The 55,960-nt window shown below is 65.9% G+C and carries 55 protein-coding genes (2 of these 55 running past the window's edge); 22 read left to right on the plus strand and 33 right to left on the minus strand.

Annotation, left to right across the window (positions count from 1 at the left end; genetic code table 11):
- The 6 genes from ACX80V_RS05295 to ACX80V_RS05320 all read left to right on the plus strand — a co-directional run.
- On the plus strand, positions 1-280 hold the 3' end of the coding sequence (locus ACX80V_RS05295; RefSeq protein WP_485842265.1) for an MFS transporter. 1,025 nt of this gene lie to the left of the window's left edge; the window shows 280 of its 1,305 coding nt (coding positions 1,026-1,305); its start codon lies off the left edge, out of view; it ends in the stop codon at positions 278-280.
- A 102-nt stretch (positions 281-382) separates the two neighbouring features.
- Positions 383-991, plus strand: a complete 609-nt coding sequence (locus tag ACX80V_RS05300) for a TetR/AcrR family transcriptional regulator (RefSeq protein WP_485842266.1) — start codon at positions 383-385, stop codon at positions 989-991.
- Positions 992-1,281: 290 nt separating this feature from the next.
- Positions 1,282-2,481 (plus strand): NAD(P)-dependent malic enzyme, encoded by a 1,200-nt coding sequence (locus ACX80V_RS05305; protein WP_485842267.1) that lies wholly within the window; start codon positions 1,282-1,284, stop codon positions 2,479-2,481.
- Between the two features lie 118 nt (positions 2,482-2,599).
- Positions 2,600-3,100: a DUF456 domain-containing protein gene (locus ACX80V_RS05310; protein ID WP_485842268.1), complete on the plus strand. Its 501-nt coding sequence runs from the start codon at positions 2,600-2,602 to the stop codon at positions 3,098-3,100.
- Between the two features lie 35 nt (positions 3,101-3,135).
- Positions 3,136-4,101, plus strand: a complete 966-nt coding sequence (locus tag ACX80V_RS05315) for a hypothetical protein (protein ID WP_485842269.1) — start codon at positions 3,136-3,138, stop codon at positions 4,099-4,101.
- Between the two features lie 93 nt (positions 4,102-4,194).
- A complete protein-coding gene (locus tag ACX80V_RS05320; RefSeq protein ID WP_485842270.1) occupies positions 4,195-4,572 on the plus strand; it encodes a YybH family protein in 378 nt (125 codons plus the stop codon).
- Here ACX80V_RS05320 and ACX80V_RS05325 read toward each other — a convergent pair.
- Positions 4,569-5,222 (minus strand): LysE family translocator, encoded by a 654-nt coding sequence (locus tag ACX80V_RS05325; protein ID WP_254749773.1) that lies wholly within the window; start codon positions 5,220-5,222, stop codon positions 4,569-4,571. The genes ACX80V_RS05320 and ACX80V_RS05325 overlap by 4 nt on opposite strands.
- A 105-nt stretch (positions 5,223-5,327) precedes the next feature.
- Here ACX80V_RS05325 and ACX80V_RS05330 point away from each other — a divergent pair, with 105 nt between their 5' ends.
- Positions 5,328-5,783 (plus strand): Lrp/AsnC family transcriptional regulator, encoded by a 456-nt coding sequence (locus ACX80V_RS05330; RefSeq protein ID WP_083510350.1) that lies wholly within the window; start codon positions 5,328-5,330, stop codon positions 5,781-5,783.
- A gap of 37 nt (positions 5,784-5,820) precedes the next feature.
- Here the strand turns inward: ACX80V_RS05330 and ACX80V_RS05335 are convergent, their stop codons facing one another.
- From ACX80V_RS05335 to ACX80V_RS05345, 3 genes are all read right to left on the minus strand, one after another.
- A complete protein-coding gene (locus tag ACX80V_RS05335) occupies positions 5,821-6,333 on the minus strand; it encodes a hypothetical protein (RefSeq protein WP_485842271.1) in 513 nt (170 codons plus the stop codon).
- A gap of 137 nt (positions 6,334-6,470) precedes the next feature.
- Positions 6,471-7,955 carry a WXG100 family type VII secretion target gene (locus tag ACX80V_RS05340; RefSeq protein ID WP_485842272.1) on the minus strand — a complete coding sequence of 495 codons (1,485 nt, stop codon included), beginning with the start codon at positions 7,953-7,955 and terminating at the stop codon, positions 6,471-6,473.
- 107 nt (positions 7,956-8,062) lie between these two features.
- Complete coding sequence (locus tag ACX80V_RS05345) at positions 8,063-8,521, minus strand: Lrp/AsnC family transcriptional regulator (RefSeq protein WP_181037261.1); 459 nt, start codon at positions 8,519-8,521, stop codon at positions 8,063-8,065.
- 327 nt (positions 8,522-8,848) lie between these two features.
- Between ACX80V_RS05345 and gluQRS the strand changes: the two genes are divergently transcribed.
- Together gluQRS and ACX80V_RS05355 are read left to right on the plus strand one after the other, a co-directional pair.
- A complete protein-coding gene (gene gluQRS / locus ACX80V_RS05350) occupies positions 8,849-9,730 on the plus strand; it encodes a tRNA glutamyl-Q(34) synthetase GluQRS (RefSeq protein WP_485842273.1) in 882 nt (293 codons plus the stop codon).
- 72 nt (positions 9,731-9,802) lie between these two features.
- The gene (locus ACX80V_RS05355) at positions 9,803-10,471 is read left to right on the plus strand and encodes an HD domain-containing protein (protein WP_485842274.1); all 669 of its coding nucleotides are present in this window, start codon (positions 9,803-9,805) and stop codon (positions 10,469-10,471) included.
- Here ACX80V_RS05355 and ACX80V_RS05360 read toward each other — a convergent pair.
- The 12 genes from ACX80V_RS05360 to ACX80V_RS05415 form a co-directional block, all read right to left on the minus strand.
- The gene (locus tag ACX80V_RS05360) at positions 10,468-11,709 is read right to left on the minus strand and encodes a low temperature requirement protein A (RefSeq protein ID WP_485842275.1); all 1,242 of its coding nucleotides are present in this window, start codon (positions 11,707-11,709) and stop codon (positions 10,468-10,470) included. The genes ACX80V_RS05355 and ACX80V_RS05360 overlap by 4 nt on opposite strands.
- Positions 11,710-11,794: 85 nt before the next feature.
- A complete protein-coding gene (locus tag ACX80V_RS05365; RefSeq protein ID WP_485842276.1) occupies positions 11,795-13,438 on the minus strand; it encodes an HNH endonuclease signature motif containing protein in 1,644 nt (547 codons plus the stop codon).
- A gap of 171 nt (positions 13,439-13,609) precedes the next feature.
- Positions 13,610-14,926 (minus strand): ATP-binding protein, encoded by a 1,317-nt coding sequence (locus ACX80V_RS05370; RefSeq protein ID WP_485842277.1) that lies wholly within the window; start codon positions 14,924-14,926, stop codon positions 13,610-13,612.
- A gap of 223 nt (positions 14,927-15,149) precedes the next feature.
- On the minus strand, positions 15,150-16,685 hold the full coding sequence (locus tag ACX80V_RS05375) for an amino acid permease (RefSeq protein WP_485842278.1): 1,536 nt from the start codon (positions 16,683-16,685) through the stop codon (positions 15,150-15,152).
- Positions 16,686-16,724: 39 nt separating this feature from the next.
- Positions 16,725-18,161, minus strand: coding sequence for an aspartate ammonia-lyase (locus ACX80V_RS05380; protein WP_485842279.1), 1,437 nt, complete (start codon positions 18,159-18,161; stop codon positions 16,725-16,727).
- A gap of 8 nt (positions 18,162-18,169) precedes the next feature.
- Positions 18,170-19,291 carry an asparaginase gene (locus ACX80V_RS05385; RefSeq protein ID WP_485842280.1) on the minus strand — a complete coding sequence of 374 codons (1,122 nt, stop codon included), beginning with the start codon at positions 19,289-19,291 and terminating at the stop codon, positions 18,170-18,172.
- Between the two features lie 28 nt (positions 19,292-19,319).
- Positions 19,320-20,069 (minus strand): FadR/GntR family transcriptional regulator, encoded by a 750-nt coding sequence (locus tag ACX80V_RS05390; RefSeq protein WP_485842281.1) that lies wholly within the window; start codon positions 20,067-20,069, stop codon positions 19,320-19,322.
- A 164-nt stretch (positions 20,070-20,233) separates the two neighbouring features.
- Positions 20,234-20,506 (minus strand): helix-turn-helix domain-containing protein, encoded by a 273-nt coding sequence (locus ACX80V_RS05395; RefSeq protein WP_485842282.1) that lies wholly within the window; start codon positions 20,504-20,506, stop codon positions 20,234-20,236.
- Between the two features lie 30 nt (positions 20,507-20,536).
- On the minus strand, positions 20,537-21,817 hold the full coding sequence (locus ACX80V_RS05400) for a dicarboxylate/amino acid:cation symporter (RefSeq protein ID WP_485842283.1): 1,281 nt from the start codon (positions 21,815-21,817) through the stop codon (positions 20,537-20,539).
- A gap of 138 nt (positions 21,818-21,955) precedes the next feature.
- Positions 21,956-22,078, minus strand: a complete 123-nt coding sequence (locus tag ACX80V_RS05405) for a hypothetical protein (protein WP_485842284.1) — start codon at positions 22,076-22,078, stop codon at positions 21,956-21,958.
- A gap of 89 nt (positions 22,079-22,167) precedes the next feature.
- Positions 22,168-22,782 (minus strand): glycoside hydrolase family 15 protein, encoded by a 615-nt coding sequence (locus tag ACX80V_RS05410; RefSeq protein ID WP_485842285.1) that lies wholly within the window; start codon positions 22,780-22,782, stop codon positions 22,168-22,170.
- Positions 22,783-22,901: 119 nt separating this feature from the next.
- Entirely contained in the window at positions 22,902-23,987 is a 1,086-nt protein-coding gene (locus tag ACX80V_RS05415; RefSeq protein ID WP_485842286.1) for a thermonuclease family protein, read from the minus strand.
- 275 nt (positions 23,988-24,262) lie between these two features.
- On the opposite strand from ACX80V_RS05415, the gene ACX80V_RS05420 reads away from it, so the two are divergent.
- Positions 24,263-24,523 carry a helix-turn-helix transcriptional regulator gene (locus ACX80V_RS05420; RefSeq protein WP_485842287.1) on the plus strand — a complete coding sequence of 87 codons (261 nt, stop codon included), beginning with the start codon at positions 24,263-24,265 and terminating at the stop codon, positions 24,521-24,523.
- The gene (locus ACX80V_RS05425; protein WP_485842288.1) at positions 24,520-25,764 is read left to right on the plus strand and encodes a type II toxin-antitoxin system HipA family toxin; all 1,245 of its coding nucleotides are present in this window, start codon (positions 24,520-24,522) and stop codon (positions 25,762-25,764) included. The genes ACX80V_RS05420 and ACX80V_RS05425 overlap by 4 nt, the downstream gene beginning before the upstream one ends.
- A gap of 23 nt (positions 25,765-25,787) precedes the next feature.
- Here the strand turns inward: ACX80V_RS05425 and ACX80V_RS05430 are convergent, their stop codons facing one another.
- Together ACX80V_RS05430 and ACX80V_RS05435 are read right to left on the minus strand one after the other, a co-directional pair.
- A complete protein-coding gene (locus ACX80V_RS05430; RefSeq protein ID WP_485842289.1) occupies positions 25,788-26,720 on the minus strand; it encodes a prenyltransferase/squalene oxidase repeat-containing protein in 933 nt (310 codons plus the stop codon).
- Positions 26,721-26,848: 128 nt separating this feature from the next.
- A complete protein-coding gene (locus tag ACX80V_RS05435; RefSeq protein ID WP_056342023.1) occupies positions 26,849-27,466 on the minus strand; it encodes a uracil-DNA glycosylase family protein in 618 nt (205 codons plus the stop codon).
- 124 nt (positions 27,467-27,590) lie between these two features.
- On the opposite strand from ACX80V_RS05435, the gene ACX80V_RS05440 reads away from it, so the two are divergent.
- Positions 27,591-28,091, plus strand: coding sequence for a hypothetical protein (locus tag ACX80V_RS05440; protein ID WP_485842290.1), 501 nt, complete (start codon positions 27,591-27,593; stop codon positions 28,089-28,091).
- Here ACX80V_RS05440 and ACX80V_RS05445 read toward each other — a convergent pair.
- Both ACX80V_RS05445 and ACX80V_RS05450 read right to left on the minus strand, forming a co-directional pair.
- A complete protein-coding gene (locus ACX80V_RS05445; protein ID WP_485842291.1) occupies positions 28,088-29,551 on the minus strand; it encodes an amidohydrolase in 1,464 nt (487 codons plus the stop codon). The two genes, ACX80V_RS05440 and ACX80V_RS05445, sit on opposite strands and share 4 nt — an antisense overlap.
- A 41-nt stretch (positions 29,552-29,592) precedes the next feature.
- Entirely contained in the window at positions 29,593-29,979 is a 387-nt protein-coding gene (locus tag ACX80V_RS05450) for an RNA-binding S4 domain-containing protein (RefSeq protein ID WP_248763562.1), read from the minus strand.
- A 97-nt stretch (positions 29,980-30,076) separates the two neighbouring features.
- Here ACX80V_RS05450 and ACX80V_RS05455 point away from each other — a divergent pair, with 97 nt between their 5' ends.
- Entirely contained in the window at positions 30,077-30,478 is a 402-nt protein-coding gene (locus ACX80V_RS05455; protein ID WP_485842292.1) for a hypothetical protein, read from the plus strand.
- Between the two features lie 10 nt (positions 30,479-30,488).
- Here ACX80V_RS05455 and ACX80V_RS05460 read toward each other — a convergent pair whose 3' ends face one another.
- From ACX80V_RS05460 to ACX80V_RS05475, 4 genes are all read right to left on the minus strand, one after another.
- Positions 30,489-31,148, minus strand: coding sequence for a GntR family transcriptional regulator (locus tag ACX80V_RS05460; RefSeq protein ID WP_056342034.1), 660 nt, complete (start codon positions 31,146-31,148; stop codon positions 30,489-30,491).
- Between the two features lie 116 nt (positions 31,149-31,264).
- Positions 31,265-32,272 carry a transketolase family protein gene (locus tag ACX80V_RS05465; protein WP_485842293.1) on the minus strand — a complete coding sequence of 336 codons (1,008 nt, stop codon included), beginning with the start codon at positions 32,270-32,272 and terminating at the stop codon, positions 31,265-31,267.
- On the minus strand, positions 32,269-33,135 hold the full coding sequence (locus ACX80V_RS05470) for a transketolase (RefSeq protein WP_485842327.1): 867 nt from the start codon (positions 33,133-33,135) through the stop codon (positions 32,269-32,271). Before ACX80V_RS05470 ends, ACX80V_RS05465 begins: the two co-directional genes overlap by 4 nt.
- A 50-nt stretch (positions 33,136-33,185) precedes the next feature.
- On the minus strand, positions 33,186-34,523 hold the full coding sequence (locus ACX80V_RS05475; protein ID WP_248763564.1) for an MFS transporter: 1,338 nt from the start codon (positions 34,521-34,523) through the stop codon (positions 33,186-33,188).
- A gap of 186 nt (positions 34,524-34,709) precedes the next feature.
- Between ACX80V_RS05475 and ACX80V_RS05480 the strand changes: the two genes are divergently transcribed.
- The 4 genes from ACX80V_RS05480 to ACX80V_RS05495 are packed head-to-tail and all read left to right on the plus strand — an operon-like array spanning position 34,710 to position 38,656.
- On the plus strand, positions 34,710-35,534 hold the full coding sequence (locus ACX80V_RS05480; protein ID WP_485842294.1) for a sugar phosphate isomerase/epimerase family protein: 825 nt from the start codon (positions 34,710-34,712) through the stop codon (positions 35,532-35,534).
- A 28-nt stretch (positions 35,535-35,562) separates the two neighbouring features.
- Positions 35,563-36,339: an SDR family NAD(P)-dependent oxidoreductase gene (locus tag ACX80V_RS05485; RefSeq protein WP_485842295.1), complete on the plus strand. Its 777-nt coding sequence runs from the start codon at positions 35,563-35,565 to the stop codon at positions 36,337-36,339.
- A gap of 35 nt (positions 36,340-36,374) precedes the next feature.
- Positions 36,375-38,138 (plus strand): dihydroxyacetone kinase family protein, encoded by a 1,764-nt coding sequence (locus ACX80V_RS05490; RefSeq protein ID WP_485842296.1) that lies wholly within the window; start codon positions 36,375-36,377, stop codon positions 38,136-38,138.
- Positions 38,135-38,656 (plus strand): RpiB/LacA/LacB family sugar-phosphate isomerase, encoded by a 522-nt coding sequence (locus tag ACX80V_RS05495; RefSeq protein ID WP_485842297.1) that lies wholly within the window; start codon positions 38,135-38,137, stop codon positions 38,654-38,656. Before ACX80V_RS05490 ends, ACX80V_RS05495 begins: the two co-directional genes overlap by 4 nt.
- A 33-nt stretch (positions 38,657-38,689) precedes the next feature.
- On the opposite strand, the gene ACX80V_RS05500 is transcribed toward ACX80V_RS05495, so the two are convergent.
- The 3 genes from ACX80V_RS05500 to ACX80V_RS05510 all read right to left on the minus strand — a co-directional run bounded on the left by ACX80V_RS05500 (position 38,690) and on the right by ACX80V_RS05510 (position 41,902).
- Positions 38,690-39,694 (minus strand): aldo/keto reductase family protein, encoded by a 1,005-nt coding sequence (locus ACX80V_RS05500; RefSeq protein ID WP_485842298.1) that lies wholly within the window; start codon positions 39,692-39,694, stop codon positions 38,690-38,692.
- A gap of 80 nt (positions 39,695-39,774) precedes the next feature.
- Complete coding sequence (locus ACX80V_RS05505; RefSeq protein WP_485842299.1) at positions 39,775-40,854, minus strand: aldo/keto reductase; 1,080 nt, start codon at positions 40,852-40,854, stop codon at positions 39,775-39,777.
- Between the two features lie 172 nt (positions 40,855-41,026).
- A complete protein-coding gene (locus tag ACX80V_RS05510) occupies positions 41,027-41,902 on the minus strand; it encodes a hypothetical protein (RefSeq protein WP_485842300.1) in 876 nt (291 codons plus the stop codon).
- Positions 41,903-42,132: 230 nt separating this feature from the next.
- Here ACX80V_RS05510 and ACX80V_RS05515 point away from each other — a divergent pair, with 230 nt between their 5' ends.
- On the plus strand, positions 42,133-42,534 hold the full coding sequence (locus ACX80V_RS05515) for a YchJ family protein (RefSeq protein WP_485842301.1): 402 nt from the start codon (positions 42,133-42,135) through the stop codon (positions 42,532-42,534).
- Here ACX80V_RS05515 and ACX80V_RS05520 read toward each other — a convergent pair.
- The 4 genes from ACX80V_RS05520 to ACX80V_RS05535 form a co-directional block, all read right to left on the minus strand.
- The gene (locus ACX80V_RS05520; protein ID WP_485842302.1) at positions 42,531-43,352 is read right to left on the minus strand and encodes a TIGR04086 family membrane protein; all 822 of its coding nucleotides are present in this window, start codon (positions 43,350-43,352) and stop codon (positions 42,531-42,533) included. The two genes, ACX80V_RS05515 and ACX80V_RS05520, sit on opposite strands and share 4 nt — an antisense overlap.
- 51 nt (positions 43,353-43,403) lie before the next feature.
- Positions 43,404-45,434: an acyl-CoA dehydrogenase family protein gene (locus tag ACX80V_RS05525; protein ID WP_485842303.1), complete on the minus strand. Its 2,031-nt coding sequence runs from the start codon at positions 45,432-45,434 to the stop codon at positions 43,404-43,406.
- A gap of 63 nt (positions 45,435-45,497) precedes the next feature.
- Positions 45,498-45,890, minus strand: a complete 393-nt coding sequence (locus tag ACX80V_RS05530) for a hypothetical protein (protein ID WP_485842304.1) — start codon at positions 45,888-45,890, stop codon at positions 45,498-45,500.
- 79 nt (positions 45,891-45,969) lie between these two features.
- Positions 45,970-46,374, minus strand: a complete 405-nt coding sequence (locus tag ACX80V_RS05535; RefSeq protein ID WP_058930787.1) for a PepSY domain-containing protein — start codon at positions 46,372-46,374, stop codon at positions 45,970-45,972.
- A 151-nt stretch (positions 46,375-46,525) separates the two neighbouring features.
- Between ACX80V_RS05535 and ACX80V_RS05540 the strand changes: the two genes are divergently transcribed.
- Genes ACX80V_RS05540 through ACX80V_RS05550 form a run of 3 tightly spaced genes read left to right on the plus strand, consistent with a single transcriptional unit; the run spans position 46,526 to position 52,496 of the window.
- Positions 46,526-47,986, plus strand: a complete 1,461-nt coding sequence (locus ACX80V_RS05540) for a DUF3375 family protein (RefSeq protein WP_485842305.1) — start codon at positions 46,526-46,528, stop codon at positions 47,984-47,986.
- A 2-nt stretch (positions 47,987-47,988) separates the two neighbouring features.
- Positions 47,989-49,020 (plus strand): DUF4194 domain-containing protein, encoded by a 1,032-nt coding sequence (locus ACX80V_RS05545; RefSeq protein WP_485842306.1) that lies wholly within the window; start codon positions 47,989-47,991, stop codon positions 49,018-49,020.
- Positions 49,017-52,496, plus strand: a complete 3,480-nt coding sequence (locus tag ACX80V_RS05550) for an ATP-binding protein (protein ID WP_485842307.1) — start codon at positions 49,017-49,019, stop codon at positions 52,494-52,496. The genes ACX80V_RS05545 and ACX80V_RS05550 overlap by 4 nt, the downstream gene beginning before the upstream one ends.
- Before the next feature lie 107 nt (positions 52,497-52,603).
- Here ACX80V_RS05550 and ACX80V_RS05555 read toward each other — a convergent pair whose 3' ends face one another.
- Together ACX80V_RS05555 and ACX80V_RS05560 are read right to left on the minus strand one after the other, a co-directional pair.
- A complete protein-coding gene (locus ACX80V_RS05555; RefSeq protein ID WP_485842308.1) occupies positions 52,604-53,149 on the minus strand; it encodes a TetR/AcrR family transcriptional regulator in 546 nt (181 codons plus the stop codon).
- Complete coding sequence (locus ACX80V_RS05560) at positions 53,146-55,134, minus strand: MFS transporter (protein ID WP_485842309.1); 1,989 nt, start codon at positions 55,132-55,134, stop codon at positions 53,146-53,148. Before ACX80V_RS05560 ends, ACX80V_RS05555 begins: the two co-directional genes overlap by 4 nt.
- A 210-nt stretch (positions 55,135-55,344) precedes the next feature.
- Here ACX80V_RS05560 and ACX80V_RS05565 point away from each other — a divergent pair, with 210 nt between their 5' ends.
- Positions 55,345-55,960, plus strand: partial view of an iron-siderophore ABC transporter substrate-binding protein gene (locus ACX80V_RS05565; RefSeq protein ID WP_485842310.1) — the 5' portion only. It continues 476 nt past the right edge of the window; 616 of the gene's 1,092 nt are visible here — the first part of the coding sequence; it begins with the start codon at positions 55,345-55,347; its stop codon lies beyond the right edge, outside the window.

Here is a 55,960-nt window from a genome sequence, read left to right on the forward strand (position 1 = left end):
GACCGGCGCCCTGGTTGGGGCCGGCATCCTGGGTATCGGCTTCGGCGCCTACCAAGCCGTTGACTTTGCGCTGCTGACGCAGGTGCTGCCGCAGGCCGCCGACCGCGGCAAGGATATGGGGGTCATTAACGTGGCCGCCTCGCTGCCGCAGGTGTTCGCGACAGGCCTCGCTTTCCTCGCGGTGACGCACTTCGGCGGGTACGTCACGCTGTTCATTACGGCCGCCGTGATCGGCCTGCTGGGCGCCGTGTTCGTGGTCAAGATCAAGGGCGTCGCCTGATTCCGGCATTTGCCTGTGCCGTATAGTTGAGGCGGACTGCAGGCACACGGGATGGGGACTCTCCCTGCCGCTGCACCATAAGTACACAACCCCGGAATCCTGATGCCCGAGACCCTTTCAGCCCACCCGTCCATGGCCGCCCGGCCCTCCACGCCGCGCCAGCGGCTGCGCTACACGCGCGTCCTTGATTCTGCCGCAGGGTTTGCCCGCAAGGGGTTGGAGTCGGTGGACCTCGCGGAAATTTCGGAAAAGTCGGGCGTGCCGCTGGGCACCGTCTATCGCTATTTCCCCACGGCCAACCACCTGATGCTGTCCCTCTACCGCCAGCAGCTGGACGAGCTTCAGTCGCGGGCCCGCACTTCGACGGCCAGCTTCGGCGGCCGGGCCCTCACTGGCGTGGTGATGGAGATCTTCCATATGCGGGTGATGCAGCCTGCCGTTGAGCAGTGCCTGAGCCGCTGCGTGTACCTCAAGGACAAGGACACCACGGCACTCCTGCATGAAATCGATGCCTTGAGCGAAACAGCTGTGGCCACCGCCTCCGACGACGCCGTGGCGGCCCGGGTGCTCCTGCTGACCGTCACTGGTCTGGTCCAGTCCGTCCGCAACCGCCGGCTCTCGCTGTTTGAGGCCGAAGAAGACCTCAAAAAGGCCTGCACCCTGCTTGCTCCGGTGGCTGCGGGGGCCCGCGGGGCCCACCGATCGGCGTAACTGGTCTAGACCAATCGGCCAATAAATACGTCTTTATGCCGTGACGTGGGTCACAAAACGGCCTGATTAAACGATTTGGCACACTCCTCGACGTCCAAATGCACTTTTTGGCCCGCTAGCGCTGATTATTATGGCAGGACCGGAGTGGCTGGCAACCAGCATCTGCAAGGGCTTCACCCCGGGCCCGCCACCATTGGGCCCACGAAGCGCCGAATATGACCACCTTGAGCCTCCCTGTGCTTGAGCCTTTCTGCGCCGTGCGCCCACGGCTAGCCCCAGGAGACAACGACGTGTCCATTGACGTAATCGCACCCACCGACAATTCAGCAGCCACTGCCCTGAGCGAGGCCGAGATCTTCGACGCCCACCAGGGCGGGAAGCTCTCGGTGACCAGCACGGTCCCGCTGTCCAACAAGCGCGACCTGTCCATCGCCTACACCCCCGGTGTGGCCGAGGTCAGCCGCGCCATCCACAACAACCCGGAACTCGCCAAGACCCTCACCTGGGCGCAGCGCCTGGTGGTTGTGGTCAGCGACGGTACCGCAGTGCTGGGTCTGGGCAACATCGGCGCCGCCGCCTCACTGCCCGTGATGGAGGGCAAGTCCGCCCTGTTCAAGACCTTCGGCGAGCTGGATTCCATTCCCCTGGTCCTGAACACCACGGACGTTGACGAGATCGTGGAAACCCTGGTCCGTCTTCGCCCCAGCTTCGGCGCCGTCAACCTTGAGGACATCTCGGCCCCCCGGTGCTTCGAGCTGGAAGAGAAGCTGATCGAGGCACTGGACTGCCCGGTCATGCATGATGACCAGCACGGCACCGCGGTGGTGGCCCTCGCCGCCCTGACGAACGCCGCCAAGGTCACCGGCCGCGAACTCGCAGACCTCCGTGTGGTGGTTTCGGGCGCCGGAGCCGCTGGCATCGCCGTCGCCGAAATCCTGCTCGCCGCCGGCATCACGGATGTTGTCCTGCTCGACTCCAAGGGCGTCATCAACCGGGAGCGGGCGGACATCGCCGCCGACCCGCAGAGCAAAAAGTCCCAGATGGCGCAGCGCAGCAACCCCCGCAGTGTCACGGGTGGCCCGGGCGAAGCGCTGCTCGGTGCAGACGTGTTCATCGGGGTTTCCTCCTCGAAGCTGGACGAGGCACATCTGAAGCTGATGAAGGCCGGCTCGATCGTGTTCGCCCTCTCCAACCCGGACCCCGAAGTCCTGCCCGAGGTGGCCGCCAAGTACGCCGCTGTAGTGGCCACCGGCCGGAGCGACTTCCCTAACCAGATCAACAACGTCCTGGCCTTCCCTGGAATCTTCCGCGGCGCGCTGGATGCCGGTGCCCGCCGGATCACGCCCGCCATGAAGCTTGCCGCAGCACGAGCCATTGCCGAACTCGCGGAAGCTGACCTTTCGGTGGACTACATTGTGCCCAGCCCGCTGGACCCGCGTGTTGCCCCGGCAGTGACGGCCGCCGTGGCCGCCGCCGTGGAAGCCGAGTAACCTCCGCCGCCACAACCTGACATAACGCTCGACGGCGGTGCCTCCTCGCGCAGGGGAGACGCCGCCGTCGGGCGTTAAGCTGCCGGGCTCACCGCTGCGCCGCCCTAAACTGGGGCTCATGAACTCCGAAACCGTGGTGAGCATCCTGTGCGGCCTGGCGATCCTGGTGGGTGTGGCCGGCACCATCATCCCCATCCTGCCCGGCAGCTTCCTGATCGGGCTCAGCCTGCTGGCGTGGGCCATCTGGGGTGGCGCCGGGACCACGGGCTGGGTGGTCTTCGCGATGGGAATGGTGTTTGTGCTGGCCGGTATGGCTGCCAGCGCCGTGCTGACCGGACGGAAGCTCAGGGAGCACAGCATTCCCAACCGCAGTGTGGTGATCGGCCTGACAGCGGGTGTGGCCGGCATGTTCGTCATCCCGGTGGTGGGGCTTTTTGTGGGTTTCGCCGTGGGACTGCTGCTCAGCGAGTTCCTCCGCACCCGGAACTTCGGCACCGCAACGTCCACCAGCTGGGCCGCCCTGAAGGCCACCGGCCTAGGCATGCTGGTGGAGTTCGGGTTGGCGTGCCTGGCGGCCAGCACCTGGGTGATCGGGCTCTGGGTCGCGGCGGCCACGTAGGGCTTCCACGTAGGTCCGCCACGTAGCATGGAGAGATGACCGCGGGGGATGCCAGAGGACCGATCTACCGGGACACCCGTGACCTGACGCCGTTCGGGCACGTCCACTTGCAGACCCCCGTCCGGGAACTCGCCGGCAGTGTGGGCGGGCTGATCCACGGAGTGCTGGGCGGCCGGGATGCCGCGCTGATTGCCGTGGACGGCGAGGTCCCCAGGCTCAAGCGGATGCCGGGCAAGGCGCCCAAAGCAGTCCACGATGCCATCTTCACCAGCAGGGAACCGGAGCGGCTCATCGCCGTGGGGCGCGCTTATCCGGGCTGGGCGGGGCTCTGCTCCGTTATGGCCGGGCTCCTGGCGTACCAGCACGGCGGCTACCTGCGCGCGTCCGAACTCCTCCAGCGCGGCCTGTCCATCAGGAACGACGACGACGCCAACCAGTATGCGGCCACGTACCTTACACGGGTGGTCACCCGGGTGGAGGTTGCCGAACGCATCGAAGTCCCAGTGCTGTTCAGCCAGGAATCAGTCTTCCTGGCCCTGTCGCACTCCCTGCGGGAGACGGGCCAGCTGGAAGCCGCGCTGCAGACGGTGGCCGGGCTGCCGCCGTCGTTGCCTTCAGCCTTGGCCCGCTGCGCACTGGCGTTCGCGCTGGGACGCGACAAGGAAGTGGTGATCTGGACGGAGGGGCTGCTGAACTCCGACGACCTCTCGGCGGCCCTGCTGCTGCTCCGCGGGCGTGCGCTCCGGCGGCTCGGCGCCCACGCAAAGGCGCACGAAGCCCTGAAGGAGGTGCTCCGCCGTCGGAAAACGGACGTGGTGCTCCGCAACGACGCCCTCACCGACCGTGCCCTGCTGGTGCTCGACAACGGCCGCAAATCCCTCAACCCGCGGGACTGGCTCCGCGGCCGGCCGGCGGAGCTGGAAACGTTCGAAGTCATCCGCAAGGACATCGACGAGCGCCGGCTGTGGGAGCAGGAGTGGGAAAACCTGGACGGGAAATAGGCTTCGGGTGCGGGCGGCCTTAGGGACCTGCCTGGTGGCGTTGCCTTGTGGACTTGCCTTGTGGACCAGGCCGCCCCGGAGTACAACGGAGGCATGAGCGACGCAGTCCGGTCCTGGATGGAAAAGTACATCGCGGCGTGGACCTCCAACGACCCGGAGGACATCAGGGCGCTGTTCACCGAGGAAGCCGTCTACGCCACCCGGCCGCACGATGCCGACGCATGGCGGGGCCGCGAGCAGATCGTGGCCGGCTGGCTGGAGGCGCGGGACGACCCCGGGAACTGGACCTTCGACTGGACACTGTTGGGGGCGGATAGCGGGCTGGGGACCGACGGCGGGCTGGCCTTTGTGCAGGGTTTCACGGACTACCTTGGTGATAGTCCCAGCTACGACAACCTGTGGGTCATCCGCCTTGAACCGGACGGTCGGGCGTCGGAGTTCACGGAATGGTTTATGGAGCGCAAGGCCTAGGTTTGCTGCGTGAGCCCGGCAACCAGCGGAACCAGCTGCTCTGAGAGGAGCACCACGCCGAGGGCAACCATGATGATGCCGCTGGCCAGGGTGACTGTCCGCGCGGCGCCGGGCCGGGACTGCAGGAGTTTTCGGGCCAGCAGCGCCACGCAGGTGTAGACGGTTCCGGCCAGCAGGACAAACGTCAGGCCCAGCAGGCCGGACTGGACGGGGACCGGGAGGGAGGCCTCCGGGCTGACGAACTGCGGCACCAGCGCCACGTAGAACAGCAGCCCCTTCGGGTTGATACCGCTGGTGCCCATGCCCTGAAGGAAGGTGCGGAGCTGGTTGGCGGGCTTCCCGACGGCGTCTGCCGCACTGAAGGAGGCCCCGCGCCAGGAGCGGAGGGTGCTGATGCCCAGCCACAGCAGGTAGCCCGCGCCGGCCACGGTCAGCCAGCCCAGGACGCCGGGCAGGCCGGACAGCAGGGCCGCGAGGCCTGCCACCATCAGCAGTGTGTGCAGGAGGTAGCCGCCGCAGAGTCCGGCCACGGCCGGGACGAAGCTGCGCTGCCGCAGCCCGGCGGTGATGGAGTAGGCCCAGTCCACGCCGGGGGTGCAGGCGAGGGCGACTGCCACCAGCACAAAGGCGAAAAACAACTGGGGATTCATGGCGGGCTCCTGTCCGATTAGGTACAGGACAAACCTTATGAAGTTTCCGGCCATAAGTGCTTACCCTTTTCGCTCAGTTCGAGTCTGAATTGGTAAGATATTTGCGTGATTGACCATATTGACAGAAACATTTTGCGCCACCTCAAAGAGGATGGCCGGATGACCGCAACGGCGCTGGCCGCGAAGGTCGGGCTCACGGTGGCGCCATGCCACCGGAGGCTCCGGGATTTGGAGACGTCGGGCGTGATCCGCGGGTACAAGGCGGACATCGATCCGGCCGCCGTCGGGTTGGGTTTTGAGGCCATTGTCTTTGTGACTCTGCGCCAGGTGGACCGCTCCACCATGGAGATCTTCGAGAACCGGGTGGCGGACAATCCCAACATCGTGGAGGCACAGCGGCTGTTCGGCTCCCCGGACTATCTGCTGAAGGTCATCGCCGAGGACCTGCCCGGCTACCAGCGCTTCTACGACGCCGAGCTCACGTCACTGCCCGGGGTTGAGCGGCTGACGTCCACGCTGGTGATGAAGAACATCAAGTCCAATGCGGGCCCGCCGCTTTAGCGCTTGTGCCCTTGAGATGCGTCCGTCCTGCGTTGCCTCAGTCCGTGGGGCGGACGTGGACGATGATCACCTGGGTGTCCTTGCCGCCGTCGTACCGGAGGTCGTAGTTCACGTCCAGGCCCGTTGACGTACCCGACGTGATGGAGAAATTAGTCTTTCGTTCCGGGTCCCGCTGGGCGCCGGCGATCCAGCGTTCTGCCGAGTCGCCGTCAATCCCGTACCGCGCCACACCGTCCCGGATGAGCTCAAAATACTCGTCAGGAGAGCCAGCTGTGAGGAAGTAAGTGACCTCGCTGAAGTCCGGCCGCTTGTTCGTGGTGTTCAAGCGGATGCGGTCCGTTTCCCCACTGATCTCGCCGCTCGGAGCAACGATGGTGAGCTTGATCTTTCCCGAGTCCCTGGTGTTGATCTCGGGCCCATAGCTGTCTTCCGTGACCCGGACAGCAGCCTTTTCCAGCTTTCCCGAACTCATGTCCAGCCGTGCGGTCTTGGAGTCACGGATCCGGTCAACGCCGGCAGCGTCGAGGGTGGAAAATTCCGAGGTGCTCATGGTGCTCCCTTGAGAGGTCGGTTCGTTCGTGGTGCCACTGATCTGGCAGCCCGTCAGGGCGAGGCAAGCGGAAAGGGCGAGGAGTACGACCGCGGGATGGCGCCTCTGGCGCCGAGGTGCGGTTGGGCATGTGCCATTCACTGGTGGACCTCCGCGCCGAAGCCATCCACAAAGCGGTCCATGATGCCGGGGATGTTGTTGGTGGGGCGGTGCTGCTCCACGCGGTCGTTGAAGTCCGAACCGATAATCTGCTCCGCACGTCCCGGATCCGTCGCAAGGAGGTTCTGGTATGCCGGGAGGGTGTCCTGCCGGATGAGCTCCCACCGCTGGTCCGCGTTGGAGATGTTCCCATCTGGGAAGCCGGTGGTGAAGTCGGTGCGGAACTGGGTGGGGTTGTCCCAGTTGGTGAAGGGCACGTTTTCCGGGCCGGGGCTCTCCACGCTGAAGGTGTAGGGAAAGACTTCCGGGTAGTTCTTTGCGCCCGGGATGGACGGCTCGCCAGCTAACGTGACCATGTACGTCACGGCCTCTCCGCCAGGGTGGTTCCGCATGTCGTCGTAGTCGTCCGCGATGATTTCGTTCTGCTCGCGGTACAGGAGGGCGGTGTTGCCTTCCTGGATCAGGTCCGGGTCGCCGGAATCGATCTTCGCCCATTCCTCGGCGGTACCCGTATCGATGGCACCCGAGTCCCGCAGTCTATTGATCTCCTCGATTCCGCCGTTCATGTAGGCCTCATGTTGGCGGGCTTGGTCCAGGAAGATCTCCTTGTTCATATCCAGCATGCTGGTCTCGTAGTAACGGATCTCCTGGTCGGTCATGCCGGCGAGCTGTTCGATCTGGTCAAGGATGGGGAGCGGGATGTCCGAGGCCGGATTGTCCGCGATCTGCTGGGCGAGGTCCCGCAGCATTGCCATGTCCTTAAAACCGCCCGCGAAGGACGGGCCGATCATGTTGGCCATACCGGCCCACTGCAGGTCCGGGCTGGAGAGGTATGCCTGGCCGTAGAAGTCGTAGACCTTCTTGATGGTCTCCCAGTTGTGTTCTGTGCCTTTGGAGGTGTCCCAGCTGGCGGGGTCGATGCCCATGTCCAGCATGGCCTGGTTGTTCCAGTAGTCGCTGAGGAAATCCGCGTATTCCTCGGAGCTTTTGTCGATCAGCCCCGAATCGGCGGCCGCATCCATGGCGGCCTTTGCGGCCTCGGGGTTTTCAAGCGCCCACTGCCTGAATTCCTCGCTGCCGAGGTAGGACTGGCGTTCTTCGGGGGTCATGCCGATCAGCCGGTCCGTCAGGTCCTGGGCAGCGCCGTTCCCGGAACCGCTGCCACCACTCCCGGAGCCGCTGCCCGAGCCAGCCCCGTCGCTGGCCTTCTCCTGCTCGTCGGCGTTGGCGAGCACCGTCTTGGAGGCCGACTCCAACCCTGCCGTTGCGGACTTCAGCAGCTTCATGTGCGATGACGTCCAGTCGCTGCGGAAGCGCTCGCCGTCGTGCCCTTTCCAAGCGCCTGTGCCGATGACGCTGCTGAGCTGCTGGCCGAGCACGCTCAACCTGGTGGCGCCGCCTGCCAGGTCCTTGGCGAGCTGCCGCAACTGGGCAACGTCGCCGCCGTAAAAGTTTCCCGCCATATTTCCCCCTGAATGGATTCCCGTGCCAGCCTAGCTGCGATGCGTCCGCGAGGGCGATGGGGAGAGCTCCCCGTGCGGGGTCGAGTGCGGGCCCGGAGAGACGGAACTCAGTCCTGCAACAGTCCGGTGGTCCGGTACGGGATGACTTCCCGCAGGAACATGCTGGTGGACGTCCGGACAATGCCGGGGCAGAGCCTGATCTCTTCGGACACGCGGTAGAGGTCGTCCGGGCTGGTGGCCACCACGCGGATCAGCAGATCGGTGTCGCCGGCAGGCGCATGGCATTCCAGGACCTCGGGGATTTCTCGCAGGGCCGCGATGGCTTCGTTGAGGTGGCTCTGGTCCAGTTCGGCGCTGACGGCCGCGGCCACACCCCTGCCCAGGGCGGAGGGGAGCACGCGGCTGCTGTTGGGACGGAGAGCGCCCGACGCCGTCATCCGCTCCAGGCGCGACTGGACGGTCCCGCGCGCCAGGCCCAGCCGCTGGGCCAGCACCATGATGGGGACGCGCGGGTCCTCGTCCAGGGCATTGAGGATGCGCTTGTCCGTGGCGTCCAATTGCTGCAATCTGATCAGTTCCTGTCGGAGCTTGTGGTCCCTATTGGTCAGACTGACCAACGAAATGCTTGCTAGTTGTGCCAACTGTATGGCGTCTGCTCAAATTGTGGCAACAAGGGTTGAGGCTACCGCCGAATCCCGCAGGCTACAGGAACTCCGGCACACCACCCGGCAACTGGACACCGCCTCCCGCAAGGAGGACGCCTCTGATTGACACTTTGTTCACACCACGGTCATTCTGCACACACGGCAAGAGCCCCTGAGCCACCGACGTCGGATCCCCGAAGTCATCGGTAGCTGAGGGGCTCTTGTGCTGCCCCGGACTAGGGTTGGTCCATGACCCCTGCCGGCCGCTTTGCCCCCAGCCCCTCCGGCGAACTGCATGTAGGAAACCTCCGCACCGCGATTCTCGCCTGGCTGTTCGCCCGGTCCACGGGACGCGACTTCCTGCTGCGCGTCGAGGACCTCGACCGGGCGCGGGCGGGCGCGGAGGCGGAGCAGCTCCGCGATCTGGAGGCCGTGGGCCTGACGTGGGACGGCGCCGTCGTGCGCCAGACGGACCGCGGCGCCGTCTACGCCGAAGCGATCGGCCGGCTGGCTGCTGCGGGCCTCACCTACGAATGCTTCTGCACGCGCCGCGAAATCCAGGAGGCGCCGTCCGCGCCGCACGCGCCGCAGGGCGCCTATCCGGGCACCTGCCGGGACCTCGATCCTGCCGAGCTGGAGTTCAAACGCTCCACCCGGCCGGCTGCCATTCGGCTCCGCGCCGAGGTTGCGGAGTACACCGTACGGGATGTGCTGCACGGTGATTTCACCGGCGTGGTGGACGATTTTGTCCTGCGCCGCAACGACGGCGTGACTGCCTACAACCTGGCCGTCGTGGTGGACGACGCCGCACAGGGCGTCGACCAGGTGGTGCGGGGCGATGACCTGCTGCCATCCACGCCGAGGCAGGCATATCTTGCGTGGCTCTTGAATATTCCTGTCCCGGAATATGCGCATGTGCCGCTGGTGGTGAATTCCGACGGCGCCCGGCTGGCCAAGCGCGACGGCGCCGTGACGCTGGCCGATCTCGCCCGTGCCGACGTTTCCGCCGCTGACGTGCGGAACCTCATCCTGCAGTCCCTGGGGCTGCCGGCCGGGACGCTGCAAAACGCACTCGCGGAGTTCCGCCCGGCGGACCTCCCGCGGGAACCGTGGGTCTGGACCGGCCCCTAAGCAGCGCGCGAACGGACGCTTGCGGCCCCGCGGACGTGAGGCCACTTGCTGCCGTACGCGTAGGCTGAAGCTATGTCGGCACCCGAATTCACTGAAGCACAAATCCCTCAACCGCGATTCACTGTCGAGACCGCGAAGGTCCTGGCCGAGGTGGCCCACAATCGGCAGAAGGACAAGCTCAAGAGGCCCTACCGAGACCACGTAATTGCGGTGGGTGATGCCCTTGCAGATTTCAACGACGATATCCGGATTGCCGGTTACCTTCATGACATTGCCGAGGACACTCCCATCACGCGGCAGGCACTGCTGGACATGGGCGTTTCCGAGCGGGCAGCGGACATCATCGAGCGGGTCACCAACAGGCTGCACGATAACCCCGATGACTATCAGGCCGGGATGCACTTCATTGCCGAGGACCACGACGCGGCACTCGTGAAGATCGCGGACAATGCCCACAATTCCCTGCCCGAACGCGTCAGGGCTCTGGCCGCGAAGTGGCCGGACAAACCGCCGGTCACCAAGTACCGGGATGCCCGTCCGGTGCTGTATGCCGCCGTCGACGTCGAGGAAGTCCGCAAGATCCTTGCGCGGGTTAATCCCTGGCTGCTGAAGGAGTTGGACGACAGGCTCGACGACGAAGATGACACGGATTACGAGAACCTCTCCTACGAAGACTCTCCAGTCGCTGAGCCTGTCCAGGCCCCGGAAGCGGCGGACAGCCGGCCGGACGGAGCCTCTTAGGCTCCTGCTTTCATCTGCTCCAGGGCTGCGTTCATTCGTTCGGTGCCGCGCTTCTCATCAATGACAATCGACACGCCCAGCGCCAGCACAACCACCAGCAGGCAGATCGGCACCGAGACCCCGGCGGTGGCAAGTCCCACGCTGCCCGCCAGCGCGGCCACGACGCCGGCCGCCACGGCAATGACGGTCCGGTCCACGCAGATCATGATGCTGAAGAGCCAGGTCAGGGAGACTTTGAATAGCGCCACGGGGACCGCGATGCTGGCCACGGCCACGGCGGCGCTGATGTGGGCCTCATGGTCGACATAGTAGGCCGCCACGTGCAACCCGGCGCCAGTTGCGGCGATGGCAGCGAAGATGGGCATGTGCGCGTAGCCGAAGAAGAATGAGCGGTGGCGCTGGAAATGTAGGGCCGGGCCGGCGGGCAGGATGAAGTAGATCCACCACATGCTGAACGCGAGGGCCGTTCCGCCGAATCCCACCAGCGCCGCGTCGACGCTCCAGCCATGGTGGGCCACAATGGCGCGTAGGGTTTCGATCGCCCCGATCAGGCATTCGCCAAGGGCGATGATGGCGAGTAGCCCGTAGCGCTCGGCTATGTGGTGCGCGTGCCACGGGGTCCGCATGCTGCGCTCCGCGGCGTAGGGTGTGACCATTTCCAGGATGAACAGGGGCGCAGCCACGAGGAACGTGGTCAGGATGTCCGCCTCAATGATGAGCACCGCGATCCAGCCGAGCTGCACCACGCCAAGGTACGTGGCGTACCGCTGGCAGGTCCGCCGGCGTGCCGGATCTTGCCGTGCCGCGCGCAGCCACTGGAAGACCAGGGCCAGGCGCATGATCACGTAGCCGCCCACCATCACGGCGTTGTCCACGTGGTCGCCCTCCACGAGCGAGTGGAACATCGGCTCAATGCCCATGGCCAGGATCAGCACCCCGAGAAGCTGGACCATGGTGACCACGCGGAACACCCAGTCGTCGGTGTCGTAGGCGCTGGCGAACCACGTGAAATTGATCCAGGCCCAGATCACGGCGAACATCGCGAAGGAGAATCCGAGCAACCCGGCGCCGAAGTGGGCTTCCGCAATCTGGTGGGCGAACTGGCTGCCGGCAACCCCGAAGGCAATAACAAAGGTCAGGTCGAAAAAGAGTTCCAGCGGGGTCGCGGCCCGGTGCTTCTCATGGGGATCCCGGCCGCCCATGCGGGAGAAGGCATGCCGGAGGGGGTTTGAGGACATGGTCAAAGGTTACCGCCAGGGCAGTGTCCTGCTCCAGAGTGCAGATGGCTCCGAGACGAAGGTTTCGGCGGTGCTGCATGAGGCGTCAGCGTGCCGCTCGACCGGGGACCGGCTGCGCTGACAACCAGAGAAAGTCAGCTGCTGACAGAGGAGGCCCCGGTTCTTCGAGGGCTGTCCGCAGCTGGGCCCACGCCGGCGAGCGGCGGTCTGCAGGGAGCAGACCTTCGGGCAGAGTACTTGAAGGCAGGGTGCTTTCGGGCCGGGTGTCGTCAGACAGTGGACAGTCAGGATCCTGATAACCCAGCACCTGTCTCACCTGAGGTGGCCAGCGTGGTGGTTCCCAGTCGGGGTGTTCGCTTTGGTAGTGGCGGCCGGTGGGTGATGTCCAGCTGGGTGGTTCGTTGGGGGTGGCTGCTTTGGGTGTCCAGCCGGTGGTGTGTCTGAGCCTGTGGTGCTTGTGGCAGGGCTGGCCGAGATTTGATATGCCGGTGGATCCTCCGTGGGCCCAGGCGAGGATGTGGTCGGCTTCGTTGTCGAGGGAGTGGTTGCTGCAGCCGGGGAACGGGCACTTTCCGTCCCGTAGGCGGAGCCATTGGCGTTGGGCTTTCGTCACGCGGTAGCTTTTTCGCCCGATCTCCAAGGGTGCTCCGTCGCGGGGGTCGATCAGGACCCGGTGGAAGGATTCGGCGCCGTCGGCGATGAGGTGGCGGGCCATGGACGGCGGGATCGGCCCGTACCCGTCCAACATTGCGGGTTCATCGGTGAGGCCCAGCAGCGACATCACCGGGACCGTGATCAGCACCTGCGCCCGCGGCGACGGAACACCGCCACCCACGCCGACTGATTCCCGGCCAGAGCTGAGATCGGTTCCGCCGGTGATGCCGCTTGTTCCGCCGCTGATGCAGTCCGCGTTTCCGCCGAGGAGCCAGGTGGCAACGGTGTCGGCGCGGAGCTGAGTGAGGGTCCGGTCCTCATGGGGGCCTTGGAGGGCGCGGGCGGCGGTGGTGGTACGGTCCCAGATCCCCGCGGCCTGATCCGCGGGCAGGTAGGCGGAGAGCCAGGCCATACCGTCCCGGTCCGGGGCATACTCCACCCGTCTGTCCGCGGCACACCTGGTATGGCGCTTTTCGATGCTGACCGGATGGTGCCGTTCCCGCCAGGTCCGGGCCTTGTGCCGGAACCTCCCGGGGATGAGCTCACCGGCCGCGCCACGTGCCGGATTCACGACGAAGGGGTCCAGGAAATGTGCCTCCAACCCCTGCGCCCCGGTGGGGTCAAGGTTGGTGGTTTCGTCGACCATGATCCGGGCGTGCTGCCACGAAATCGTCCCGGCCCGCAATGCCGCGAACGTCAGCGGCAAGGCCGTGGCCAGTACGTGGGATTCGGCGAGCAGGGCACCGGCACTGCGCTCACTCACCGTCAGGGCGCAAGCGACCTCAGCGACGACAGCCATCTCCTGACCTGTGTGGTCCTGCGGCGACTCGGCCGGACCCGCCAGGGCCTCGGCAGCAGCGCTGTAACCGGCAGCCAGCCAGACCTTCAGGGCGGCACTTTTCGCGTCCAACCGCGAGATCTCGGCCAGCCCGTCCAGGAAACCACCCGCCACCTGGCGCAACGGATCAGCCTCCCAGGGACCGGAGGCTTCGGCACCTTCACGGATCGCAGAAGCCAGCCCTGCGAAGGACGCCGAAAGGGCCTCCGCCGTCGCCACAGCCGCTCTGCTATCCATACTCAAAGCATCCCAGCAGGGTCTGACAAAGACCGCAAGGATGAATGCCTATGTGCATAACTCAGCGGCCAGGAGCAACCCGCAAGGACTCGACCTCAAGGGGCGCCGCGGCAGTGCAGAGCCGTTCGCGCGCGGGGGCTTAAGTGTCCGTTCGCGCCCCGGGCCGGTGGCTTAGACCCGCCCCAGTGCGTCGATGTCCTCAAGGAACTGCTCGTGGACCTCCTGGCTCACGGTGGTCCGGGTATCGCCGACCGCGTCGAGGTAGTCCTCGGTGCAGGGCCCCTTCCGGACCGCCTCGCGGACTGAAACGCTGCCCGCGGAAGCGGCGCCACCGTCGTCGTACACTGCCTTTTCCAGCGCGCGCTGGGAGGCGCTGCGGGCGGCGTACTCAATGTCCGCGGGGGAGAAGCCCTCGGTCCGTTCCACCAGGAGCTCCACGTCCACATCGTCCACCACGGTGGCCGGGATGAAGCGCTGCCACATGGCTTCGCGGGCCTGGCGGTCCGGGAGGCCGATAGGGATGACGTAGTCGAACCGGCCGTGGCGCAGGAAGGCACTGTCCAGGGACTTGATGAAGTTGGTGGCGCAGACCAGCAGGCGGCCGGGTTGTTCGCGGAATGCCGGGATGATCTTCAGGAGCTCGTTCGTGACGCCCTGCAGGGGCGACGGCGGTTCACCTGAACGCTGGGAGGCGATCTCCTCCACCTCGTCGATGAACACCACGCAGTGCTCCAGCTCCGCAATTTCGAGGAATGTTTCGCGCAGGGCGCCAGCGAGGCCCTTGGGATCGGAGGCCAGGCGGGACGGGAAAACCTCAACGAACGGCCACTCGAGCCGGGACGCGATGGCCTTCGCAAACGTGGTTTTGCCGGTGCCGGGAGGACCAAACAGCACCACGGCACGCGGCGGCACCACGCCGTATTCATCGGCGAGGTCGGCCTCCGCGAGGGGCAGGACAAGCCGGCGTTCCAGGAGTTCCTTTTCCTTGCGCATGCCAGCCACGTTCTCCCACAGGTCCCGGGCCAGGATCCGGCCGCCCAGCTGGCCCAGCGCGCCGAGCTCCTGACGCTGGACGGGGATGGTCCGCTCGAAATAGCGCAGGTTCTTCTTGAGCGCGAAGCCGCGGCTGAGGAACGCCTCCACCCGGGTTTCCGCTTCCGGCATCAGCGCGGAGAGCTTGTTGAGGCCGTGCGGGGCCATGCGGTTTTCGACGGCGGCGAGCAGCGAGGTGCCGATCCCGCGCCCGCGGTACTCAGGCAGCGTGGCCAGGAAGACGATCCAGCCCTGGTCATGCGCGGCGCGTCCAACGGCGGCGCCCACCACCTGATCGCCCTGCACCGCTACCACGGCGTGGTCCTTCTCGCAGGATGCCAGCACCTCGGAGAGGGCGTAGACGGGCTCCACGTCAGTGGCCTTGAGCGACTCCCAGAGGTGCAGGATCCCGTCCAGGTCTGCTGAATGGAAATCCCTGATGCGCCAGTTGGTCATGCCGTGTCTCCCGGGTGGTTCGTCATTGAACGGGTCATTGAGCTTCGTCGTTGAACTGCAAGAAGCGCTGTGACGCGCTCTGCTGAGCATAGGCGATCAGCCCTCGGCGAAGGGTTGCGGGAGCGTTGCATTACGGAACGTACGACGGCGGCACCTGGGTTCCGTGTCAACAGAACCCGGGTGCCGCCGTCGGGCGTCACGGCCGGTTTGGCCGGGCAGGGCGTTACTTCTTGAAGGTTTCCGCGGGTGGGTTGGCGATGACGGGGGCTGTGCCGGTGAAGCCTTCGCGGGTCTCGGCGATCTCACGGATCCGGGTGCGGCAGGCGTACCAGCCGAAGACCATCAGCACGGAGGCGATGGCGGTGACGAGCATGGTGAGGGGTGAGTCGATGAAGACCATCACCAGGACGCTCGCGAGGAAGAGCAGTGAGAGGTAGCCGGTGTACGGGGCGCCGAACATCCGGAAGGAGGGGCGTTTGAGCCAGCCTTTGTTCGCCCAGCGTTGGAGCTGGATCTGGCAGAGCACGATGGTTGCCCAGGTCATGACGATGCCCACGGAGGCGACGTTCAGCACGATTTCGAAGGCCTGTGCGGGTACGAGGTAGTTCAGCGGGACGCCGAGGAGGGACACTCCGGCGGTGATGGCGATGCCGCCGTAGGGGACGCCGGCCTTGTTCATGCGGCCCGCGAACTTGGGGGCGGAGCCGTTCACGGACATGGAGCGGAGTATGCGTCCGGTGGAGTATAGGCCGGCGTTGAGCGAGGAGAGCGCGGCGGTGAGGACCACCAGGTTCATGATGACGTCCACGCCCTGGATGCCGATGGAGCCGAAAAAGGTAACGAACGGGCTGACGCCCTTTTCGTAGGAGGTGTAGGGCAGCAGGAGGGCGAGCAGGATGACGGAGCCGACGTAGAAGACGGCGATCCGGAAGACCACGGAGTTGATGGCCTTGGGCATGATCTTTTCCGGGTTTTCGGTCTCGCCGGCGGCGGTGCCCACGAGTTCGATGGAGGCGTAGGCGAACAGGACGCCTTGCATCAGGATGATCATGGGGAGCAGGCCGTTGGGGAAGATACCGCCGTTGTCCGAGAGGAGGCTGAGGCCAACCTGCTGGCCGTCCACGGGGGTGCCGAAGATGACGAAGTAGGTGCCCACCACGAGGAAGACCACCAGCGCGGCGACCTTGATCAGGGCGAACCAGAATTCCATCTCGCCGAACACCTTTACGGAGACGAGGTTCAGGCAGAGCACCACTACCAGGGCGATGAGGGCCCAGGCCCACTGCGGGACGGCCGCCATCCAGGGGATGTAGTTGCCGAAGAAGTTCATGTAGAGCGCTGCGGCGGTGATGTCCACAATGGTGGTGGTGGCCCAGTTGAGCCAGTAGAACCAGCCGGAGACAAATGCGGCCTTCTCGCCGAAGAATTCACGGGCGTAGGAGACGAACGAGCCCGACGACGGGCGGTGCAGCACTAGTTCGCCCAGCGCCCGCAGGATCAGGAACGCGAAGAAACCGCAGACGGCGTAGGCGATGACGAGTGACGGGCCGGCGGCGTTGAGGCGGCCGCCGGCGCCGAGGAACAGGCCGGTGCCGATTGCGCCGCCGATGGCGATCATCTGGATCTGCCGCGGCTTGAGGCTCTTGTGATAACCCTTGTCCTCCGCGTGCAGGGCATTTTCGGTGGCGTGCGCCTGGGGCGGGACGGTGTGGTCCGTGATGACCTGCTTTTGGGCAGTGTCCTGTTGGGGAGTTGTCATGCGGTGTCCTTTGGGGGTGGTTGGGCGGGCGGGTAGGGACTATTTGCTGAGATTCGCCAGGCGCTCAGGACTGAGGAGTTCCTGGAGCTGGGCGGCGGTGAGCAGGCCATGCTCGAGCACGAGTTCGGCCACACCCTTGCCGGTGGCGAGAGCCTCCTGGGCGATGGCGGTGGCGGTGGTGTAGCCGAGGTGGGGGTTGAGGGCTGTGACCAGGCCGATTGACTGTTCCACGGTGAGGCGGAGGTGTTCGGTGTTGGCGGTGATGTCCCGGACGCAGCGTGCCGTGAGGGTGCGGCAGGCGGCTTCCAGGTGGGAGATGCTCTTGTGGAGGCTGTGGACGATGATGGGTTCGAAGGCGTTGAGTTGGAGCTGCCCGGCTTCGGCGGCCATGGTGATGGTGACGTCGTTGCCGATGACCTCGTAGGCCACCTGGCTGACCACTTCGGGGATTACCGGGTTGATCTTGCCAGGCATGATGGAGGAGCCGGACTGGACGGCCGGGAGGTTGATCTCGCCGAAGCCCGCGCGGGGGCCGGAGGAGAGCAGGCGGAGGTCGTTGCAGATCTTGGAGAGTTTCACGGCCACGCGCTTGAGCACGCCGGAGAGGTGCACGAAGGCGCCCACGTCCTGGGTGGCTTCGATGAGGTCGACGGCGGTGACCAGGGGGAGGCCGGTGACCTCGGCCAGGTGCCGGCAGGCTGCCTCGGCATAGCCGGCGGGGGCGTTCAGGCCGGTGCCGATGGCTGTGGCGCCGAGGTTGATTTCGTGGATGAGTAGCTCCGCTTCGGCCAGGCGCAGCCGGTCCTCGCCGATGGTGATGGCGTATGTGCCGAACTCCTGGCCCAGCGTCATGGGGACGGCGTCCTGCAGCTGCGTTCGGCCCATCTTCACCACGGTGCGGAATTCCAGTGCTTTGGCGGCGAAGGCCTCTTCGAGTTCGGCCAGTGCGTCAAGCAATTCCCGGCCGGCGAAGATGGTGCCCAGTTTCACGGCGGTGGGGTAGACGTCGTTGGTGGACTGGCTGAGGTTAACGTGATCGTTGGGGTGCAGGCGGGCGTAGTCGCCTTTGGGGTGGCCGAGGATTTCGAGGGCGCGGTTCGCGATGACCTCGTTCGCGTTCATGTTCGACGACGTCCCGGCGCCGCCCTGGATCACGTCCACCACGAACTGGTCGCTGAGCTGGCCGTTCATCACGTCGGTGCACGCCTGCTCGATCGCCTGGCCGCGTTCGGCGTCCAGCAGTCCGAGTTCGCGGTTCGTGCGGGCAGCGGCCAGCTTCACGGCGGCCAGTCCCCGGACCAGATGCATGTTGGAGGACAGCGGCTGCCCGGTGATGGGGAAGTTTTCCACGGCGCGGAGCGTGTGGACGCCCCAGTAGGCGTTGCCTGGGACGTCGCGGTCACCCAGGAGGTCGTGCTCGGACCGGGTTTCGGGCACGGCATCCACGGCACTCGGGTTGGTGGTCAGGTTGGTCATGGGGGTCCTCACAGGGCTTCGTTGGCGGGCGCGGACAGGGTTAGTGCAGGCAGGAAATCTGTGGGCCGCAGCAGGCCCACTTTGTGGCCGCCGCCCAGGATGGGGGCGGTGCCGATGCCGGCGAGCGGCGCAATGTCCACGCCGAGGGATTCAAGGACGTGGACGGTGGCGGGCATCCGGGCGCGGTCGCCGCCGTCGGAGATCTTGACGGCAACTGCGCGGCCATCCGGCAGGCCGACGAGCTGCACACCTTCAAAACCGTCCTTCGCCACAGAGCCGGGCAGCAGGCGCATCAGTTCCGTGACGTCCCGGCGATCGCCGGCCACCATGTCGGGGTGCTGCCGCATGGCGAGCCCGACGGCGGCTTCCGCAAGCAGTGGGGCGGTCCCGCCGTCGTCGGAGGTGCTGACGATGGTAATCGCGGTGGCGGCCGCCGCGATGGCGCCGAACGCGCGGGCCATGCCGCGGAGGGTGAGGGCGAAGAGGGGCGTCCCGCAGCCGTCCGTGCTGCGGGCGAAGGCCTCCTCGCCGGTCAGGTCGGTGACGGTGGCGGCGATCAGCTGCTGCAGCGGATGGGACGGATCGAGGTAACCCTTGACTGGCCAGCCGTTGATGACGCACGTGGCGGCCATGGCGGCGTGCTTGCCGGAGCAGTTCTGGGTCAGCTGCGTGGCGAGGAAGCCGGTGCGCAGCCAGTCCTCGCGCTCGTTGCTGCCGTAGGGCAGGTCGGTGCTGTTCTCGAGGTCGCTGACGGTGAGCCCGTGCATGGCGAGGATACGCTGGGTGCCGCCGCGGTGTTTGGCTCCGCCGGAGTGGCTGGCTGCGGTCAGGGCGAGCAAGTCGGCGGGGAGGTTCAGGCCCGCACGGACCATGGCCACGGCCTGCAGGGGCTTGAGGGAAGAGCGCGGGTAGAACGGTGCCAGGGGGTCGCCTGCCGTCGCCAGGATCGAGCCGTCAGGTGCGGTGGCGATGGCCGAGCCGTAGTGGACGCTTTCCGCCAGTCCGTCGCGGGTGGCCACCACCAGGGGTGCGTGCCGGGGGAGGTTCGCGGGGTCGATCCCAGTCAAAAATGCGTGTGCGGCCGTGCCGGGGACAGCGGTTTGGGCAGCAGGAAGGGCAGGGGCAGGCATGGAGTCCTAGGGGTCTTTGTTAGGGGAGTTACTTGTTGAGGATGGAGTCGAGGGCAGCGCCCACGGCGCGTAGGTGTTCGGCCATGGCCATGCTTGCGGCCTCGGCGGAACCGGCCTCCATGGCGGCGAGGATCTGCTGGTGCTCGGTGTCGGACGCGTGTTGGCGGTCGGCCACCATGTTTAGGGTTTCCGACTGGAAGGCCAGGGCTCCCCGGATGTCGGCCACCACGCTGGCGAACACCTTGTTGCCGCTGGCGCGGGCGATGGCGGCGTGGAAGCTGGAGTCCAGGACAACCCAGCTTTCCGGGTCTGTTTCCGTGGTCATCGCGGCGACGATCTGCCGCAGCGTCTCGAGTTCCTCGTCGGTCCGGCGCTGCGCTGCCAGTCCTGCTGCCGGAACCTCGATGTGCGGGCGGGCCTCGGTGAGGTCCCGCGCAGAGTAATGCCCCAGTGTCAGGTCATTGGCCACCTTGTTGGCGACCACAAACGTGCCCTTCCCGGTCTTGGTGACAGTCAGGCCCAGGGCGGTGCAGGAGCGGAGCGCCTCGCGGATGACTGAGCGGCTGACCCCGTACTGCTGCGAGAGCATCGCCTCGGAGCTGAGCTTGCCGCCCACTGCCACGGTGCCGGACTCGATATCGGCGCGGATGGCGTTGAAGACAGCTTCCGCCGCGCTGAGACGGGCCAGCGGTTGGGCGTCGAGCCGCTGGGTTCCGGGGGGCTGGTTTCCGGAGGGCTTCGCAGGATGCCCTGCTGTCCGGCTGTCTGACAGGTTCACGCCTCAAATATGGCACGGGTCACAGTGTGTGTCAATGCGGGTACCCGAGGGGCCTGACGGCCCTGGCCCGAGGAGGTTGAATCCCCGGACCAGGATCCGCCGGTCGTCAGGGTCGAGACAAGCCGTCAGGTTCGCACAAGGAGTTGCAGAATGCGCGCCGCTGCTCAGGGAACTGGTTGCCGGGACCGTGCAATCGCGGGTATGAGGGCGTAGAAGGGGGTGCAGCCGCCTCTTGTCCCGGGGGAAATGTTGGAGCGGACCAGCGAAGCGGCCTCAAGCGCCGCAAGGTGGTAGCGGACGTTTTCCCTGGAGGAATTGATGGCGCTGCTGATGTCGGACACCTTGCTGGCTCCGTTACGGGCGAGATGCTCGATGATCCTCGACCGGACGTCGCGGCGACGGTCCGCGTCTTCGGGGACCGTGAGTGAATGAATCATTTTTCGCATGCCTTTCAGGGCGTGACTCGATCAGTGCATTGCTGGAGCGTGGACGCGGGTCTCTTCTGCGTCCTGAGTCTGGAGTCCGGTGGCGTCCGGCACGGCATCGTCGGGTTTCCTTCCGATGACCGCGGTGGCGATGGCGTTTCCGAGGATGTTGGTGGCGGTGCGGCCCATGTCCAGCAGCTGGTCCACTACAAGCAGGACCGCGATACCGGCGGCCGGGACGCCGAATCCGGGGATGACGGCAGCAACCACCACGAGCGAACCGCGTGGCACGCCAGCCATGCCTTTGCTGCTGAGCAGGAGCATGGCCGTCATGGCGATCTGTTGGCCTAAATCCATGTCGATGCCGTAGGCGTTGATGAGGAAGACCGAAGCGAAGGTCATGTACATCATGGAACCGTCAACGTTGAACGAGTATCCCAGCGGCAGCACGAAGCCGGTGGTCCGCTTGTCGATGCCGAATTTGGTCAGGCCTTCGATGAGCTTGGGCAAGGCCGCTTCGCTGCTGGACGTGGCGAACGCTATGACCATGGGTTCGCGCACCATTCGCACCAGGCGGAAGGCCGCCCGGCCGAGGAACGCCGTGGCCACGGCGATCATGATGACCCACAGGGCCGAGAGGGAAACATAGAATCCGCCGATGAACGAGGCGTAAGTGGCGAATGCGTCGAGGCCCTTCGCGGTGAATGCCGAGGCTATTCCGGCGAAAACGCCCACCGGGGCTGCCAGCATCACGTAGCCGGTGACCTTCAGCATGACCTTCATCAGTTCGTCGATCGCATCAGCTATGAAGGCGTGGCCAGTCTTCCGGAGGTTCAGCAGGGCGATGCCGAAGAGCGCGCCGAACACCAGGATCTGGAGCGGATTGTTCGTGGTCAGGGCCGAGAAGACGCTGGTGGGGATGATGTTGGTGATGAATGTCTGGAAGTCGAGCGGCTTGGACTCCAGCCCGGCATCATCGGTGGGCACCAGGTTGAGGCCAGAGCCCACGTTGAGCAGGTGGGCCATGATGAAGCCAAAGGCGCCCACCAGCACCGAGGCGGAGAGGAACCAGAGCATCGAACGGCCGAACAACTTGCCCACCCCGGCTGATTTCGCGGCTCCGGCGATGCCCGAGACCAGCGTGGCGAAGATCAGCGGGGCAATGATCATTTTGATCAGGTTCAGGAACATGTGTGTCACAGTGTCGAAGACGGCAACGAAGGTGTCCCGCACATCAGGGGGGAGAAGCCAATGGAACACCAGGCCGCTGATGATTCCCATCAGAAGCGAGGCCAGAATCCATTTCGTTGATTTGATTTTCAAAGTCAGTCCTTGGCTAAGTGCCGGGATCCGGCCCTCTTGAAGGGACCTCGTCTTTGAGTCTCTGAACCCCGGCGGGGATTTTGGGCACGACGATGTGCACCGGATCAGCATGGTGATCGGAGGACGGGCGGTTGGGGCCTATTTGCTGAGGTTGGCCAGGCGTTCGGGGCTGCGGAGAGGCTGGAGCTTGCCGGCTTCGGCCGCCATGGTGACGGCGACGTCGATGCCGAGGACCTCGGAGAAGTTGGTCACTTCCTGCACAGGCTGTCCTACTGTCCGGCTGTCTGACAGGTTGACGCCTCAAATATGGCACGAGTCACAGGGAGTGTCAATGTTTATGACGTAGACAGTCAGGAGTGCGCGGCGTTGCGGCGCTGAGCCTTCAGGAGCCGCAACCCACTGGCCAGCACGCCCACATGACTGAAGGCCTGGGGGAAGTTGCCGAGGAACTCCCCGGTGTCCGGATGGATCTGTTCGGGGAGCAGGCCCAGGGGATTCGCGCGGCGGCACAGGGATTCGTAAAGTTCATGTGCCTCGTCCAGCCGCCCTTGCCCGGCCAGGTTGTCCACCAGCCAGAAGCTGCACAGCAGGAAGGCGCCTTCGCCGCCGGGCAGTCCGTCCGGCGACTCCTGCGGCAGGCAGCGGAACAGCAGCCCGTTGCCGGCGTCCAGGTTCGCCGCGATGGCCTGGGTGTTAGAGACCATCCTCGGATCGTTGAATGAAATGACATTCCGGATGGGGATGGACAGCAGCGCGGCATCCACGCCGCCGGAACCGCCCTGCTGTTCGGTGAAGGTGCGCCGTTCCGGATTCCAAGAGAGGAGCGCAAGGAATGGCATACGTCCCTGCTCGACCTTGGCCACGCCGCTGGAAATACAGTCGCCGGAGTAGTTGACACTGCTGCCGGCACCGTTGCTGCGGCTCCAAAAGCCATCGCTGGCGGCGTAGAAGACACTATTCTGCACGTTGCCCAAAGCGTAGAAGAACGGCGAAAGAGTTCCGAGGTCGACGAATAGTCCGGCCCCCGGATCGGGGCTACAACAGCGAGCCCCGAGAGCGCTTGGGACCCGCTGCCATCCGCCTCTCAGCAGGGGCGCCAGGACCCCCCGCCCGGTGCATAGCAGCGTGGACCCGTGTACTTGGTAGCCGGTGGTACATAAGGGGCGGGAGCAGGCGGAATGTACGGTTGGGGTGCCGGCGGTATGTAGGGTGCGGGTGCAGGCAACCTTTGTAGGCGCTCGGCCTCGGCCTGACGGGCCGCTTCTGCTGCGGCTGCCTCGTCAGCCGCCTTCTTTTCAGCCGCCGCGCGCTCCTTTGCAGCCTTCTTTTTTGCTGCAGCCTGTGCTTCGGCGGCCAGGCGGTCCTCGTGTGCCTTCTTCTCTGCCGCGGCGAGTGTGCCCTGCAAGGCCTTCGTTTCGTCCCGCTTCTTCTCTGCCGCGGCGACCTTGTTGTCCAGCGTCGAAAGGTATGCCGCCGCGACGGTGGCCGTCAGGCCGGCCCAGTAGATTGCCCTCTGTGTATCCTTGCTGGCAGCAAGAACAGTTCTGAAGGCCTTTGCTGCCGCCAGTTGGGTGACAAGTACTGCCGCCGCTACGCCTGCAGCAGCTGAGGTGGTTGCGGGCTCAGCTACTGTTGCGGTTTCAAGCGCCTTGGTCGTTTTCGCAACTTGGGCAGGTAGAGTGCAGTCGACCTGATCGGAAAACAGGCCACTCTTGGCCGACCTGGCTTCCGCGTAGGCTGCTTCGACCGGAGGCAGGAACTTACGGTTTTCGCCGTACTGTATGGGGATTCCCAGCCCTTCCCGCGCGATCTCGGCATTCACCAGGGAGCCGTCCGGAGCGAAGACTCCGGCGAGGGTCCGGCCGTATTGGTCGTGCCGTTCCTTATCGAATTCAAGCTTGACCTGGGTGCCTTTCGGCAGCAGCCCCTCGAGGTATTCCGTGGCCTGCGGGCCAAGGCATTCAACCGGCAGGTCGGGGTCCTTCGTCTCAGGCGTGTCGATACTGAGCAGCCGGATCGTGTGGCTCCCATTATTGATGGAGACCACGAGCGTATCGCCATCGACAATGCGGACTACCGTTCCGGAGTCCGCATTAGCTGCAGCGGCCACTACTAATGAGCCAGCGATCAGGGTGGCCGCGGCTACCGAGGCAATGATTAGGTTCTTCACTCCAGGCTCTCTCTGAACTTGTGGCCGGTTACTCCAAGGTGGGGGGCGCCCCGCCATCTGGAAGAACGCTGACAGTCGTATCCATTGATGCTGGACGTCCGGCCTCAGGTTTTGCGCAGGAGTGCATCACGATGGTCGCAGTTATGGTTTTACCCCTCTGCTCACTTATTAGCCTCCGGCACGAACGTGCCGATCTGCCCTTTACATGAGCAGTTGCGAAGTCATAAGCTGGCTGCAAGCTGGATTCGGAACGATCGTACCTATTGGAGTTGCTCGTGGCCGACGCATTTGGTGATCAGTTGCCTTCAGAGGTCCGCTCGCGCCGTATATCGCTGGGCCTGACCCAACAGGACCTCGCCGACATGGCCGGCGTCTCGGAACGTTTCGTCAGGTTCGTCGAGCAGGGCAAGCCAAGCGTCCAGCTGGATTCCCTGTTGGCCGTCCTGGACACGCTGGGGCTGGAGCTCCGGCTCAGTACTAGGACCGGCAAGGGTGCCCGCGCGCTCGCAGGCCACGCCGACGAAACACAACCGTGAAACACCGCATCGCCGACATCTATAAGGCCGGCGTGCTCGCCGCGCGGCTTGAACGGCACGACGGCGGCACCCGGTTCAGCTACGTGCCGGCGTACCTCGCGTCCGGGGGACCCGCCGTCGCCAGTTCCCTGCCGCTCACCGGCGCGCCCGTCGATTCAGCGGCGGGGGCGGCACCGCCCTATTTCACGGGTCTCCTGCCGGAGGGCCGCCGGCTCAACGCGCTGCGGCGGTCCATCAAGACCAGCGCCGACGACGACCTGTCCCTGCTGATCGCCGCCGGCGGGAACCCGGTGGGCGACGTCCAGATCGTAGGCCACGGCGAGCCGCTGGATCCGGACGAGCACGCTGTCCAGCTGGATCCCAAGCTGCCGGTTGATTTCGACACGTTGCTCGGCGATCCGGACCTGATCGACCCAGTGGCGTTGGCCGGTGTGCAGGACAAGCTGTCTGCCGGCATGATCTCGCTCCCTGTGGCCAGCGCCGGCAAGCGGTTCATCCTTAAACTAAACGCCCCCGAATTCCCGCATGTGGTGGAGAACGAGCTGGTGATGTTCCGGTATGCGGCCAGGCTGCGGATTCCGCTGAGCCGGGTCCGGCTGATCCGGGACGTCGCGGGCCGGCCGGGTCTGCTGGTGGAGCGTTTCGACCGGATCCCGCTTCCCGGCGGCGGGCCCGACGACGTCCGGCGGCTGGCGGTGGAGGACGGGGCCCAGGTCCTGAAGCTCTACCCGGCGGACAAGTACAACGTGGCTTTCGGCCAGGTCTGCCATGCTCTGGCCGACTACTGCTCGGCGCCTCTCCCGGCACTCCGGAACCTGGCCATCCAGGGGGCATTTGCGTGGCTGAGCGGCAACGGGGACCTGCACGCCAAGAACGTTTCCATGGTCCAGCAGCCGCATGGCGAGTGGACCATCGCCCCGGTCTACGACATTCCCTCCACCGTGGTCTACGGGGATAAGACCCTTGCACTGACCCTGAAAGGAAAGCGGAGCGGGATCTCGCGGCGCCATTTTCTGGGCTGGAGCAAGGACTTGGGGCTTACTGACCGCACGGCCGCCCAGGTGCTGGAGCTCGGCCTGAAGGCGTCAGGTCCGCTGATCGCCGACCTGGAGGCGGGCACCGCATTTGCCGCACTTGGAGGTCCGGCGAAGGACGACGACGGCGGCTCGCCGTTCCCTGACATGGTCACCAGGGCGTGGGTGAAGGAGCTGAAACACCGGCGGAGGCTGCTGGAAGGCTAAGCAGGGTGGAGGGGGGATGCCCGTCACGAAGCGTTGAACCACTTGAACACTCGCAGGGCGCGGAGAGTATTCCACCGACTTGGTTGTCCGTCGCCGGCTTCCAGAGCGAAGTGGACCCGACCCGGGTGGGTGTTCTCCAACAGCCACGTGCCGTTGGGCTGTTGTTTGGATCGCACCACGTCCACTGCTTCCGACATGCGTTCGTCTGGATTGCGGCCGGTGGCGCGGAAGTAGTCCAGGCCGCGGAGCACGTCGTAGTACCAGCGGGTGGGGTAGGAGAATTGCAGCCAGTCCGGGCTAATCATCTCGCCAGTGGACTTTCGCCGCAGCAAGACGCGTTCTAGGAGATATTCCTCTGCGAGCCGCCGCGCCTGCCGCGATTGGGGGGTCCCGCCGGTGGAACGTTCGTGCTCAAGGAGACCCTCCAGGACGCATATCGTGGTGTGGAAAGAGGAGCGTCTGGAGCCTCTTTCTGCCTCGCAGTTCCAGCCGCCGTCGGCGAGCTGTTCCCGGCCCAGCCTCTCCACCACCGCGTCCACGTTTTCGCCGAAGTACGCCCCGAGTGCCACGGCCATGCCGTTGATGCAGGGTTCGATTTCACCCTCGAAGAAGAGCTGCTTGCCTGCCTCCCAACGGCTGTTGTCGCGCACCAGAGTGATCGCGTGCCTGGCTTCCCGGCTGGCAGGGTCCAATCCGAAGTCCCGGAGGAGCAACAGGCTGTAAGTCGTGGCGGTCCAGGGCTGGCTGTTCGGATCGTCGTCATTTGCCGGCCAATACGTGCCGCCGTCCCATTGCCCGTCGGCGCCCTGCAGTTGAAGCAGCCGCACGCCCCAACCATGGGTGGCAACGCGGTGCCGCTCGGCAGAAATCTCGTCAGCAGGCGCATCGGCGAGGTCGCGCAGGACCTGCCAGCGGATGGCGGGATCAGAGTCGAGCAGCCAGTCGAGCACTTCCATTCGCCCAACCTAGCACCGCGGTGGGATGGCCGGCAGAGACCTGTTTCCCGCCGTCGTGCGTCCACGAGATGGCACCTGGCAGCGGTGTCCGGCTCCGGAACTGCCGCGGACTGCCATCTCGCGAGTGGCTAGAGGTGCTGGATGCCTGCCCGCTGCATGGCGTCCTTGTAGACGTCAACGCTTTTGGCGAGGAGATCCTCCTGTTTTGCTTCGGAAACAGCAAAGGCCCGCCCGCCGAGCGCGCTGGCCTTGTAGATCTTGATGCCGCTGTTCTTCAGGGAAGAATGGTAGGTCTTCTCGAAGAGGGTGAGGAACGTGGAAGCGTCCGTGCCGTGGGCGATGACTGCGGAGACACGGCGGTTGATCTTCAGGAACTGCCGGAAGGGCCGCAGGCCGTCAGTCTTCTCCTGGACGTTCAGCGCCGACGGAAGCTCCGGATCCCGCACCCACGGGTACGCATTCCACGGCATCACATAGCGCGGATCAAGCTCGGCAAGTTCGTAAATCTGGGTGGCCCGGCGGGCGGCTTCGTCATCGTTGAAATGGGAGACGAAGCCGGATTCGGTGCCCTTGCCCGGACTGACGTGGAGGCTGACGATCCGGCATTCGTCCTCGTCGTGGACGGGGTCGATGTAGGGGACGACGGACCCTGGCTTCTTTTCCATCAGTTCATCGCAGAGCTGCGTTACCGCCGCGATGTTTGGTTCCTGTAGCAGGGCCTTTTTTTCGTCCCAGTCAATCGTCACGATCTCTCCCTCAGCAGCACGGCGTCCAGAAACAGGCGTCTGAACCCACTCTACGCTTTTGGAGGTATAGGTGCGCAGTGCAAGTTTGCTCCGGACCGGCGCCCGTCCGGGTAACGTCATCATGATGAACAGGAAAACGCTCAAGTCCGACGGCTTTGCCGGCTTCCGGGCCTTCGACAGCCTTGAGATCATAAGGATTCCGCAGGGCACCGGGGTGTTCGCCGTTCTCCGGCCGAATGAGTTCGAGCCGCACTTCCTCAAGATCAGCACCGCCGGGACCTTCAAGAAAAAGAATCCCACCCTGCCGGCGGACGCCATATGGGGTGAATGGGTGGACGGCGCGGACATTCTCTACATTGGCAAGGCCGGGCCGGGAAGCAAGGGCAACCGCGGCCTCCGGAACCAGATCAAGGAGTTCCTGGATTTTGGGCGGGGCAGGCCGCCGGGCCATTGGGACGGCCGCCTCATCTGGCAGCTGACCCACACGGATGAACTCATCATGGCGTGGAAAGAGGTGCCCGCCGAGGAAGTAAACCAGGCCGAGGCCGCGTATCACGCAGCCTTTGTTGCGGAGCATGGCCGGCTGCCGTTCGCGAATCTCGTGCAGGCCAAGGTGCGGAATTAGGCCAGGCCGCCGTCGTACGTGAAGCGGCCGGCCAGCAGCGTTGCCGCAACCGGCATGGCTGCGAATTCCGAGTCCGGCGCGGCCAGCGGATCGGCGTCGAGCACCACCAGGTCCGCCGGGTCCCCGACTCGGATCCGGCTCCGACCCCTGGCTGAAGCCGCTAGTGCCTGCCCCCGGCTGATGCATTCCTGGGGATGCCATGGCCCGCGGGTGTCCTGCCGGGACCGGGTGGTGGCCGCCGACATCGCAGCCCACGGATCCAGTGGCGCAACCGGCGCGTCAGAACCCAGCGCCAACGTGGCTCCAGCGTCGAGGAGCGATCTCAGCGGAAACGCCCGCTGCGTGCGGCCGCCCCAGTTGGACTCCGCGGCGTCGCGGTCATCCAGTGCATGCACGGGCTGCACGCTGGCCGTAACGCCCAGGGGCCCAAAGCGGGCCAGATCCTCCGTCCGGACAAACTGCGCGTGTTCAATCCGGCCGCCGATCCCTGCGCGCTCGAAGGCATCCAGCGCCACCTGATTGGCGCCATCCCCGATGGCATGGACCCCCGGGACAAAGCCGTATTCACGTGCCCGCCGAAGCAGGGACACCAGATCGTCAAAGCTGACAGTCAGCAGCCCGTAGCCGCCGTCGGGGTATGGGTCCACGCAAAACGCCGTCCGGGTATTCAGCGAGCCGTCAATGAGCACCTTCAGCGGGCCGGCGCGCAGGAGCCCCTTGCCGCCGTCGAGCTCCAGGCCTGTGCGCATGCCGTCGTTGTGGGCCCGCTCCAGGTCCTCGGGGTAGACGCCGGCCTCCACCCTCAGGCTGGTGAATCCACCGGCGATGCGCCGCAGCCACACGTCGCGGTTCCAGGTCATCTCGAAATCAACGACGCCCACGATGCCCCGGGCGGATGCCGCGTCTGCGGCATCGCGGACCCAGCGGTCCACCACCGAGTCCGGAAGTTTGCCCAGCTCACGGGTCAGCGCAAAGGCAAGATCCTCCCGGAGCAGGCCGCCGGCATCAACCTCCATCCCGTACCGCCGGGCGGCAGCGCTGTTCAGCCAGACACAATGCAGGTCGTGGCTGATCAGGGCGGTGGGCTGGCTGCCGGTGGCGGCGTCGAGCATCTCCAGAGTGGGGACGTCCGGCCACAGGGCGTCGCGGAAGCCCACCCCCACGGCCGTGACGGAAGGATCGGCGTTGCGAAAATAACGTCCGACGGCGGTGGCAGCCTCTCGCGCGGATGCGGCGGCGGACAGGTCCATCCTGTTTGAGTGCAGCGCCCACTGGGTCATGTGTACGTGCTCGTCCCAGAGACCTGGAATAACAAAGGCCCCGTCCAGGCTGACCACGCGGGTGTCGCCCGGGATTCCGCCGCCGGTACTGATCCGGGCCACCACGCCATCAACGATGTGCAGGTCCGAGACGGTGACCTCGCCGGGCTGGCGGACGGAGCGCAGGACGATGTTGTTCACAGTTCCAATTCTGATGGCTCAACGGGCGAACAGGACGCTGACTAGGTTGCGGAGCCTTTGAGCCGTTCCATCTCGCGGCGGTCCTTCTTAGTGGGACGCCCCGCGCCGCGGTCCCGCTGCGGGAGGCCAAGCGCAGGTGCCACCGGCCTTGGCGGCGTGTGGTCGGTGAAGCAGTGCGACGCGGCCTCTGCGCCCACGCGTTTGGCGATCAGGCGGCGGACTTCGAGGATGCGTTCGAAGCCGGACATCCGCACCGTGACGGTGTCGCCCGTGACCAGGGTGGCCGAGGCTTTGGCCGGGCTTCCGTTCAGCCGCACGTGGCCTGCGCGGCACGAAGCGGTGGCGGCCGAGCGTGTCTTGTAGGCGCGGATCGCCCACAGCCACGCATCGATGCGGACGCTGGCGGGGGAGGACGGAGGGATGGTCATGGCTGGCACCGAGTATACGGCGTCGCTGTAACGTGCCGCTCAACGAAAAAAATGCGGCAGCCTGCGACACTGGGCCAAACAGCAGAAAGAGACCAGCATGGAACCTTATCCAACACAGCAGCCCGCTTGTGCCCTCCAGCAGCCACACGCCGTCCTGCGGCCGCCCCTCCCAGCATGGGCACGGGTGTTCCGGCTGGTGCTCATTTGCCTTGGGGGAGGCATTGCGCTTTCGCTGGTGGTGTTCCTCTCGGTCTCCATGACGTCGCAGGCGAGTATCTACACCGAAAGCGGAAGGGCGGACATCCAACTTGCCATCTGGCTGGGACTGTTGCTCATCGTGCTGTCGATCCCGTACGTGCTGGTGAGCCTGGTCTACGCGGTTCTCTGGGCCGTCAAGCTCCGCGGCAGGGGATACCGCCGTTACCCGGGAACCACCTGGTTCCTGGTGCTCGGCCCGATTGCTATCGTCGTGCCGGTGCTGGCCTGGTTGAGTCTCTAAATCCGCTGCCCTACGCCACCAGGTTCGCGGCGGCGGTGTCCATGTGCTCGCGGATGGTGTTCCGGGCCAGCGAGGCGTCTCCGGTCTCGATGGCGGTGACGATGTCGTAGTGCCGGTCCACGCTCATGTTCTTCACACCTTTGTCCCTGCCCGCGAACATGATGGACATCCGGATGGACCCTTCCAGCGACTCCCAGGAATGCAGCAGGGTTTCGTTGCCGGTCAGGCGGCACAGGGTCCGATGGAATTCCAGATCCGATTCGATGCGTTCCTGCAGGCTGGCCTTCTCCGCGGCGGCCATGGCTTCAATGGCGGCCCGCAGCGAGGTGATGACGTGCTCCCGGTCCGGGAGTTCGCACAGGGTGCGGGCCGCAAGGGATTCAAGTGCTGCCCGGACGGAGTAGATGTCGCGGATTTCCTTCTCATCCAGGTGCCGGACGGAAAGCCGGCCCCGGGGCCCGGGGGAGAGGAGGCCTTCCTGTTCGAGTTGGCGCAGCGCTTCCCGCAACGTGCCGCGGCTGATCTGGAGCATTTCCGACAGTTCGGTTTCCACCAGATGCCGCCCCGGCTCCAGCTCGCCGCTGGTGATGGCGGCGCGCAGTGCCGAGAGGGCCTGCTCGCGAAGGCTCTTCTTTTGCAGTCCCAGCAGCGATGCTGTTGCTCCGGCCATCGTGATACTTCCTCAATGTCAGGGGTTAACTGTTTACAGTCGATGTGTTAACTGTCGATGGTACGCCAGAAGCGCGGCGCCGGCCGGGAAGGCTCCGCGCTTCCGGCGAAACGCTGCTACTTCAGTTCGGCGAGGACTTTCGCGACGATTTTTTCGACGGTGAGTCCGTAGCGGTCGTGGAGGGTGGGCAGGGCGCCGGCGTCGAGGAATTCATCCGGCAGCGCCACCGGCACTACCCTCTGGCCGAGCCCAGCGGTGACGACGGCGGAGGCGACGGTTTCGAAGAGGCCGCCGGTCACGCTGTGGTTTTCCAGGGTCACGGCGAGGCGGTCGGTGTTGATTTCGGCCAGGACGGTGGCGGCGTCGAACGGTTTGATGGTGGGTGTGTGGACGACGGCGACGTCCACGTTGTGTGCGGCAAGGGCTTTCGCTGCCTGCAGCGCACGCATGGTCATCAGCCCGGAGGAGATGAACACCACGTCATTGCCGCCGCGCAGTACCTTGGCCTTGCCGAGTTCGAACGTGTAGCCGTACTCGTCCAGCACGGTGGGCACGTTCCCGCGGAGCAGCCGCAGGTAGGTGGGACCCTCGCTGGCGGCGAGCTGGGGCACGGCCTGTTCGATGTCGATCGAGTCGCAGGGGTCCACGATGGTCAGGTTGGGCATGCCGCGGAAGATCGCCATGTCCTCGGTGGCCTGGTGGCTGGGACCGTACCCGGTGGTGAGGCCGGGCAGGCCGCCCACGATGTTGACGTTCAGGTTGGGTTCGGCGGCATCGAGGCAGAGGAAATCGTAGGCGCGGCGTGCGGCGAACACGGAGTAGGTGGACGCGAACGGGACCAGCCCGGTTTCGGCGAGGCCCGCGGCGGCGCCGAAGAGCAGCTGTTCGGCCATGCCCATCTGGAAAAACCGCTCCGGGAAGGCCTGGGCGAAGACGTGCATGTCGGTGTATTTGCCGAGGTCCGCGGTGAGGCCCACAATTTTGTCGTTCTCCTGCGCGGCTTTGACGAGCGCATGCCCGAACGGTGCGGAGGTAGTTTTCTGGCCGGGGTCGGCGAAGGACGCGATCATTGCCGACGTCTTCAACTTCGGTGCGGGTCCCGTGGAAACGGCTGCGGTGCTCATCGGGCGTCCTTTCCTTCGTGTCCTGCGGTCAGCTGTTCGCGGCAGGTCTGCCATTCGTGTTCTTCGATGCGCATAAAGTGCGCCTTTTCCCGCTCCTCCAGCAGCGGGACGCCGCGTCCCACCTTCGTGTCGCAAAGGATCACGGAGGGACGTCCGACGGCGGCGGCCTGGGCGGCTGCGTTGTCGAACGCTGCGAGCAGCGCGCCGACGTCGTTCCCGTCCACACGCTGGGTGTACCAGCCGAATGCTTCCCATTTTTCGGTCACGGGCTCGGTGCGGAGGACGGTGTCGGTTTTGCCGTCGGCCTGCAGGGCGTTGATGTCCACCATGGCGGTGAGGTTCCCGAGCTGGTGGTGGTGGGCGCCCATGGCGGCCTCCCAGGTGGAGCCTTCGTCGAGTTCGCCGTCGGAGAGGAAGTTGTAGACCCTGGCGTCGGAGCCCTGGTAGCGAAGGCCCAGGGCCATGCCGACGGCGATGGACAGGCCGTGGCCCAGGGATCCGCCGGAGATTTCCATGCCGGGGGTGTAGGTGGACATTCCGGACATCGGCAGCCGGGAGTCGTCCGAGCCGTACGTTTCGAGTTCGGCGACGGGGATGGTGCCGGCTTCGGCCAAAGCCGCGTAGTGCCCGATCGCATAATGCCCGGTGGAGAGCAGGAACCGGTCCCGGGCGTCCCATTCCGGGTCCTCGGCGCGGAAGCGGAGCTGGTCGGAGTACACGGTGGCCAGCATGTCTGCCGCGCCGAGGGCCTGGCCCACGTAGCCTTGGCCCTGCACCTCGCCCATGTTCAAAGCGTGATGCCGGATCCGGTACGCCGCGGCGCCGACGCGCTCGAGGCGTTCCGCAGCCGTTTCCTGGATCATGTGTTCCTTCTGGGGGAGTTCGTGTGAGTGCAGTTCCTGTGTCGCAGTCATCAGACGCTCACTGACTGCGGCGTGCTTTTGGTGGCCTCATCTGCCAGCTGCCGTTCGCGCTTGCCCCAGGTCTCCCGGGTGACCAAGGCGGCCCAAAGGCCGATGGCCGCGTAGAAGCTGAAGAGGATCGCAGGACCCATCCAGCCCAAGGAAACGAAGAGCAGGGTGGTGACGAAGGGCGTGAACCCGGAGACCATGGCCGAGATCTGGTAGGCCAGCGAGGCGCCGGAGGAGCGGGTCTTGGCCTGGAACAGTTCGGGGAACCACGCGCCCTGGGCGCCGGCAAGGGAGTTCTGGCAGACGGCGTAGGAGATCACAATGGTGGCGATCACGAAGATGAACATTCCGGTGTTCACCAGCAGGAACATGGGGATGCCGAACAGTACGGCGAAGGCTGTGGACCAGATGTACAGGGGCCGTCGGCCGATCCTGTCCGTGAGCCGGGCCCACGCCATGGTGGCGAAGATGCCGATGAAAGACGCGATGCAGAGGGCAACGAGGGTCTGGGTCTTGTCAGCCAGCTGCTGGGTGTGCAGGTAGGAAATCATGTACGTGATGGAAACGGCGTAGCCTGCGGTCTCGGCAATGCGGAGGCCGATGCCACGGACGATGCTGCGCCAGTCCGTCTTGATGACCTCGATGATCGGGGACTTGACGATGGAGCCGCTCTCCTTGACCTCGTCGAACACCGGTGATTCCGGGACCTTCGAACGGATGATCAGGCCGACGGCGACGAGCACGATGCTGGCCAGGAACGGAACGCGCCAGGCAAGTTCGCCGCCCAGGTTCACGCTGACCAGGAAGACGAGGTTCGCCAGCAGCAGGCCCACGGGGAAGCCGGCCTGGACGATGCCGGTGTACTTGCCCTTGGACTTCCAGGGCGCGTGCTCGTAGCTCATCAGGATGGCGCCGCCCCACTCAGCGCCGAAGGCCAGGCCCTGGACCACGCGGACGAAGACCAGCAGGGCTGGGGCCAGCAGGCCAACCTGCTCGTAGGTGGGCAGGAGCCCGATGAGGAACGTGGCCACCCCCATCAGGATCAGGGAGGCCACCAGGACGGGTTTGCGGCCCACCTTGTCGCCAAGGTGCCCGCCGATGATGCCGCCGATCGGGCGGGCGGCGAAACCGACGCCAAGCGTGGCGAAGGCGGCCAGCGTGCCCGTCACCGGGTCTCCCGTGGGGAAGAACGCCGTGCCGAAGTACAGTGCAGCCGCGGTGCCGAAGCCGATGAAGTCATACGTCTCGATGACGGCGCCAACGCCGGACCCGATTGCGACGCGCTTTGCGTCCTTTGTGCCATGCACGTGGCCGCGCATTTTCAGAGCTTCATTGCTCATTGCTGAATCCCTTTCGAAGAGCGGGAACGCTTCCGCGCCACCGCTGTCGACTGTTAACAAATGATATGCCAGTGTGACCCGGGTCATGGTTCATTGTCAACAGTCAATGTTGGAGGTTGACTGTTGACAGTGAATTAATCTACAGTGATTCACATCACCACCCGCTCGTTCAGAGGATCAACGACGATGTTCAACTCACGACTCGGCTGCTCGTCCATCAGCTTCAGGCATCAGGACCTGTCGGCCGCCCTGCGTACCATCAGCGGCCTGGGCTTCGAAGAGATCGACCTCGGCGCCCTCCCGGGGGTGTGCGACCACGTCCCGTACAACCTCGATGACGCGGCCGTCACCGCTGTGACTGCGGAAGTTGCCGCTTCCGGGCTGCGCGTCCGTTCCGTCAACGGAGATGTCGGCGACCTCAACGCAGTGCTCGACGCCGGTGCCCGCGAAGCCCGCGAACGGCACCTGGAGTCGCTGCTCACCCTCACCGCCAATACCGGCGCGAAAGCGCTGGTCCTCCCGTGCGGCGCGCTGAGCCACGAACCGGTCCGGAGCCTTGACGCGGATCTGGACGAAGTTGCAGCCCAGCTCATCCATGCCGGGCAGCGTGCGGCGGAGTTCGGCGTCGAGCTCTGGACCGAATCACTGCACTTCCTGCGGTTCTGCTGGAACCTCGAACGCGCGGAACTGCTGGCCCGGCGGCTGGCGGGTACCGGCGTCGGAATTGTCATGGACTTCAGCCACATCGTCGCCGCCGGCGAAGATCCGTTGGAGTACCTCGAACGCCACCAGGGCCGGATTGCCCACGTCCATCTCCGTGATGCGGTGCCGGGCAACATCAACCTCAGCATCGGCAACGGCAACGCGGATTTCGCTGCAGGGCTGCGCGCGCTGGCGGAGGGCGGCTACACCGGCCACTTCTCCCTCGAACTCGAAACCCGCGACGTCACCCACGACGAACGTCCCGCTGCCGCCGCCAAGGCGGCAAGCTTCATCACCGACCTCATCTGAACCACCACCAAGTAATCCAAGGAGCATCATGACCACCACCATCCAGCGCACCGCCGTCCTCACCGGGGCAACCTCGGACCGCGGCATCGGCATCACCACCGCCCGCCGCTATGCCAGCCAGGGTTGGGCGGTGGTGATCCTGGACCTCGACGGCGAGAAGTCCGCCAAGGTCGCCGCCGAGATCGGCAATGAGTTCAACGTGCCTGCCTTCGGCCACGAGATCGACGTCGCCAACGAAGGCTCCGTCAACACCGCCTACGCAGCAGTCAAGGCGGAGATTACTGCTGGCATCCTGCCCCCGGTCGGAGCCCTCGCCAACATCGCCGGCATCACCTCCCCGGTCCCGTTCCTGGAGACCACGCTGGACCTCTGGCACAAGGTGATGGATGTCAACGCCACCGGAACGTACCTGGTCACCAAGGCGTTCCTGCCGGACATGATCGCCAACGGCTGGGGCCGGATCGTCAACATGTCCTCAGTGTCCGCACAGCGCGGCGGCGGCGTCTTCGGCAAGGTCCCCTACTCAGCAGCCAAGGCCGCGATCCTGGGCCTCACCAAGGCGCTGGCCCGTGAAATCGGTGCCACCGGAGTCACCGTCAACGCCATCACACCCGGCGCCGTGGACACCAACATCCGGGTGGGCAGCACCGACGAGCAGGAAGCCGCCATCAACGCCGGTATTCCGCTGGGCCGCAACGCCACCACCGAAGAGATCGCGGCCGTCATTACGTTCCTGTCCTCCGAGGAATCCGCCTACCTCACCGGAACCACCATCGACATCAACGGCGGAAGCCACATCCACTAACAGCCCGCCCCGGCGCAAACGTCAGAGAGCCCACCATGACCAAGATTTTCAACGATCCCTCCGAATTCGCAGAAGAGGCCCTTGCCGGATTCTGCGACATCCATTCCGGGCTGGTGCGCCAGGTCCCCGGCGGCGCCGTGCGGCGCCACCGCCCTGCCAAGCCCAAGGTTGCCGTCCTCGCCGGCGGCGGGTCCGGACACTACCCGGCGTTCGCCGGGCTGATCGGCACCGGACTGGCCGACGGCGCCGTGGTCGGCAACATCTTCACGTCGCCTTCGGCGCAGCAGGCCTACGCCGTGGCCAAGTCCGCGGATTCGGGCGCCGGCGTTGTCTTCACCTACGGCAACTACGCCGGGGACGTGATGAACTTCGGCATGGCCAGCGAACGCCTCACCGCCGAAGGGATCCAGGTTGAGAACGTCCTGGTCACGGACGACATCGCCAGCGCGCCGCCGTCGGAATCCGACAAACGCCGCGGCATCGCCGGTGACTTCACGGTCTTCAAGATCATGGGTGCTGCCGCTGAAGCGGGCGCTGACCTGGCCGACGTCGTCCGTCTGGGCCGGAAGGCCAACAGCCTGACGCGGACCATCGGCAGCGCTTTCCACGGCTGTACGTTCCCCGGCGCGGACGCCCCGTTGTTTACGCTCCAGGACAAGCAGATGGGCCTCGGCCTGGGAATCCACGGAGAGCCCGGCCTGTTCGACACCGATTTGCCGTCCGCCAAGGAACTCGGCCAGGAATTTGTGTCCCGGCTGCTGGCCGAAACCCCGGAAGGTGCCGGCGACCGGCTTGCCGTGATCCTCAACGGGCTGGGGTCCACCAAGCACGAGGAGCTCTTTGTCCTCTGGCTGACCGTGGCCCCGCTCCTCCGCGACGCCGGCTACACCCTGGTGATGCCCGAGGTGGGGGAGCTCGTCACCAGCCTCGACATGTCCGGTGTCTCCCTCACCATCACCTGGCTGGACGAGGAGCTGGAACCGCTCTGGACGGCGCCCGCGGAAACCCCTGCCTACCGCCGGGGAACTGCCGCCGTCCAGTCAGGGGACGCCTCCGGCCAGGAAACGTCCGACGCCGGGACCGCCGACGTGCCATTCGAGGCCGACGGCGACTCCCGCGCCTACGCCGTCCAGTGCGTTGCGGCGCTCGAAGCCGCCCGTCAATCACTACATGCGGCCGAGTCGCGGCTGGGTGATCTCGATGCGGTGGCCGGCGACGGCGACCACGGCCGGGGAATGGTCCGCGGGATCGACGCCGCCGCCACGGCAGGTGCCGCGGCGGGTACCCGGGGTGCCGGTGCGGGCTCGGTCCTGATCGCCGCCGGTGACGCCTGGGCAGACAAGGCCGGCGGCACTTCCGGGGTTCTGTGGGGTGCGGGGCTGCGGGCGTTGGGTGAATCGCTGGGGAACCAGCGGACCCCGGGCGCCGAGGAACTGGCGGCCGGCATAAGCGCCTTCGCTGCCAGAATCACTGAATTGGGTAAAGCCGGACGGGGTGACAAGACCATGGTGGATGCGCTGCTGCCGTTCACTGAAAGGCTTACCCGCCTCGTCCAGGAGGGCGCAGAACCGCGTCAGGCCTGGGCTTCAGCGGCCCTTGATGCTGTGGCGGCGGCCGAAGCCACGGCCGCACTCCGCCCACTGAAGGGACGGGCGCGGCCACTCGCGGAAAAGAGCCTGGGCACGCCGGACCCCGGAGCGACGTCCCTCGCGATGATTTTCACCGTCATAGGGCCGTTCCTGGCAGGTTCGGGCCAATCAGCCACCACGTCTAGCGAGACCGCAGGAGCCCTTTCATGACCACGGAACCAGTAACGCCCACTCCAGCAACGCCCACTCCAGTAACGCCTGGACTGCGCCTGGTCCTGGGCGCCGACGAGGCCGGCGTCGACTACAAAAACCGCATCCTGGCAGACCTGCAGGCCGATCCGAGGATCAGAGAGATCATCGATATCGGCGTCAACCGGAGCGATGCACCGGAGGACTTCGTCCGGCCCTACCCGTACGTTGGCATCGCGGCGGGAGAGCTGATCCGCGACGGAAAGGCCGACCGCGCCATTCTGTTCTGCGGCACGGGAATCGGCGTGGCGATCGCCGCCAACAAGGTGGACGGAATCCGCGCCACCACGGCCCATGATTCGTTCTCGGTGGAGCGATCCGTCCTGTCCAATGACTGCCAGGTCCTCACCATGGGGCAGCGCGTTGTGGGAGTGGAGCTGGCCAGCAGGCTGGCCCGCGAATGGATCGGCTACACGTTTGATCCGAGCTCTGCTTCGGCGGACAAGGTCAAGGTGCTCACGGACTTCGAGGGCTGCTGAGCCTGTAGCACCCCAACTCCAGGAGGGGAGCTCCTACGCTTCGCGCGTGGCGGGGGACTTGGTCTGCGCCGGATCGCGCTCGGCGAGTGCGCCGATGGCGTCGTCGATCTTCTTCAGGACCTGGGGCTCGAGGGTCACACCCGCGGCGGCCACGGTGTCCGCGAGCTGCTCCGGGCGGGAGGCGCCCACGATGGCTGACGCCACGTTGGGGTTCTGCAGCACCCAGGCCACCGCAAGTTGGGGCATGGTGAGACCGGCTTCAGCGGCGATCGGCTTGAGGTCCTGGACACCGGCCAGGACGTCGTCCCGCATCCAGCGCTCGATCATCCTGGCGCCGCCCTTGTCATCCGTGGCGCGGCTGCCTTCCGGCGCAGGCTGGCCCGGCAGGTATTTGCCGCTCAGCACGCCCTGCGCCATGGGGGACCAGACAATCTGGGACACGCCCAGTTCTTCCGACGCCGGCACAACCTCGGCTTCGATGACCCGCCACAGCATGGAGTACTGGGGCTGGTTGGAGATCAGCTGGAAACCCAGTTCCTTGGACAGCGCGTGGCCGTCGCGGAGCTGGTCTGCGGTCCATTCGCTGACGCCGATGTACAGCGCCTTGCCCTGGCGGACAATGTCCGCAAACGCCTGCATGGTTTCTTCCAGTGGCGTCTCGAAGTCGTACCGGTGGGCCTGGTAGAGGTCCACGTAGTCCGTCTGGAGCCGGCTGAGTGAGCCGTTGATCGAGTCCATGATGTGCTTGCGGGACAGGCCAACATCGTTTTTGCCCTTGGGGCCGGTGGGGCCGTAGACCTTGGTGAAGATTTCCAGTGACTCGCGGCGTTCGCCCTTCAGTGCCTCGCCGAGGACGGTTTCCGCGGCGGTGTTCGCGTAGACATCCGCCGTGTCGAACGTGCTGATGCCGGCGTCGAGCGCTGCGCGTACGCACTGGGTGGCGACGTCGTTCTCCACCTGCGAGCCGTGCGTCAGCCAGTTGCCGAACGTGATTTCCGAGACTTTGAGGCCGCTGTTTCCGAGGTATCTGAATTCCATGGTTTCCACGCTAGCGGAGATAGTTATTGAGGGAAAGGGCTTTCCGCAAACGCACGACGGCGGTGCGGCCGCCCCCGCGATCAGCGGCGGCGGAGTTCCGCGTACTCCAGGGACGGCACTATCGCCCCGGCGTCGCGCTCCACGAAGTTGGTCCCGGGCGGCACCAGTTCGTCGATCGCATCCAGCACGGACTCGCCCAGGAGGGTGTCCGCGGCCTTGAGATAGGCCTTGAGATGGTCCTCCGTGCGTGGACCAATGATCACACTGCTGACGGCGGGGTGGTTCAGCGCGAACCCGATGGACAACTCCACGAGCGAGATCTCCAGCTTGTCGGCCAGCCTGGCCAGCGCGTCCGCAGCCAGCAGCTTCCGTTCGCTGGAAGGCCCGGAAATGTCGTAGCGTCCCGGGAGTGAATGGACGCGGGTTGGCGGTTTCCCGGCATCGAGGACGAACTCGCCGGACAACCAGCCCCCGGCCAGCGGACCGTAGGCGAGTACACCCAGGCCGTACTGCTGCGCAATGGGCAGGACATCGCGTTCGTTGCCGCGGACCAGCATCGAATACGGGACCTGGTTGGCTACGGGCGGGATCAGGTGGTTGGTGGTGGCCAGCCACTGGGCCTCCACGAGCTGCGCCGGGGTGAACACCGAGGTGCCGTAGTAGAGGATCTTTCCCTGCCGGATGAGGTCGTTCAGGGCGGTGATGGTCTCGAGCACGTCGGTGTTGTAGTCCGGCCGGTGCGCCTGGTACAGATCGATCCGGTCCGTCTGCAGCCGGCGGAGGCTGCCCTCCACCGCCTGCATGATCCAGCGCCGGGAGTTCCCCGAGTGGGCCGGGTTGGCGCTCATCTGGCCGTGGAACTTGGTGGCCAGGAAGACGTCGTCGCGGCGGCCGCGGAGCGCCCGGCCCACCACCTGTTCGGACTCACCCTGGGAGTACACGTCGGCGGTGTCCACCGCGGTGATGCCGGAGTCGAGGGCGGTCTGGATGATGCGGATGCTTTCATCCGCGCCGGTGGGGGCCCCGCCGGTGGGGGCCCCGCCGGCCTGGGGGCCGCCGGCTGCGCCGCCCGGCCCTTCGCCAAAGTTCATGGTGCCCAGTGTGAGCGGGCTGATGGGCGTGCCGGACCGCCCGAACACACGAAGTTCGCTGAGGCTCATTCCCCGGCTCCTCACGATCGATTTCCCACGCGGATTGCTCTGGATCGTCACGACGCTACACAAATTCGGCGGTGTGCTGCAGGAAAGCGCCATGGTGCTTCGCTTTTCGTAGCACGGGGTAACGCGGGCCGGGGCAGTGACGGTTTGTGACGGCCCGGGAGCCGCACGGTCCTCAGCTCCGGTCGGCAGGCAGCTTGGCCTTGAGGACGTTCGCGTGGCCGGACAACGACACCAGCGAGCCGGTGTCCAGCACGGACAGGGGCGCGGGGGCGGGCGGCTTCGTGAAGGAGCGGGCGGCCCCAAGGCCGGCGCTCTCACGGCTAGGGTCGCGGTTGGAATTGTCCCGCGCAGGGTTGTCCTGGTGCAGCGCCGACTCCACCAACGGAGCCACCGCTTCCACTTTCGCTGCGGGAACGGAGGGGCCGGGAAGATCGCGGACCGAGATCTTGATTTCGGGGGCGGCGGCCCGGGCGCGCGCCATGGCCCGGGCATCCGCTTCGGCCACCGCGGCAGCCCAGTCCTCGGCGAGCATCGGGGGTGCCTTGCGGGCCGCGGTGAGCAGCGGGTGATGCTCCGCCGCATGGTGGAAGCGGGGCCGGAGTTCGGAGGGTTTCAGGAAGGTGCGGCCGTCCCGAAGGGCCTTGCGCCAGTTGCGCGGCGCGCTCACTGCGGCCACGGCGGCCGCGCCGTGGGCAAACATCGTGGACAAGGCTGCGCCGGTTGTCGTCCGTAGGGCGCCGGCCTTTGCGCGCAGCACCCCGGCGCGGGCCGGCTGGCCGGCAGACGGGGCGGCAGCGCCGTCGTCGTGCGTTTCAACGGGGGCGCCCGACGGCGGCACGGACTCCCCGGTCAGGCGGACCAGGGGGAGGGTTTCGTGTTTGGGGAGCCGCCCAAAGAGGGCCATTACGGTCAGCACAAACAGCCGCCCGGCGCCGGCAAGCAGCAAAGTGATGACCACCAGCAGGAACAGGCCCAGGAACATCAGGAGCGCCAGGCCGAGCGTGCCGAAAAAAGTCAGGTTGAGAGCGATCGTCGTTGAATCTCCCACGTCATCTCTCCTCTCTGCCGGCGGCGGAGTCCGTCCCCGCACTCATCACCACGGGCAACAGCCCTCCTCCACCTTACGGACTATTTTTCGGTCCTGCCGCTCCTGGGCGGGGTTCGTCCGAGGTTGTTTCGAAGCTGTTACCGGATATGACCACACCGGCTGCGGCCTATAGTCGGAAGGGACCCACGAGGCCGCCGGAAAGCGGTCCGGACAACCGCGACAGGAGCACCATGCCCGAGAACCCGATCAACGCCGGCCCGTGCGTTTGCCTGTCCGGCGAGGCCTACGCGGATTGCTGCGGACGGTTCCATAATGGCGGGGCCGAAGCCGCCACGGCGGAGCAGCTGATGCGCTCCCGCTACAGCGCGTTTGTCCGGCTGGACGCCGAATACCTCCGGAAAACATGGCACCCGGATACTGCGCCTTCGGATCTGGAACTGGACCCGGCCATGGAGTGGCGCCGCCTGGACATCCTCTCCACGAGCCGCGGCGGCCCGCTGGATACGGAGGGGACCGTGGAGTTCAAGGCCCACTTCCGGCACAACGGCGAACGCGGAGTCCACCACGAAACTAGCCGCTTTGTCCGTGAGAACCGCCGCTGGTACTACGTCGACGCCGTGATGCTCGCCTAGCCCCCGTTGTACGTTTCGTCCGCGGTGAAGCCGGCCCGGTCCACCTTGCGGTGGAAGTGCATGCCCGCCAGACCGCCGAGCACTGCACCCACCAGCGCGACCAGGGCCACCACGACGGCGGCAATGATGCTGGTGAGGGTCAGTTCGCCTTCATTGATGGGGATGCGGGGGAAGCTGTTCAGGCTGGCCAGGACGTTGAACTGCTGCCCGGCGACGAGGCCCAGGATCGCGATAACCACCGCGGCTATGAGCGCCCAGATCCACACCATAAAGCCCTGCCTGGCGCCGTTGAACCGTGCCATCCGGCCGGCAACATAGCCTCCTGAGTAGTAGGAGATGAACAGGATCACCAGCAGGACGATGATGCCCACCAGCCCGACGGCGCCGTTCGTCGTCACCTGGTTGACGGCCTCGTTGACGTCGGTGTTGTTCGCCAGCCCCACCGCGGTTCCCGCTGCGGCCACAAAGGCTGTGAGCAGGACGGCCATGCCGGTTGCAGCGAGCCAGCCGAAAAAGGCAGATCCCACCTTGACGCCGCCGAACTGTTCCTTTTCCCTGGCCACGGCCGTCTGCTGGTCGGTCAGGCGCGGATCCGTCAGGCGTGGATCCAGCACCGAAGCGTCGGTCACCGGCGCTTGGGCTGCCGGGTCATAGCCCTGCTCGGCATAGTCCTGCTCGGCATAGGGCGCCGGTGCCTGGTCGAAGGCGCGCGTGGGCTCGCCACTGGCGAAGGTTTGGTCACGCGCAGTTTCATTCCGTAGATTCTCGTTCCGCGTCGTCGGCGGAAATCTGTCCTCTGGGTCCGGTTGGCTGCTCATGGGTCAACTCAACCACTGCTGACCAGCGATAACAAGGATGCTTAGTAGTAGCTAGCGGTACTTCCGGTGCAGGTTTTCCTTGGTGGAGGCCCCCGGCGTGGCATCGGCGATCCACGGGCCGGTGCCCTCCGACGGATCCAGTACGCCCGCCTCAAGCCAGGTGTAGTCCCCGGCCAGGACCTTGCGCGAGAGGATGTGGTCGCCGTCGTCCGTGTTCCGCCACAGCTGGTCAAAGTACTCGTCAATGCGGACGCGGGCCTGCTCGCAATATGCCTCTGCCAGTTCGTAGGCGCTGGCGGCATGTTCCGGCGTGGTGCGAAGGATCATTTCGGCCCGTGAACAGCATGCGGCCATGGCGAACAGCTCGGCGCCTATATCCACCACGCGGCCCAGGAACGCCTGCTTGTACTCCAGCTTTGCCTGCCACCGCCCCATGCCGTAGAACGTCTGGCGGGCCAGCCGGCGCGAGGACCGTTCCACAAAGCGCAGCTGCTTGGCCAGCCTGCCGAAGTCGCTGTAGGACCGGGGGTCCATCCCGGCGCCGGCCACCAGTTTGGGCAGCCACCTGGCATAGAAACCTGAAGCCCCGACGGCGGCCCGCGCCTTGTCCTGGAGGCTCGCGTCCACGGACGCAAGGTCGCCGGCGGCGGCAAGGTGGGCATCCACCGCTTCGCGGGCGATGAGCAGTTTCATGATCTCCGAGGAGCCCTCGAAGATCCGGTTGATCCGGAGGTCGCGCAGCTGCTGCTCGGCCGGAACCGCACGTTCGCCCCGGGCTTCCAGGGACTCCGCCGTCTCGAAGCCACGGCCGCCGCGGATCTGGACCAGTTCGTCGGCGATCCGGCAGCTGATCTCGGTGGACCACAGCTTGGCCAGGGCCGCCTCGATCCGCACGTCCTTCTGCCCGGCGTCCGCGAGTTCCGCGGACAGTTCGAAGACGGCATCCAGGGCGAAGGCGGACGCGGCGATGAAGGCGATCTTCTTGCCCACGGCCTCGTGTTGGCCCACCGGCCGGCCCCACTGGGTGCGGGCGTTGGACCATTCCCGGGCGATCTTCAGGCTCCAGCGGCCGGACGCGACGCACAACGCCGGCAGGGCGAGCCGGCCCGTGTTCAGCGTGGTGAGCGCGATCTTCAGGCCCTGGCCCTCACGTCCCAGCCTGTTGGCCGCGGGCACGCGCACCTGGTGGAACCGGGTGACGCCGTTTTCGATGCCACGCAGTCCCATAAAGGTGTTGCGGTTCTCTACGGTGATGCCGGGGGAGTCCATTTCCACCACAAAGGCGCTGATGCCGCCCTTATGCTCGGTGCCGTCCGCATCGGTGTGGGCCGGCACCACGGCCATCATCACCACAAGTTCGGCAATCACACCGTTGGTGGTCCAAAGTTTCACGCCGTCCAGGACGTAACTCCCGCCGTCGTCCGTGGGAACGGCGGTGCTGCCCATCCGGGCGGGATCGCTGCCCACGTCCGGTTCCGTCAGGAGGAAAGCCGTGATGGCGCCGGCGGCGCAGCGGGGCAGGTACTCGCGTTTCTGGTCCGGCGTGCCAAAGACCTTCACGGGCTCGGGGACGCCGATGGACTGGTGCGCGGAGATCAGGGCGCCAATGCTCGGGTGGACGCTGCCGAGCAGCGCCAGGGCCCGGCCGTAGTAGACCAGGGACAAGCCGAGTCCGCCGTACTCCTGCGGGATTTTCATGCCAAAGACGCCCAGGCCCGCCAGGCCCTGGAGGTACTCGTCCGGGATCCGGGCCTCGCGTTCGATCACGCGCCCGGACATGGTGCGGGCGTACGCGGTGAGGCGCTCCATGAAGGCCTCACCGCGTTCCACGTCATCGGCGTTCGCTTTCGGCCAGGGGTGGATGAGGCTGAGGTCGAAATTCCCCAGGTAGAGTCCCTTGGCGAAGCTGGGCCGGTCCCAGTCGAGTTCGCGGGAGGCTTCAGCAAGTGCCCGGGCGTCCGCCGCGGTGGCTTCGGACCCGATATTGGCCGCGGCGCCGGGGACTTCGGCGTCCGGGGCATCCGTGGCAGGAACTTCGGTGGCAGGTGGGTTCGTGGCGGGACTGTCAGTGGCGAAGCTCATGGGGTATCTCCTCTGACCGGGATGGCCGGTTCAAGCCATGGATCCGCCGGGTTGGAGAACCCTTCAGCTGTCTCTCAACATTACCCGCGGGTAGCTTCCAGTGCTAGGGGATGGCTGGCCCGGGAAGTCCCCCGGGGATCCGGCCGAGGCGTGGTGGACCAGCCTGTCCCAGCCGCTGTTGATCCCGTGGACCACCGTCAGCAGCGTCGTGGAGGCGAGGAACCAGGCGAACTTGCCTACCCCCACCATGACCAGGGCCAGGAAGCCCGCTGTCAGGACGAAACCCACCAGAACCAGGGCAAACACCAGGGTTCCGATGAACACCATGGTGGCCGTCTCCACTGCACTTAAGTCGAACTGCATTGTTCCCCCTGCTGCGCCGTTGCTTCGGTTGAGATCAGTAGCATGAGCGTAGGGGGTGCTGAGGCGTCCCAGCCAGACCTGCCCCGCCGTCATGGCGGGTTGATACGGGATCGCAATGCTACCGGGAGGTAGGTCACGGAGCGGTCGCGGAAGTCACTGTCCGCGCTTGCCTTTAATCGTCGTCGAACTCCGGGGCGGCCTGGTTCAGGACCGCGAAGTCGGCGCCGAGCCCCACTTCAACCTGGGAACCGTTGTCCAGCCTGACTTCAACCTCGTATGCGACGTTCCCGTCATTTTCCCGTTCCACCTCGATGACACTGCCCTGGCCCACCCTGGCCAATGCGGCGTTCGCGGCCTGGTCATGGTCCGCAGTGTTAAGTGGTGCCAGATTGGAATCGTCGTCCCGCTCGGGCCCCGGGACGGTGGACACCGGCACTGACCGGTCGACGTTGACCCCGATCTTGCTCAAGGGCTGATCTCCGCTGGTCCGCGTACTCGCGGCGACCGCCACTGTCGCGCCACCCAGAATGACTGCCGCAGCCGCCAGGCCGGTGATCAGTACAGCTTTTTCACGCATGACAAACTCCTCTCAGGTGATCTAAACAGTGTGCTCCCGCGGCCAGCAAGGTACAACGATTATTCGGTCGCGGGGCCTGCGTTAACCTTGTAGTTGGCAGTTTTCGCGATCCGCGCTGCCCAACCATCCCCCAGCAGCTGAAGGAGAGTGCGTGCCCCGCTCCGCCAGGTCATCCGCTGACGCGATCAGTGCCCGGCTCCGGGACCTCGAACTCCTCACAAAGGGACCCGCCTGGGCCCTGACGCGCTCGGCGCCCTGGGTGATCGCGGTGCTGCAGGCATCCTTTACCCGCACCCGTCCGCAGCTTCCGCTCGAGGAGTTCCACGCCGACGTCGACTCCTTCCTTGAGCAGCTCCGGCGCCAGGAACCCGGGCCGGGTGGTGCCGCCATCGGCACGTCGTCCGGCAGGAACTATGCGGACGAGTGGACGCGCAAGCATTTCCTGACCCGCCGCAACCAGTCGGGGCAGATCGTTTACGAGGTGACCGAGCCGGCCGCCCGCGTGCTTGCATTCCTGGACAGCCTTTCCAGCGAGCGGTCCACGCTGAACGGTTCCCGGCTGGGCACGCTCCTGGGCGACGTGGAGAAGCTGGCCAATGAGACCAATCCGGACCAGAGTGCCCGGCTGGAATCCCTTGAGGACGAGATCGGGGAACGGCAGCAGCTGATCCAGGACATCAGCTCCGGCGACTTTGACGGCCTGCTGGACGACGACGAAGCGGTGGAAGCCGCCGGGAACATCCTGGACCTCGCCGCCAGCCTGCCCGCCGACTACAAAAAGATGCGCGACCGCATCGAGGAACTGGTGGGCGAGCTGCGCAACCAGATCATCGAGGAGTCGCTGAGCAAAGGCGCCACCATGGCGCAGGTGCTCGACGCGGACAAGCGGCTGCGGCAGAGCCCCGAGGGCAGGACCTTCCGCTCCTTCACCGCATTCCTGGAGGACCCGCAGCAGCAGGTCCGGTTCCGATCGGCCATCGGCGAAGTCCTGAGCCGGCAGTTTGCCGACGACCTTTCGCCGGAGGACCGCGAGACGCTCAAGAACCTGGTGGCCGAGCTCCGCCACCAGCACAGCCAGATCCAGCGGATCTACGGCAAGCTCAGCGAAAGCCTGAACACCTACGTCCAGAGCGACGACTTCCGCCAGTCCGTCCGCCTCCGGAAGGTGCTGCGCGAGGCCGAGCAGGCCATCAGGTCCCTGCCGTATGAACGCGAACGGCCGGGCCTGGTCCGCGGTCCGGTGCTGTTCAACGCCGGATTCGAATCGCTGGCCATGGTCAAGCTCTACGACCCGGACGAGTTCGCCGTCCCGCCCAAGCTGGCTGACCCCATCGCCTTCAGCGACTCCGACCGCGTGCGCTCGCCGAGAACGGGCAAGGCCCGCCCCGACGCCATCCGGGCGGCCGTGGCCGGCGCGTCCACCCTGGCCGAGGCCTGGGGGCAGCTGCCGCCGGAGGAACAGCACATCAACTCCATCCGCGCACTCCTCTCGCACGCCCTCCAGGATGGCGCGGCCTTTGACCGCGACGCCTGGGATGGCCTGGACTACGAACAGATCGACGGCACCACCCGCACGGCGTACCTGCCGGTGGTCACCCTCAAGAAGGATTGACGATGACTGAAGAAATTACGACGGCGGCACCTCCCGTTGAGGAGGCCCCACCGGCGGTCGAGCCCGAGGTCCAAGGGATTTCGACAGGCTCAATCACCAAGGGCGCCGGAGTCACGCCCCGGGACACGTTTGTGGACGGTGCGGCCCTGTTTCCCGGCGACACCGGCGTTCTCTCGATGAAAGTGCGTCAGGCGCTGGTCAAGCTGCTCAAGGGCCCGTACGTCGACGGCGGCCGCGACGAGAAGCTGTGGACCACGCTGCTGGATAACCAGATCATCCTGCGCAGCCGCCTGTCCGAGCTGTTCCTGACCCTGCAGGTGGACCACGAGCGCAAGATCGCCGTCCTGCGCCCGGTGGATCCTGAGGCCATCGGCGGCAGTAGCCGGTCGAGCATCCTGCGCCAACAGCGTGCGCTGAGCCGGGTGGAGACCATCGTGCTGCTCCGCCTGCGGATGCTGCTGGACCGCCACGTCACGGCCCAGACCGATGCCACCATCACCCGGGAGGAAATCGCCGACCTCGTGGCCCACTACCAGCCCGCCGGCCAGCAGGACGCGCTGCGGGATTCGGACGTGGTCACCCGTGCCATCACCAAGCTCCTGGCCCGCCAGCTGCTCCTCACCACGGGCCTGGATGACGTCTACACCATCTCCAACGCCCTCCCGCTGGCACTGCCCTTCGAAAACATCGGCGACATCCCCGCCCAAATCGAGGCTCTGGCAGCAGCAACAGCAGACCCCACAGGCACAGAAGCACTGATCGAGCTCGACACAGACTCTGGTGCGGAGGACGACGACGCCGATGCCGCCCCCGCCCCTCCGCCGGGCCACATCCGTCCTGCGGACGATGTGCCCGGCTCCGACAGGCCCGATGCCACTCCCTGGGCGGCATCGGCGTCGTCTCCCTTGAGCGCTGCAGCTAGCGACGATACCGGGGACATGCGGCAGCGTGCGTCTAAGCGAGGAACGAGCGAGCACGCCAAGCATGTGTCCGGTGGCGCCGCGAACGGAACCATCGAGGGGACAGAAGCATGAGCATCGCAACCATGCTGCCGATGGGCGATCTCACGAACCCCGGTCAGATGCGCCTGGCGTTGGTGCAGGTGGTCAACTGGGGCACGTTCCATGGGGCGCACACGATGCACGTGGACCGGAACGGAACCCTGCTGACGGGCAACTCGGGTGTGGGCAAGTCCACGCTGTTTGACGCCATGCTGCGCGTATTCGATGCCCGGCCGCGCTCCAACGAGGCCGCGGCCCAGCGTGCCGGCGGTGCTGTGGAGGACAAGAGGACCACTTTCACGTACATGCGCGGCAAGGTGGGCGACAAGGCCGTTGGCGAAGGCTCGGCCAGTGCGTTCCAGCGCCCGGGTGCCACCTGGTCCGCCGTCGCCCTGACGTTTGATAACGCCGCGGGCACCCGCATCACGGTGTCCGCACTGTTCGACCTGCCCAAGAACGGCACGGAGTCCAGTGTTGGGCGTTTCTACGTGATCGACAGCAAGCCGCTGTACCTGCCGGCCATCGAGGACATCGCGGACAAGCGCTTCACCAAGGCTGCGCTGGAGACGATCTTCCCGGATGCCCAGATTTTCGATGTCCACAAGGCCTTCGCGGAGCGTTTCCGCCGCCTCCTGGGCATCAGCTCGGACCAGGCTCTGCCCCTGTTGCGCGTGATCCAGGCCGGCAAGGGCCTGGGCGGCAGCGTCAATACCTTCTTCCGCGACCAGGTCCTGGACGCCCCCGCTACCCTCGCCGCGGCCGATGACGTGGTGGAGGAATTCAGCAACCTCATGTCCATCCGGCAGCGGCTAGAGGACGTGCGGCAGCAGCGGGACCAGCTGGCCCCCGTGCCTGGCCTGAACAAGGAATACGCGCAGTCGCTCCTCGATGCAAATCGGCTCCGTGAGCTGTCGGGCGAGGAGTTCGAAGCCTATAAGCAGCAGCTCGCCGTCACGGTCCACCAGAAAACGCTGGCGCGGTTCAAGGAGTTGGCCCAGGCGAAAGCCAAGGGGCTGGGCGCGGAGCGCTCGGTCCGCGACGGGCTGGCCAAGGATCTGCGCCAGCTGGAGACCGATTACAACAACCAGGGCGGCAACGCGATCTCCGCGATCGAGCAGTCGCTGGACAACGCCAAGGTGGGTCTGCGGCTGCGCGAGCAGGTGGAGGAAGCGGCCCGCAAGGCCCTGTCCGACGCCGGCCTGCAGCTGGAGTGGACCGCTGAAGGTTGGGAACAGGCCCACGAGCAGGCTGCCGCCAGGTCGGCCGAGCTCAAAGACGACTCCCAGGCCCTGCAGGAGCTCCGCTTCGAAGCCTTCGACGGCCACGCCACCAAGAAGCGTGAGCTGGCGGCAGCCCAGCAGGAGCTGCTGTCACTGAAGACGCGCAAGTCCCTGCTGCCGCCGTCGAGCATTGAAAACCGTGCGGCCATAGCCGCGGCCACCGGCGTTCCTGAGGACCGGATGCCGTTCGGCGGCGAGCTGATGGACCTCGCCGAAGGGGAGGAACACTGGCGGCCGGCCGCGGAGCGTGCCCTCCGGAACCTCGCCACCACGTTGCTGGTCCCCGGCGAACATTTCGCCGCGGTGACCCGCTACCTGAACGACAACAAAGTACGTGGCGCCCTGCGCGCGGTGGACGTGTCCAAGCCGCTCGCGGGCGGTGCCCTTGCCGTGGAGGACGCGCGCGACGGCGACCTGCTCACCAAGCTGGACATCCTCGCCAGCGGCGCGGTGGCGGACGCCGGGGAATGGATCCGGGAGCGGATTGCCCTCGATTTCGCGTACCCGTGCGTCGAGGACCCCAACGAGCTGGCCACCCTGGACAAGGGCCTGAGCCTGGGCGGTGTGGTCAAACGCAACCGGCACACGGTAGAGAAGGACGACCGTTTCACCAGCCGCCAGGACTACGTGCTTGGGTTCGACAACGCCGCCAAGCTGGAGCTCGTGGCCACCCAGGTGGAGGACCTGCAGCAGGAGCTGGCCAAGGCCGCCGAACTGGCGCAGAGCCGTGAAGAGTCACACCAGGGCATGAGCCGGCAGCTCGATGCCCTCCGCAGAATCGCGGAGGACCACCGGCCCTGGGAACAGGTCTCGGCTGCCGTCGCCGCCGATGAACTCACCCGGATTGAACAGCGGCTCAAGGATGCCCTCGCGGCCCAGGCCGACCTGGAACCGCTGCGGGCCAACATCGAAACGGCGCGGCAGAAACACCAGGCCAGCACCGAAGCCGCAGCAGTCCTGCAGAGCGAATACAAGGCTCTGGACTGGCAGCTGAGCTCTGCCGATTCGCTGCTGGAAGCCGCGCGTGCCCGCCTGGAGCAGGCGCCGCCGTCGGACGCCACCGTCAGTGCGCTGGAACCGTACTTCACCGACTTCGGCGACGTCAGCGAGATGCATGAGCTGGACAACCTGGCCAACCGCGTCCGGACGGCGCTGCTCGGGGAGCTGCACGCCGCCGAGACGCGCGGGCAGGCAACCTCCGAGCGGCTGACCCGGATCTTCGAGGGCTTTGTGCGCGAGTGGGGCTCCGCGATCTCCGCGGACCACGGCACCTCCATCGGTGCGGCAGGGGAGTTTGAAGGCCGCTACCACGCCATCATCAGCGACGGACTGCCCGCCCAGGAGTCCGAGTTCCGGCAGTTCTTCAACCAGCGCACGCATGAATCCTTCAGCACGCTGCTGCACCTGCTGGACGAGGAGCGGCGGTCCATCACCAGCCGCATCCTGCCGCTCAACGGCATCCTGTCCGAGGTCAACTTCCATGAGGGCAGCTTCCTGGAACTGGACATCAAGCAGACCCTGCCGGCCACGGCCAAGCAGTTCAAGGACGCCATCCAGAACGCGCTGAAGGCCCGGCACACGCGCCCCGCCCGCGCCGGATCCGGCGCGGGTTCCGGCCCGGAAGCCGGGGGAGGCGACGACGCCGAGCTCACCGCCCGCTACAAGACCCTCGAAACGCTCGTCAAGCGGCTCGGCTCACCCACCCCGGAAGACCGCCGCTGGCGCGCGGAAGTGCTGGACGTCCGCGGGCACCTGTTTATCCAGTGCAAGGAGCACCGTGAGGTGACCGGGCCGGCGTCGGGCAGGAAGGGCGGCGGCAAACGGACCGACGTCTACATGCACGCCGACACCGGTTCCATGTCCGGCGGCGAGCGGCAGCGTTTCACGGCATTTATCATGGCCGCGGCGCTGAGCTACCAGCTGGGCATCGCCGAGCAGGGGTTCACCACTTATGGCACGGTGATGATGGACGAGGCGTTTGTGCTGGCGTCGGAGGAGTTCGCCGGCGCCGGGATCAAGGCGCTGCACGAGTTCGGATTCCAGCTGCTGCTGGCCGCTCCTGAGAACGTGATCGACCTGTCCCGGCACCTGGGCTCCGTGACCGAGATCCTGCGGGACAAGCGCACCAACCGCTCCGGCGTGCTCACCGCCCCGGTGATCCGGCCCAGGCCCGGCGCGGAAGGTCAGTGGCGGTCCGAGGCGAACCCCGTGGACATCGTGCTCCGCTGACCCGGACGCTCTCTCACTTCCTGCACGTTTTTTACCAACGCTCTCTCACTTGCCTCAAGAAAGTGAGAGAGCGTTGGTGGTTTTGGGGCCACAGGTGAGAGAGGGTTTTAGCCGGCAGCCGTGCACGCGTCGATCTGGGCCTGGACGATTGCGCCGTAGTGTCCCACCAGCTCGTCAAAGTCCCAGCCGTCGAAGAGGCCCAGGGTGCGGACGGTCTCGCCGAAGCCGGTCATCAGGGCCACCACGGTGGAGGCGAACCGCCGCTCCGGTGTTGTGTCCCCGATCAGGCTCGCGATGGCGGCGAGGTACCTTTCGCGGACATCCGTTCGAGCTGCTTCGGGGTCGGGAGAGTCCAGCACGGCGAACGGGATGACGGCCCACGGCTCCTGCGTTCCGCGTTCCCGGCGCATCAACACACGGAAGACGAGGGCCCTGCCGAGTTCCGACGTCGGGACCTCCAGCTCGGCGAGCTGCGATTCGTCGGGCCGGACGGCGGCATAGAGCTTTTCCTTGGAGACGAAGAGTTTCATGACCAGCGCCGCCGAAACGCCAGCGTCGGCGGCTATGTCCCGCACCGTGACGGCGCGGTAGCCGCGTTCCCCAAAAAGACGCCCGGCGGCGCTGAAGATCGCGTCGTGGCTGCGGCTGCTCATGCGCCCACCGGCTCCATGGACTTTTCCTCCACACGCGGCGCGGCGAGATGAACGGTGACGGAGCGGTTGTCCACCGCGAGCTTCCGCGCCATGGCCTGATGCGTCGCCGGATCAACCATGCTCACGACGTAGCGGCCGGCGAGGGGCAGCGGAAACGCATACGCGCCGTCGTCGTCCGAAAGGGTGGTGTCCACGTAACCCCCGCTTGCCTCAAGGAGCGTCACCACCGCGCCGGCCACAACCGCGCTTCCGGCCGTGACCAGTCCGCTGATCTCCAGCCGGTCCCGAAGCAGGAAGTTCTGGTGCCGGGTGCGGCCGTCGAAGTCGAAGACCTCGGCCATCGGCGCCCAGCCGGCTGCATTGGTCACCATGAGGTACTTCCCGGCGCCGGGGAGTGCCACGGAATAGTTGCCTTCCGTATCCACCCGGCTCCAGTCCACCGGCTCGCCGGCGGTCTGGAGTACGGTCACGACGGCGGGAGTGACGGGGCGGTTGTCCGGTGCAAGGACGCGCCCCTGCACCACGATTTCGGCCGTATTGACGGAGGCGGCGGTGTCAGACGCGGAGGGCCGGTGGTGGGCTGCCGTGGCCTTCGGGATGAAGACCGTGGCCACCACCGATGCTGCCGCTGCCAGCGCGGCCAGCCAGAACACGTCCCTGAAAGCATCGAAGGACGGAAGCTGCACGGCCCCCACCGTCATGCTGACTGAGGTGAGGACCGCGGCAACCGCTGCGCTCGACGTCGACGTGCCGATGGACCGGACCAGGCTGTTCATCCCGTTGGCCGAGGCCGTCTCGGTGATCGGCACCACGCCCATGATCAGTGTGGGCATGGCCGCGTAAGCGATGGCGGTGCCCACGCTGACAACGGTTGAACCGATGATCACCCATGCGATGGAGTCGTAGAAGAAGACCCGGCTCACGTAGCCCACAATCATCACGACGGCGCCGGCGATCAGCGCAGACTTGCCGCCGAAGACGCGGATGATGCGACCGGAAACAGGCGCGAAAATCACCATCGCGAGCCCGGACGGGACCATACACAGCCCTGCGGTGATGACGTTCAGCCCGAAACCGTAGCCCGTGGCGGTAGGCAGCTGGAGCTGCTGGGTGGTGAGGAGCATGTTGGCGAACATGGCGAAGCCGATGAGCAGCGAGGCCACGTTGGTCATGAGCACCGACCTGCGGCCCGATGTCCGCAGGTCAACCATCGGCTGGCTGACTTTCAGCTCGTACGGGACCCACGCGGCCAGGAGTATTGCGGCCGTAAGGAACAGCAGCAGCACCGGCTCCGAGCCCCAGCCCCACGCGCCGCCTTTGGAGATCGCCAGCAGCAGGGCAGCCAGGGCTGCGGAGAGCACCAGCGCCCCCGCGTAATCGAAGCGCCCGGGCGTGCGGACCTTGGATTCGGGAACCACCAGCGCCACGGCAACAAGCAGCAGTGCGCCCGCGGCAGCGGACACCCAGAAGATCGAGGCCCACCCCAGGCTCTCGTACAGCACTCCGGCCAGGGGCAGGCCCATGGCGCTGCCGATTCCCAGCGTGGCGCTCATCAAGGCAACGGCGGAGCCCATTTTCTCCTTGGGCAGTTCATCGCGCATGATGCTGATGCCCACCGGAATCAGGGCCGATGCGAACCCTTGGAGCGTCCTGCCGATGACCAGCCACAGGAAGGATCCGCCAACCGCGGCAATGACCGAGCCGGCCACCATGATCGCCAGGCAAACCACCATCATCTTGCGCTTGCCGTACATGTCCGCGCTGCGGGACACGATGGGCGTTGCCACGGCGCTGGCGAGCAGCGTGGCGGTCACCAGCCAGGAGGCGTCGTCGGCGGTGATACCCAGGATCCGGGGGAAATCCGGCAGGAGCGGGACCACCAGCGTTTGCATGAGGGCCACCACGGTGCCGCTAAGGGCCAGGACTGCGGTGATGGCGGACGGGGACGGGCCTCGGGTGTTGTTCAGGGCGTTGGAACGCGGCATCAGGTGCTTTCAAGTGTGGACTGGGATGGGGCGCGGCGCGGTGAACACACGTTTACCCCCTTAAGAGTGAACCACCGTTCACCCCCTGCCGGCAATGACCTGGCGCTATTTGTTGCGTCACATAATCAATTACGCAATGGAAAGCTTTTCTAATTCTGAGCAGGCTAGGCTAGCCTTACTTAGGTTCGCATCATTCACCTAAGGAGTTCCGTGACTTCCCCCCTCTTCTCCGGCCCGAGCGCCACTCGCCGCACGCTGTTCAAGTCAGCCGGCAAGGCAACGGCCGTTCTGGCCGCCGCGGCACTCACGCTGTCCGCGTGCTCCACTGGCCCCGCGTCCTCCACCTCGGACGCCAGCACCTCCAGCTCCAGCAGCTCGCAGTTCCCGGTCACCATCAAGCACGTCTTCGGTGAAACCACCGTCAAGGAACAGCCCAAGCGCGTAGTCACCGTTTCCTGGGTCAACGACGATGTTGCCCTTGCCCTGGGCGTAGTCCCGGTGGGCGTCCCCAAGAACGAATGGGGCGGCAACGAGCAGGGCTCCACGCCGTGGAAGGACGCGGCGCTGAAGGAACTCGGCGCGGGCTTCGGTTCCGACAAGGCTCCGGTCCAGTTCTCCGAGGCTGACGGCATCAACTTCACCGAGATCGCCAAGCTCACACCGGACGTCATCCTGGCTGCCTACTCCGGCCTGACCGAAGAGGACTACAAGAAGCTCAGCGAGATCGCCCCCGTGGTGGCGCACCCCGAGGTTGCCTACGGAACCTCATGGCAGGATTCAACCTCGATCATCGGCAAGGCCCTGGGCAAGGAGGCTGAGGCTACCA

The organism is Pseudarthrobacter arbutini, assembly GCF_054510915.1.

Excerpts from the sequence above, each read along its gene's own strand:
- ACX80V_RS05340 (WP_485842272.1), bottom strand. The coding sequence starts at position 7,955 with ATGGCGGGAAACTTTTACGGCGGCGACGTTGCCCAGTTGCGGCAGCTC.
- ACX80V_RS05475 (WP_248763564.1), bottom strand. The coding sequence starts at position 34,523 with ATGAGCAATGAAGCTCTGAAAATGCGCGGCCACGTGCATGGCACAAAG.
- ACX80V_RS05560 (WP_485842309.1), bottom strand. The coding sequence starts at position 55,134 with ATGCCGCGTTCCAACGCCCTGAACAACACCCGAGGCCCGTCCCCGTCC.
- ACX80V_RS05360 (WP_485842275.1), bottom strand. The coding sequence starts at position 11,709 with ATGTCCTCAAACCCCCTCCGGCATGCCTTCTCCCGCATGGGCGGCCGG.
- gluQRS (WP_485842273.1), top strand. The coding sequence starts at position 8,849 with ATGACCCCTGCCGGCCGCTTTGCCCCCAGCCCCTCCGGCGAACTGCAT.
- ACX80V_RS05325 (WP_254749773.1), bottom strand. The coding sequence starts at position 5,222 with ATGAATCCCCAGTTGTTTTTCGCCTTTGTGCTGGTGGCAGTCGCCCTC.
- ACX80V_RS05370 (WP_485842277.1), bottom strand. The coding sequence starts at position 14,926 with ATGACCAACTGGCGCATCAGGGATTTCCATTCAGCAGACCTGGACGGG.
- ACX80V_RS05555 (WP_485842308.1), bottom strand. The coding sequence starts at position 53,149 with ATGAGCAGCCGCAGCCACGACGCGATCTTCAGCGCCGCCGGGCGTCTT.
- ACX80V_RS05440 (WP_485842290.1), top strand. The coding sequence starts at position 27,591 with ATGAACAGGAAAACGCTCAAGTCCGACGGCTTTGCCGGCTTCCGGGCC.
- ACX80V_RS05490 (WP_485842296.1), top strand. The coding sequence starts at position 36,375 with ATGACCAAGATTTTCAACGATCCCTCCGAATTCGCAGAAGAGGCCCTT.
- ACX80V_RS05480 (WP_485842294.1), top strand. The coding sequence starts at position 34,710 with ATGTTCAACTCACGACTCGGCTGCTCGTCCATCAGCTTCAGGCATCAG.
- ACX80V_RS05450 (WP_248763562.1), bottom strand. The coding sequence starts at position 29,979 with ATGACCATCCCTCCGTCCTCCCCCGCCAGCGTCCGCATCGATGCGTGG.
- ACX80V_RS05315 (WP_485842269.1), top strand. The coding sequence starts at position 3,136 with ATGACCGCGGGGGATGCCAGAGGACCGATCTACCGGGACACCCGTGAC.
- ACX80V_RS05455 (WP_485842292.1), top strand. The coding sequence starts at position 30,077 with ATGGAACCTTATCCAACACAGCAGCCCGCTTGTGCCCTCCAGCAGCCA.
- ACX80V_RS05380 (WP_485842279.1), bottom strand. The coding sequence starts at position 18,161 with ATGACCAACCTGACCACCAACCCGAGTGCCGTGGATGCCGTGCCCGAA.
- ACX80V_RS05375 (WP_485842278.1), bottom strand. The coding sequence starts at position 16,685 with ATGACAACTCCCCAACAGGACACTGCCCAAAAGCAGGTCATCACGGAC.
- ACX80V_RS05550 (WP_485842307.1), top strand. The coding sequence starts at position 49,017 with ATGAGCATCGCAACCATGCTGCCGATGGGCGATCTCACGAACCCCGGT.
- ACX80V_RS05430 (WP_485842289.1), bottom strand. The coding sequence starts at position 26,720 with ATGGAAGTGCTCGACTGGCTGCTCGACTCTGATCCCGCCATCCGCTGG.
- ACX80V_RS05300 (WP_485842266.1), top strand. The coding sequence starts at position 383 with ATGCCCGAGACCCTTTCAGCCCACCCGTCCATGGCCGCCCGGCCCTCC.
- ACX80V_RS05495 (WP_485842297.1), top strand. The coding sequence starts at position 38,135 with ATGACCACGGAACCAGTAACGCCCACTCCAGCAACGCCCACTCCAGTA.
- ACX80V_RS05460 (WP_056342034.1), bottom strand. The coding sequence starts at position 31,148 with ATGGCCGGAGCAACAGCATCGCTGCTGGGACTGCAAAAGAAGAGCCTT.
- ACX80V_RS05470 (WP_485842327.1), bottom strand. The coding sequence starts at position 33,135 with ATGATCCAGGAAACGGCTGCGGAACGCCTCGAGCGCGTCGGCGCCGCG.
- ACX80V_RS05515 (WP_485842301.1), top strand. The coding sequence starts at position 42,133 with ATGCCCGAGAACCCGATCAACGCCGGCCCGTGCGTTTGCCTGTCCGGC.
- ACX80V_RS05365 (WP_485842276.1), bottom strand. The coding sequence starts at position 13,438 with ATGGATAGCAGAGCGGCTGTGGCGACGGCGGAGGCCCTTTCGGCGTCC.
- ACX80V_RS05320 (WP_485842270.1), top strand. The coding sequence starts at position 4,195 with ATGAGCGACGCAGTCCGGTCCTGGATGGAAAAGTACATCGCGGCGTGG.
- ACX80V_RS05525 (WP_485842303.1), bottom strand. The coding sequence starts at position 45,434 with ATGAGCTTCGCCACTGACAGTCCCGCCACGAACCCACCTGCCACCGAA.
- ACX80V_RS05385 (WP_485842280.1), bottom strand. The coding sequence starts at position 19,291 with ATGCCTGCCCCTGCCCTTCCTGCTGCCCAAACCGCTGTCCCCGGCACG.
- ACX80V_RS05520 (WP_485842302.1), bottom strand. The coding sequence starts at position 43,352 with ATGAGCAGCCAACCGGACCCAGAGGACAGATTTCCGCCGACGACGCGG.
- ACX80V_RS05505 (WP_485842299.1), bottom strand. The coding sequence starts at position 40,854 with ATGAGCCTCAGCGAACTTCGTGTGTTCGGGCGGTCCGGCACGCCCATC.
- ACX80V_RS05335 (WP_485842271.1), bottom strand. The coding sequence starts at position 6,333 with ATGAGCACCTCGGAATTTTCCACCCTCGACGCTGCCGGCGTTGACCGG.
- ACX80V_RS05395 (WP_485842282.1), bottom strand. The coding sequence starts at position 20,506 with ATGATTCATTCACTCACGGTCCCCGAAGACGCGGACCGTCGCCGCGAC.
- ACX80V_RS05535 (WP_058930787.1), bottom strand. The coding sequence starts at position 46,374 with ATGCGTGAAAAAGCTGTACTGATCACCGGCCTGGCGGCTGCGGCAGTC.
- ACX80V_RS05355 (WP_485842274.1), top strand. The coding sequence starts at position 9,803 with ATGTCGGCACCCGAATTCACTGAAGCACAAATCCCTCAACCGCGATTC.
- ACX80V_RS05310 (WP_485842268.1), top strand. The coding sequence starts at position 2,600 with ATGAACTCCGAAACCGTGGTGAGCATCCTGTGCGGCCTGGCGATCCTG.
- ACX80V_RS05545 (WP_485842306.1), top strand. The coding sequence starts at position 47,989 with ATGACTGAAGAAATTACGACGGCGGCACCTCCCGTTGAGGAGGCCCCA.
- ACX80V_RS05500 (WP_485842298.1), bottom strand. The coding sequence starts at position 39,694 with ATGGAATTCAGATACCTCGGAAACAGCGGCCTCAAAGTCTCGGAAATC.
- ACX80V_RS05465 (WP_485842293.1), bottom strand. The coding sequence starts at position 32,272 with ATGAGCACCGCAGCCGTTTCCACGGGACCCGCACCGAAGTTGAAGACG.
- ACX80V_RS05485 (WP_485842295.1), top strand. The coding sequence starts at position 35,563 with ATGACCACCACCATCCAGCGCACCGCCGTCCTCACCGGGGCAACCTCG.
- ACX80V_RS05530 (WP_485842304.1), bottom strand. The coding sequence starts at position 45,890 with ATGACGGCGGGGCAGGTCTGGCTGGGACGCCTCAGCACCCCCTACGCT.